Origin of the sequence: Microbulbifer marinus (assembly GCF_900107725.1) — a bacterium.
In the GTDB taxonomy this organism is placed as follows: Bacteria; Pseudomonadota; Gammaproteobacteria; order Pseudomonadales; family Cellvibrionaceae; genus Microbulbifer; species Microbulbifer marinus.
Genome location: NZ_FNQO01000003.1, coordinates 230,687 through 288,357 on the forward strand (window position 1 = coordinate 230,687; position 57,671 = coordinate 288,357).

The following is a 57,671-nucleotide window of genomic DNA, read 5'->3' on the forward strand; positions in this document are numbered from 1 at the left end:
GACCGGCTTGGCGCCTTTCTGCAGCGCGTCGTCCACCAGCTCCTGTACGCCGGTTACCGCCTTGCCGGTGATCAGTGGACCGACATCGGTGCCCTCTTCCGCGCCGTTACCCATCTTCAGCGCGTTGACGGCTTCGGTGAATTTCTTCGCAAACGCGTCGTAAATACCTTCCTGCACGAAAATGCGGTTGGCGCAGACACAGGTCTGGCCGGCGTTGCGGTATTTACAGATGATCGCGCCTTTGACCGCTTCATCGATATCCGCGTCGTCGAACACAATAAACGGCGCATTGCCGCCCAGCTCCATCGACGCCTTCTTGATGGTCTCGGCGCACTGGGCCTGCAATTTTTTGCCGACGGCGGTGGAACCGGTGAAGGTGAACTTGCGCACCAGCGGGTTGCCCGTCATCTCCTCGCCAATCTCGCGCGAGCTCTTGCCGGCCACCACATTGAACACCCCGGCAGGGATGCCGGCTTCTTCTGCCAGCACCGCCAGTGCCAGTGCTGAAAGCGGTGTTTCCGACGCGGGTTTGGCAATGAAGGGACAGCCGGCGGCCAGTGCCGGGGCCATCTTGCGCGCGATCATCGCGCTGGGAAAATTCCACGGCGTGATGGAGCAGGTAACACCGACCGACTGCTTGATCACGACGATGCGCTTGTCATTGGACGGCGGCGCAATGACATCGCCGTAAACGCGCTTGGCCTCTTCGGAGAACCACTCGATATAGTTGGCGCCGTAGACGATCTCGGTCTTGGCTTCGGAGAGCGGCTTGCCCTGTTCGGCGGTGAGAATCTTTGCCAGGTCGTCGGCATTGTCGATGATCAGGTCATACCAGCGTCGCAGGATCTTCGCGCGCTCCTTGACGGTGGCATCGCGCCAGGCGGGCCAGGCCTCGCTGGCCGCCTCGATGGCGCGGCGGGTTTCCGCCGCACCCAGATTGGCGATGCTGGCTATGACTTCGCCGGTGGCAGGATTGGTGACATCGAAAGTCTCGCCGGAATCGGCGTCTATCCACTTGCCGCCTACGTAAGACTGTTTGACCAGCAGCGAAGAGTTTTTCAGGTCCAGCATGGCATTCTCCTTTGTAGCCGTCGTTGCCGTATCCCCATTTCTTCCGCGTGCGGAAGCGGGCGCTCGCTTGTTATTGCTGCGCGCCGGGGGAAATTCTCGTCGAAACCTCTATCTCTATTTTTTCTTTTTAACAAACTTCATCAGGCGGCGCTTCTTGGCCTTCTGGCGATCGGTCAGTTTGTTCTTTTTATCCGCATAGGGGTTGGTGCCGGTACGGAACTCGATCTTGACCGGCGTACCATGCAGATCCAGCGCCTTGCGGAAAGTTTTTTCCAGGTAGCGCACATAGTGCGCCGGCACCTGCTCGGTCTGGTTGCCGTGAATCACGATCACCGGCGGGTTCTGGCCACCGGCATGGGCATAGCGCAGCTTGATCCGGTGTCCGTGCACCAGCGGAGGCTGGTGTTCACTCACTGCCCACTGCAGGATACGCGTCAGGTGATTGGTGGACAACTTGTCGGTCGCGCTCTGGTAAGCCGACTCGATGGACTGGTACAGATTGCCGACACCGGTGCCGTGCAGCGCGGAGATAAAATGGATATCCGCGAAGTCAACGAAGCGCAGACGCCGCTCCAGTTCCGCTTTCACATATTCGCGGTGATCGGCTTCGAGCCCGTCCCATTTGTTCAGCGCCACCACCAGCGCGCGGCCGGCCTGGATAACACTGCCCATCAGGTGCATGTCCTGGTCCACCAGCCCCTCGCGGGCATCGATGACCAGCACCACCACGTTAGCGTCTTCCACCGCCTGCAGCGTTTTGACGATGGAGAATTTCTCCACCGACTCCTTGATGTTCTTGCGCCGGCGGATGCCGGCGGTGTCGATCAGCGTGTAGGGTTTGTCGTCGCGCTCGTAATTGATATAGACACTGTCGCGGGTGGTGCCCGGCTGGTCGTAGACCACCACGCGATCCTCACCCAGCAGCCGGTTGACCAGCGTCGACTTGCCGACATTGGGTCGGCCGACGATGGCGATCTTGATACCCTTGGCCTCTTCCTCTTCCACCGGCTCGGCCTGCTCGGGCAGGTCCTCGACCACGCGCTGCATCAGGGTGCGCACGCCGCGGCCGTGGGTGGCGGTGGTGGGGAAGAGCTCGCCGATACCCAGCTCATAGAAGGGCGCCAGTGCGATATCCGGGTTGACGCCGTCGACCTTGTTGGCCACCAGCAAAGTCGGCTTGGAGCGCGTGCGCAGCTGGTCGGCAATCATCTGGTCGGCCGGCGTCAGTCCCGCGCGGCAGTCCACCAGGAACAACACGACATCGGCCTCTTCGATGGCCTGCATCGACTGCTGCGCCATGGCCGCGTCTATCCCCTCTTCGCCACCGCTGATACCGCCGGTGTCGACCAGGATCACCTTGTGGCCGTCGATCTCGGCCTCGCCGTACTTGCGGTCGCGGGTCAGACCGGCGTAGTTGGCCACCAGGGCGTCACGGCTCTTGGTAAGCCGGTTAAACAGTGTGGATTTGCCCACATTCGGGCGCCCGACGAGGGCGATTACTGGCAGCATAAATCAGTCTACTCAAGGCAAAATCGCTTTTGCCATAAATGCGAACGCCCGCAGGATGCGGGCGGTAGTTACTTCAGTGCGGACCGGCGGCCCGCCTTGCCCTCTTCCCCGGACTCTCCCCCAAAATGGAAAACAGATCCCGGCAAGACGGCCAGGTTGTCTTAACGGCGCTCCAGGCGCAGGGCCACCAGCTTGCCGTCATCGGACAACGCGAACAACAGGTCGCCATCCACTAGCATTGGGATACGCACCGGATCGCCGTCGATGCGCTCGCGGCCGATCATGGTGCCAGTGGCCGGATCCATTACGTGCAGGTAGCCCTCCAGGTCGCCGACGACTACCACTTCGCCGAAATAGGCCGGCGCGCTCAGCTGGCGGCGCAGCAGATCGTTGTTGCTCCAGACGATCTGGCCATTGCCCACATTGTAGGCATAGACACTGCCTTCAGCATCGCTCAAGTATACATTGCCCGCGCCCACGGCCACGCTGTGATTCGTGGAGGCATCGCGCGCCCAGAGGCCGCGACCGTCTTCGCGCGACAGGGCCACGACGCGCCCCTGATAACTGGCGGCAAACACCAGGTCGCCGCGCACCACCGGCGCGCCATCGATATCCACGACCCGCTCCAGCTCGGCGGAGCCCTGCGGAATCGCCACGCGCTGCTCCCAGCGCGGCACGCCGTCGCGCGCGTCCAGAGCAAGCAGCTTGCCGTTATCGAGGCCGGCGATCACAACGCCACCAGAAATCACCGGCGACGCAGTGCCGCGCAGGGTCAGGACCGGCAGCACGGTGCTGTGGCTCCAGCGCTCTTCACCACTGGTCGCATCCAGGCCGATCAGTTTGCCGTCGACGGTCTGCAATACCACCACGCCGGCGCCAACCGCCGGTGTGGAAACCACTTCACCGGAAACCTGGTAGGTCCACAATTGCTTGCCGTCGTTCAGGTCGAGCGCCACGACGCGGCCGCGGTAGTCCGCGACCACCACGATGCCCAAACCGACACCGACACCACCGCTGATCTCGATATCCAGATCCGTCTTCCACTGGCGCTTGCCAGTGCTGCGGTCGAAGGCGAATACGTCACCCTCGCTGTTGGCGGCTACCAGCTTGCCCGCGGCAATACCGGGCTGCAGCATCGCGTACAGTTTCGCGTCGATATCGCCGATACCGGCCGACCAGACTTTTTTCAGCTCGACACTGGCATCGATGTCCACCAGTTCGACCGGGTCCGTATCTTCCTTCTCGTCATTGGAGGCGCAGGCGGCGAGTGCCACCGCCAGTGCGATGGCTACTGCGCGGCTTGTCGCGCGGGAAAGGAATTTCATTGCTCGTCACTCTCCTGTGCCGGCGTTGCGTTCTCTTCGCTGGTATCGTCGCTGGCGTCAGCCGAGGGCTCCGCACCGGCCAGGCTCTCGGCCTTCAGACGCAGCACCTGGGCGCTGCCCGCCTGCTCCGGCAGCAGTTGCGCCAGCGCCTGCTGGTAAGCGGCGCGTGCGGCCTCTTCCTCACCCTTTTGCAACAGGATGTCGCCACGGGTCTCCGCAAACAGGGCGGCGAAAGATGGGGGCACATTGCCGTCGACCAGTTGCAGCGCCTCGTCCGGCTTGCCGCGCGCAGCCATAACCGATGCCAGGCGGCGCTTGGCCAGCAGCTGCAATGCGGTCTCACCGGTATTGTCGAATACCCACTGCAGTTCCTTCTCGGCAGTTTCCAGATCGTTGTTTTCCGCTGCCAGCGCCGCCAGACGCAGGGAGGCCTGGCTCGCGTAGATGCGCTTGGCGAAATCATCCTTCAGCTGCTGGGCAATGGTTTTGGCCGTAGTCAGCTGTTTGTTGTCGGGTGCGCCCTCATTGGCAGACACCGCCTCGACAAAGCCCTGGTACAGGTTGGAGGCCTCTTCCGCCTTGGCGCGTTCGGCGCCCTGCCACCACTGGTAACCAAAGTAGCCCACCAGTGCCAGCACCACGCCGGTCACAATGCCCTTGCCGTTTTCCGCCCACCAGCGCTTCAGTGATTCTATTTGTTCTTCTTCGGTAAGATGGTCAGCCATTCGATAAATCGCCTTTCCTGTAAATTATTAAATCTTCCCAATGGAGCGGACTCGGCCGCTGCCTATTGTTCTGCTGTTGCAATCAGCTTGTCAGCCCTGGAGCAGTGCCGCCAGCTCGGACAGTGCCACCGTTTGCTGTGGCGCCTCGGCGCGCAGGAATTTCACCGTGACCTGAGCGGCCGCGGCCTCGTCCTCTCCGATGATCAGCGCATAGTCGGCGCCGCTCTTGTCAGCCTTCTTCATCTGGCTCTTGAAACTGCCGCCGCCGCAGTGCGTCTGCAGCCGCAGCCAGGGCAGCTCGTCGCGCAGCTGCTCCGCCGCGGCCAAGGCTGCCGATTGTACATCACCCACGGCCACCAGATAGGCGTCTACCTGCTGGTCCAGCGCCTCCGGCAGTACTGCGAGGGTTTCCAGCATCAGCACCAGGCGCTCGACGCCGAGTCCGAAGCCCACCGCCGGGGTCGGCTTGCCACCCATCTGCTCCACCAGGCCATCGTAGCGGCCACCGGCACAGACAGTGCCCTGGGCGCCGAGGCTGTCGGTGATCCACTCGAATACGGTCTTGCCGTAGTAGTCGAGTCCACGCACCAGCTTCGGATTGATCTCGTAGGCGACGCCGGCCGCATCCAGCAGCCCGCGCAACTGACTGAAATGCTCCGCCGATTCCTCATCGAGGAAATCCAGTAGACAGGGCGCCTCCGCCAGCAGTTCCTGAGTCTGGGGGTTTTTGCTGTCGAGAATGCGCAGCGGGTTGCGCTCCAGGCGCCGCTGGCTGTCTTCGTCGAGCTGATCGCGACGGGCGGTCAGGTATTCCACCAGCGCATCGCGGTAAGCCGCGCGGCTGGCGGAGTTGCCGAGGGAGTTGAGCTGCAGCTTTACATGCTGGTCAATGCCCAGCTGGCGCCACAGGCGCGCGGTCATAATCAGAATTTCCGCGTCGATATCCGGCCCCTCGATGCCGAACACTTCGACACCGAACTGGTGAAACTGACGCAGGCGGCCCTTCTGCGGCCGCTCATAGCGGAACATCGGGCCGAAATACCACAGGCGCTGCGGCTGATTCAGCAGGTTGTTCTGGATGGCCGCGCGCACGGTGCCGGCGGTGCCCTCGGGGCGCAGGGTGACACTGTCACCGCTCTTGTCGTCGAAGGTGTACATCTCCTTTTCGACGATATCGGTGGCCTCACCGACCGCGCGGCTGAACAGCTGGGTCGCCTCCAGGTACGGAGTGCGGATCTCACTGTAGCCGTAGCGGGCGAAGAGTTCGCTCAGGGTGGATTCCACGTACTGCCAGACCGGTGACTGTTCCGGCAGCAGATCGTTCATGCCGCGTATTGCGCGAAGCTGTTTCAACGGTGTTCCTTAACTCTTAATCCAGAATTTCTGCACTTATCTTATCGGAGCGGCCCTTGGTCGCCATCGGGGGCTGCGAACGGCGCTACGGTTCGAGCCTGTGGCGGCCCCGCTGCCGGGCGCCACTCGCTTAAAAGCCTGATCGGCAAATGTTTCCCGAATGGCGCCCGGCATCGTGGCCTTCGCATCAGGGCCCGGGGTGTTGTCCCCGTCCCCTGGAATTACGCCTTGGCGATGATGTCCGCCTCGCGCTCTTCCTTGGCCGCGGCCTTTTCACGGATCAGGCGCTCCAGGTCGTCGACCAGGTTGTCATTGGTGAACTTGCGGTTCGGCTGGCCGTCAACATAGATGGCGTGACTGGGGGTTCCGCCGGCGAGACCGATATCCGCCTCCCTGGCTTCACCCGGGCCATTGACGATGCAGCCGATCACCGCCACATCCAGCGGTGTGGTGATGTCCTCGAGGCGCGTCTCCAGCTCGTTCATGGTTTTCACCACGTCGAAGTTCTGCCGCGAGCAGCTCGGACAGGCGATAAAGTTAATGCCCTTGGTGCGCAGGCGCAGGCTCTTCAGCAGGTCCCAGCCCACCTTCACCTCTTCCACCGGGTCCGCGGCCAGGGACACGCGCAGGGTATCGCCGATGCCGTCCAGCAGCAGCGCACCGAGGCCGATCGCCGATTTGACCGTACCGGAGCGCAGGCCACCGGCTTCGGTGATGCCGAGGTGCAGCGGCTGTTCGATCTGCTGCGCCAGCTTGCGGTAGGCGGCGGTGGCCATAAAGATATCCGAGGCCTTGACGCTTACCTTGAAGTTCTGGAAATCCAGGCTGTCGAGGATCTCCACGTGGCGCAGCGCCGACTCCACCAATGCGTCCGGGGTCGGCTCGCCGTATTTTTTCTGCAGGTCCTTTTCCAGCGAACCGGCGTTGACGCCGATACGGATCGGGATATTCAGGTCGCGGGCCTTATCCACCACCGCGCGAATGCGCTTTTCACGGCCGATATTACCGGGGTTGATACGCAGGCAGTCGACACCCAGGTCCGCCACGCGCAGCGCGATGCGGTAGTCGAAATGGATATCCGCCACCAGCGGCACCGTCACCTGCTTCTTGATCTCACCAAAGGCCTCGGCGGCATCCATGCTCGGCACAGAGACGCGCACTATGTCCGCGCCGGCCTGCTGCAGGCGCTGCACCTGCCCGACCGTCGCCGCCACATCGCAGGTGTCGGTGTTGGTCATACTCTGCACCGAAATCGGCGCTCCACCGCCGACAGGCACATTCCCCACCATGATCTGGCGCGACACGCGGCGAACGATGGGTGACTCGAATTGCATAGGGTTGACCTGGCAGTTTTACTGACTAAACAAGAGGGGAGGATTATAGAGAGATTGGGCGCAAACCTACAGGGTCCGCGCCCTCGGGAGGAAAGAGAGACTATTCGCCGACCGTCAGGCGGCGGGTGCGGCGGTTGCCCACCGGGTCGCTCTCGATCAGCTCGCCCCGATAGCGCACTTCGGTGCCGCTGGCGTTGCCGAGCATCAGACTGAAAGGCGGCTGCCCGGTCAGCTCAACCTCGGAGCCGGCGGCCTGCAGCTTGGCCAGCAGCACCGTGCCGCTCGCATCCTTGACCTCTACCCAGGCCTCTTCGGCAAAATTCAGTTGCAGCGCACCGGTCGGGGCTGCCGCGGCTTCGACCACGGACACAGGCGCCTCGGCAACCGCTGGCGCAGGCTCAACTACCGAAGCCGGCGTCTCAGCAGCGGAGGTCTCGACAACCGGCTCCCCTGCCGCGGCCATCTCTACACTCGGCTCATCGACGACCGGTTCAGCGAGCAGCTCGCTTTCTTCGACCTGGGTAGCAGCCGGCTCGACGGAACCTGCCGCTGCAAATTCCTCTTCCCCTGCGGACGCGTCGAGCGATGCCTGGTCGCCAGCGAGGTTCACAGCCTCTGCGGCCTGCTCAGGGTCAGCATCAGATTGCTGCTCGCCCACCAGCACGGCGCCCTGCACCTCGGCGACGGGGGCCGTTACTGCCATTTCGTCATATGAGGGATTCTGCGCGAACACCGCGGGCGGCGCCACGTCGCGGCCATTCATCCACCAAAAGACACCGCCGACCACCAACAGTGGCAACAGCGCCAGCCCTTTCAGGCTGCGTTTGCGCTCCTGCACCACGGTACTGCGGCTGACGTGCGCGACGATATCGCGGCTTGTCTCTTCTGCCGTGCAGTAACCGGCATAGGCCTGCAACACCGGCTCGGCATCGATACCCAGCTCTTTACAGGCGTTGCGGATATAGCCGCGCACATAGAGCGCGCCGGGCAGACGGTCGTACTCGTCGCGCTCCAGCAGCTCCAGTTTGTTACCGATCATGCACAGGCGGCGGGACAGCTCCTTGCGACTGAGGCCAGCCTGTTCCCGCGCGCGACGCAACTGGCTGCCGGGGGAGTTATCCAGTTCCTGCTCGCTGCTCTCCAGCGGGCGCTCTGGTGTAATTTCGGAAATGTTAGCCGTCATTTGCCATCATCTGTTGGTACTTCAGCGTTTCCGCCGAATAGGGATAAAGGTTTTTCAGCGCCAGGGCGTAACTCCGTTCCTTGTCCCGATTGCCAAAGACTTTCTCGATGCGGATACCCAGCCACAATGACTGCGGTACCTGCCGGTTGTTAGCACTGTATCTGTCCAGGTAGTGCTTTGCCTGTGTATAGTCACCGGCATCAAACTTGAGTTCCGCCAGCTCAAGCAAAGCCTGCGGCAGGTTGGCGCTCAGCGCCAGTGCGCGGGTATAGGCTTTTTCCGCCTCTTCCACCTTGCCGAGCTTGGCGGCGGTGCGGCCGTAGTTGGCCAGCGCGTAGGAGCGGCGATTGTAGGTGAGATCCGCGGAGGCCTTTTCAAACTGCTCCAGCGCCTCCTCGAAACGCTCCTGCTGGTACAGGAAGACACCGTAGTTGGTGCGCGCCATGGAGAAGCTGTCGTCGTAGCGCAGCGCCTTCTTGAAGTGGGATTCGGCCACATCCAGTTCCCCGTCCGTCTGGTACAGCAGCGCGAGGCCATGGTGAGCGAGCGGGTTTTTCTTGCCCAGCTCGAGGGCCTTGTTGAAATGGTGGCGCGCGGACTCGCGGTTTTTGCCGCTCTGCAGGTAGCGCAGCCCCAGCTGTACGTGGGTCTCCAGCGCCTTTTCCAGATTAACTTCCGGGCGCGGCGGCAGACCGGTGGTCACACAGCCACTCAGCCAAATACTGACAATCAGCCCCGCCAGTGGCAGGGTAAGGGTTTTCGCGAACACAACATCACCCGTGTTTTTTATAGTGCGTTGAATAACGGCGGCGTTGTTCAGCCGACAATGCGGACCGGCCGCTCGGCATTGCGATAACGTTCGGAGCGACGCGTGCGATCGTTGACACTACCGGCCAGCTGGCCGCAGGCCGCGGCAATATCATCGCCGCGGGTCGTACGCACGGTTACCGTATAGCCTTTGTCCAACAAAATCTGTTGAAAGCGTCGCAAAGCATTGTTGCTAACCCGCTGGTAGTCGGACAACTCGAACGGATTGAAGGGTATCAGATTTATCTTAACAGGCACATCGCGCAGCAGCTCGGCCAGCTGCTCGGCGTGCTCCGGGCGGTCGTTGACCTCCCGCATCATGGTGTACTCGATGGTCATCTTGCGATGGGTGTCGGGCATACGCTCGATATAGCGCTTGGCGCTGTCGAGCAGCATCGCAATCGGGTACTTCTTGTTGATCGGCACCAGCTCGTTGCGCAGCTCGTCGTTGGGCGCGTGCAGCGAGATCGCCAGGCTCACATCGGTAACATCGGCCAGGCGGTCCAGTGCCGGCACCACGCCGGAGGTGGACAACGTAACCCTTCGCTTGGAGATGCCGTAGGCATTGTCTTCCATCATCAGGTTCATCGCGTCGACGACGTTGTCGAAGTTGAGCAGGGGCTCGCCCATGCCCATCATCACCACATTGGTCACCTTGCGCGGGCCTTTCGGCTGCAGCTGGCCGAACGACTTACAGGCGATCCATACCTGGCCAATGATCTCGGCCGCGGTCAGGTCGCGGTTGAAGCCCTGTTTGCCGGTTGCACAGAAGCTGCAATCCAGGGAGCAACCCACCTGGGAGGAGACGCACAGGGTGCCGCGATCGCCATCGGGGATATAGACGGTCTCGATCGCGTTGCCGCCCTCGACCTGGATCAGCCACTTGCGCGTACCGTCAGCGGAATCCCACTGGCCCAGTACTTCCGGTGCGCGGATCTCGGCAACTTCCGCCAGTTTCTGGCGCAGTGCCTTACTGACATTGGTCATCTGGTCGAAGTCGTCGACCCCGTTCTGGTGAATCCACTTCAATACCTGTACGGCGCGGAAACGCTTTTCACCCAGCGACTCGAAGAACGCAGCCAGCTTGTCGACGGACAGGCCGAGCAGGTTGGTTTTTTCGGTTTGCGCTTGGGTCATGAAGTCACCTCGGGGGGATAGGTTGCGCCGACCCGGACGGGCCGGCGCGAATGCGGCCTTATGCGCGCGGGCAGATCTCGTCGTCGGCGAAGAAGTAGCTTACTTCGCGCGCGGCGGATTCGGCGGAGTCAGAGCCGTGTACCGCATTGGCATCGATGCTCTGGGCAAAGTCGGCGCGGATGGTGCCGGCAGCGGCTTCCTGCGGGTTGGTCGCGCCCATCAGATCGCGGTTGGCCAGGACGGCGTTCTCGCCTTCCAGGACCTGCACGACAACCGGACCGGAGGTCATGAAGTCAACCAGATCTTTAAAGAACGGACGCTCTTTGTGCTCGGCGTAGAAGCCTTCGGCCTTTTCGCGGGACAGGTGCAGCATTTTCATGGCAACGATACGCAGGCCGGCCTTTTCGAAGCGGCTTTCAATTTCGCCGATTACATTCTTGGCTACCGCGTCCGGCTTGATGATGGAAAGGGTGCGTTCCAGGGCCATGTTGTTCTCCAAATTAACAGTTTTTACATACAGAAAGAGCAACTTGAATAGTTGCTCTTCCCTGAATTCCAGTATTGCCCACACGTGAGCGCTCAAAAAACGAGCACCACCTTTTGCGGCGGGCGGATTATACGCGTTACTGCGCGAACTTTGTACTGTTTCTCGCGACCGCTCAATCCGCCTCTTCGATCCAGGCGGCCTGGATGGCCTCGAGGATTTTTTCACCACAACGGGCGGGATCGTCGTCGAAACCGGGCAGTTCTATGACCCAGTTGCGCAGGTCGACAAAATTGACCGTCAGTGGGTCGACATCCGGGTGCGCATCCACCAGCTCTATCGCAATATCGTTGATATCTGTCCATTTCATTGCGCAATTCCTCTGCTCAACAGTGCGACCAATTGGTCAGTGTTTTTCCGACACCTGATTGATGGTGTATTTGGGGATTTCGACTACCAGGTCTTCGTCGTCCACGATCGCCTGGCAGGACAGGCGCGACTCCGGCTCCAGGCCCCAGGCCTTGTCCAGCAGATCCTCTTCCAGCTCATCCGGCTCGCCGAGGGAATCAAAGCCCTCGCGCACGATCACGTGACAGGTGGTGCAGGCGCACGACTTCTCGCAGGCGTGCTCTATCTCGATGCCGTTCGCCAGCGCCGCGTCGCAGACGCTGACACCGCTCTCCACTTCCACCACCTTGCCTTCGGGGCAGATTTCGGCGTGGGGTAAAAACACAATTTTCGGCATGGGTCACTGACTCTCTTATGGTCTCAATGCATAGCCGCAACTCAATGCGGCGCGGATCACAAGCCCGACCGGTTTGTGGCCGGGTTAATCGTTATCAAATTCGTCCAGCGTGTGTCCCTGCATGGCGCGCTTGATGGACACATCCATCCGTCGCGCGGCGAAGGGCTCGGACAAATCGTTTAGCTTCTCGATACGCTTGCGGATCTCTTCGGCGTCGCCACCGTTGTGGGCGAGACGCAGTCCCTCCATCGCCCGCTCCAGCTCGTTCAGCTCGCTCTCGTCGAGCAGCTCCGCACCGTTTTCCTGCAGCGCGGCCAACAGGCTCTCCAGCACGCGTTCGGCCTCCACCTGCGCCTCGCGCAGTGCGCGGGCGGCAATGTCTTCCTCGGCGTGGGCGTAGGACTCCTGCAGCATGCGCGAAATATCCTTGTCCTGCAGTCCATAGGACGGCTTGACGGTGATATCGGCGCTTACACCACTGCTCTTTTCCATCGCGCTCACCGACAGCAGGCCATCAGCATCCACCTGGAAAGTCACGCGAATATGCGCCGCACCGGCCACCATCGGCGGAATGCCGCGCAGCTCGAAACGCGCCAGTGAGCGGCAGTCTTTGACCAGCTCGCGCTCGCCCTGCACCACATGGATCGCCATGGCGGTCTGGCCGTCCTTGAAGGTGGTGAACTCCTGCGCCTTGGACACCGGGATGGTGGTATTACGCGCGATCAGTTTCTCCGTCAGGCCGCCCATCGTCTCGATACCCAGCGACAGCGGAATCACATCCAGCAACAGCAGGTCGTCCCGCGACTTGTTGCCGACCAGGACATCCGCCTGCAACGCCGCGCCGATGGCCACCACCTGATCCGGGTCGATATCCGCGTGCGGCGCGCGGCCGAAGAACCGCTCGACCCGCTCGCGCACACGCAATGTGCGGGTGGAACCACCGACCAACACCACTTCCTGCACGTCGTCGACCGACAATTCCGCATCGCGCAACGCGCGCTTACAGGCCCGCAAAGTCTTGTCGATCAGCGGATCCAGCAGCTCCGCCATGGCGGCGCGGTCGATTGTGCCGCGCCAGTTGCCGTGACTGAGCGCCACCTGTTCCCGCTCGGCGAGGGATTCCTTGGCTGCGCAGGCGCTGTCCAGCAACGCGCGCTGGGTCGCCACGTCCAGATCGGTACCGAGGCCTGCCTGCTCGGCCATCCAGCCGGCGATGGCGCGATCGAAGTCGTCGCCGCCAAGGGCCGTATCGCCACCGGTGGACAGCACCTCAAACACGCCGCGGGACAGGCGCAGGATAGAAATATCGAAGGTACCGCCGCCGAGATCGTAAACAGCGACTATCTTGTCGCCCGCCTCGGTCCCCTCTTCGCCCTGGTCCAGGCCGTAGGCCACTGCCGCGGCGGTCGGTTCGTTCAGCAGGCGCAGCACCTTGAGGCCGGCGAGTTGTGCGGCGTCCTTGGTGGCCTGACGCTGGGCATCGTCGAAATAGGCCGGTACGGTGATCACCGCACCGTCCAGCTCGCCACCGAGCGCCTCGCGGCCACGCCGCGCCAGTTCTTTCAGGATTTCCGCGGATACCTGCACCGGATTCACCGGACCCGCGACGGTTTCAATCGCCGGCATGCCGCTGTCGGCGCTCTCGCCGCTGCCGCTTTGAGCAAACTTGTACGGCAGCTGATCGCCGAAACTCTTCACATCGGCAATGCCGCGGCCCATCAGGCGTTTCACCGACAGCAGCGTGTTGTAGGGGTCCTCACCGGCGCGGTGGCGAGCCGTAGCGCCGACGGTGATCGCGTTTTCCGCGTAGTGCACCGCAGAGGGCAGTATCACGCTGCCATCCTCCGCGGCGATGGCCTCTGCCGAACCGCTGCGCACTGTGGCCACCAGCGAGTTGGTGGTGCCCAGATCGATACCCACCGCACGTTTACGCTGGTGGGGTTCGGGCGTCTGGCCCGGTTCGGATATCTGCAGTAATGCCATTCTCAGTCCAGTAAATCTTCTTCCAGTTCTTCTACCTGCCGCTGCAATTTGATTAGAAACTGCAGTTTGAGCAGGGAGTCCTTGCCCGCTTCGAGATCGCCCGCGGCAAATACTTCGGCGAAATGTCTCTGCTCGTCGGCGTACAGGCCGCGCACCTCTTCGCCCAGCTCGTCGAGCGCCGCGGCCGGGTCGGCCTCAGACGGCACCTCTTCGAGGCGCTCGCGCAGCAACATCTGTTGCATCAGAAACTCGGCATCGGCCGTGGTCTGCTCCGGGCTCACCTCCACGCCGGCAAGCTTGAGCAGATAGGCAGCACGCAGCACGGGATCGCGCAAGGTATTGTGCGCCTCATTGATCTGCGCGGCGTACTGCATGGCCAGCAGCTGCTCACGATCAGACTTCGCAGCGTATTTATCCGGGTGGAATTCTCGCTGCAGTTCGCGATAGCGGTCCGCCAGGGCCGCGCGATCAAGCGCAAATGCCGGCTTGAGGCCGAATATTTCGAAGTAAGTCTGTCGCAGAGACATATCGGATCACCCTTGGCAGGCGGATACGAACCGGCGCTGCCGAATACTAAAAAGGCCGGCGTGCGCGACGCACCCGGCCTTGCTGTGACGAGCGCCGCTCAAACGTGAAAGCTTTCGCCGCAGCCGCACTCGTTCTTCACATTCGGATTGGAGAAGGCAAACCCCTCATTCAACCCTTCCTTGACGAAATCCAGCTCGGTGCCGTCCAGGTAGACGAGACTCTTGGGGTCGACGATCAGCTTAACGCCGCCCTGCTCGAACACCACATCGTCGGACTCCGCTTCGTCGACAAACTCCAGCACGTAGGCGAGCCCGGAGCAGCCGGCGGTCTTTACACCGACGCGAATACCTATGCCTTTGCCGCGGCTGGCGAGCTGACGCTGGATGTGCGCCTGCGCCGCCTCTGTCATGGTAATAGCCAAAACAATACCTTTACTGCTTAGTCGGGCCCTACTGCCCGATAACCTTAACTGGTCGCTTCTTCCTTCGCATCACCGGCACCGGCCTGCTCACCGCGCTTCTCACGGATATTGCGTACCGCAGCCTTAATGGCATCCTCCGCCAATACGGAGCAGTGAATCTTCACCGGCGGCAGCGCCAGCTCTTCGGCGATAGCGGTGTTCTTGATCTGCTCGGCTTCGTCGAGCGTCTTGCCCTTCACCCACTCGGTCAGCAACGAGCTGGAAGCGATGGCGGAACCGCAGCCGTAGGTCTTGAACTTGGCGTCCTCGATCACGCCGCTGTCGTTGACCTGAATCTGCAGGCGCATCACGTCGCCACAGGCGGGGGCGCCGACCATGCCGGTACCGACATTGTCCGCTTTGTCATCCATACGGCCGACATTGCGGGGGTGTTCGTAGTGATCGATAACTTTATCGCTATAGGCCATGACTATTCTCCTAACTCTTGCTCGCGCTTAGTGGGCGGCCCATTCAATGGTATTCAGATCGATGCCGTCTTTGTACATATCCCAAAGCGGCGACAGTTCGCGCAGTTTCTCTACAGCCTTGCGCACTTCGGCAGCGGCGGTGTCCACGTCCTGCTCGCTGGTAAAGCGGCCGAAGCTGAAGCGCAGTGAACTGTGGGCCAGCTCGTCGTTGACGCCGAGGGCTCGCAGCACGTAGCTGGGCTCCAGACTGGCGGACGTACAAGCCGAACCGGAGGAAATCGCCAGATCTCTCAGGGACATGATCAGGCTCTCGCCCTCAACGAAGGCGAAGCTCACATTCAGGTTGCCAGCCACGCGCTGTTCCACGGAGCCGTTGATGTGCACCTCTTCCATATCCTTGATGTGGTCCCAGAAGCGGTTGCGCAGGGACAGCAGGCGCTCGGTTTCCGCCGCCATTTCCTCTTTGGCAATGCGGAAGGCCTCGCCCATACCGACGATCTGGTGAGTCGGCAGAGTGCCGGAGCGCATACCGCGCTCATGGCCGCCACCGTGCATCTGCGCTTCGATACGCACGCGCGGCTTGCGGCGCACGTACAGGGCACCGATACCCTTGGGTCCGTAAACCTTGTGGGCGGAAAAGGACATCAGGTCCACTTTCAGCTCCTGCAGGTCGATCGGCAGCTTGCCCGCGCTCTGTGCCGCATCCACATGGAAGATCACCTTGCGTGAACGACACAGTTCACCGATTGCGGCGATATCGTTGACCACGCCGATTTCGTTGTTGACGTGCATCAGGCTCACCAGAATGGTGTCCTCGCGCAGCGCTTCCTCGACCTGTTCCGGATAAACGATGCCGTCGGCACGGGGATTCAGGTAGGTCACCTCAAAGCCCTCGCGCTCCAGCTGGCGGCAGGTATCCAGCACCGCTTTATGCTCGATCTTGGAGGTAATGATGTGCTTGCCCTTACCCTGGTAGAAGTGGGCGGCGCCCTTGATCGCCAGGTTGTCGGACTCGGTCGCACCGCTGGTCCAGACGATCTCGCGCGGGTCGGCGTTGACCAGCTCCGCCACGTGGCGGCGCCCTTCCTCTACCGCCTCTTCCGCTTTCCAGCCGAACAGGTGCGAGCGCGATGCGGGATTGCCGAAGTTACCCTCCATCGTCAGCTGCTCCGCCATTTTGGCGGCGACGCGGGGGTCGACCGGGCAGGTAGCCGAGTAATCCAGGTAGATGGGAAGCTTCATAGTCATACCGATTCCGCTTAATAAATCTTCAAATCTCGCTACCGGGCTCTATGCGAACCCGGCTATTACAGGCCGCCAATCACCGCGACCCGCTCTTCCGGCGCATCGCGCATATCCTGACGGCGCGCCACTTCCTGCACTTCCGCCCGCGCCACCAGGTTGGCGAGGCTGATACCGCTCAGGAAGTTGTGAATCTGTTCGCTCAGGTCCGACCACAGGTAGTGGGTCAGGCACTGTTCGCCGCCGGCGCAGTCCGCGTTGCCGCCACAACTGGTAGCGTCAACCGACTCGTTGACCGCATCGACAATCTGCGCAACAAAAATCTCTTCGCCCGACCGCGCCAGGCGGTAACCGCCACCGGGGCCGCGCACACTGGAAACCAGGCCGGAGTGACGCAGGCGGGAGAACAGCTGCTCCAGGTAGGACAGGGAGATACCCTGGCGCTTGGATATATCTGCCAGACTGATCGGGCCGCGATCGGCGTGCAACGCCAGATCCAGCATAGCCGTGACCGCGTAGCGGCCTTTGGTTGTCAAACGCATCTCAGCTCCCGACTGATCTACAGCCCTTTTTTCCGATCGGGGCGGGAGTATGGAATAACCCAGCAGGCCAGTCAAGTATATAACCCCTCATACCACTCAGGTATTCCCTTCCGAGGCCGGGCCGCCGCTATTCCGGACGACCTTTGCCACCGGTGCGGTGGATGTAGTTCTGGATCGCCGTCAGCCAGCCGCGCAGTATGCCCAGCTCCATATCGTCGGGACGCACGCGACTGAACAGTCTACGCAGCCGGGTCATCGTCTGGCGCGGATTGTCCGGGTCGATAAAGCCGATCTGCGCCAGCGCCTGCTGCAGGTGATCGAAGTAGAGCTCCATATCGCTGGCCTTGGCCGGGGGACGATCCCAGTCCGCGTAACTCAACTCCGCGCCCTTCTCCGCCTCCAGCGCCGCCACGCGCACTTCATAGGCCAGCACCTGCACCGCGGTGGCCAGGTTCAGTGAGCTGTAATCCGGGTTGGCGGGGATGTGCACATGGAAATTGCAGGCCTGCAGCTCCTCGTTGGTCAGGCCGCGATCCTCGCGCCCGAACACCAGCGCCACCGGGTGGGTCGAGGCCTCAGCCACCGCCCGCTCGCCGCACTGTCGCGGTGTCAGCAGCGGCCAGGGGATACGGCGCTCGCGTGCACTGGTAGCGACCACCAGGCCACAGTCCGCCACCGCCTCTTCCAGCGTATCGACGACGACCACCCGGTCCAGCAGGTCGGCGGCGCCGGCGGCCCGCCAGATAGCGTTGGCGGCGGGAAATTCCCGCGGCGCAACCAGATAGAGCTGGCTCAACCCCATATTCTTCAGCGCGCGCGCGGCGCCGCCGATATTGCCCGGGTGAGCGGTGTTCACCAGCACCACGCGCACATTGTCGAGCGCGGTGAGGGGGGAGCTGTCGAGAGGAGACTTGGCCATACTGTATGAATGTACCGGATATCAGGTGTCGGGAGAGCGCGGGCGCGCGAGTGTAGCAAATATGCGCGGGAATCCCTACAATCGCACCCGCCCGGCCGGCCCGGGTTGAGTCCGCATTTACCACAAAGCTCCTGCTGTGGCGGCTCCAGTGCACGCCCTGACTGCTTTTCGCTCTGTCGGAGTGCTCAACGTATTCGCCAATACGCCTGCGCGCTCTTCTGTCACGGAAACCAGCCAAGACGCACCCTGGAACCACCTCGCTACGAAGCTTTGCGGTAAATGCGGACTAGCTTTTTAATCCCTTCAACCCCTTAGTGCGGAATAGTTATGGAACCCATGCTGAATATTGCCCTGCGCGCGGCGCGCAAGGCCGGAGAACTGATTGAACGAGCCTGGGAGCGCGGCGACCTGATGAAGTTCGAGGAAAAGGCCCGCAACGATTTCGTCACCGAGGTGGACAAGGCCAGCGAGCAGGAAATCATCTACCACCTGCGCAAGGCCTACCCCAAACACAGTATCCGCGCCGAAGAGAGCGGCCTGCAGGAAGGCGCGGAGCCCGATTACGAGTGGATCATCGACCCGCTTGATGGCACCACCAACTTCATTCACGGCGTCCCCCAGTTCGCGGTTTCGATCGCCTGCAAATACCGCGGCCGTATCGAACACGCTGTGGTGCTGGATCCGATCAAGCGCGAGGAGTTCACCGCGAGCCGCGGCCGTGGTGCCGCCCTGAACGGTCGCCGCATTCGCGTATCCCCGCGCCAGAATCTGCGCGGCGCACTGATCGGCACCGGCCTGCCGTTCAATGGCCCGGCCCTGGAAAATATCGATCCCTACCTGGAGGCGCTGAAGGAAATCGCCGGCCAGACTGCCGGTATCCGCCGCCCGGGCGCGGCGGCGCTGGACCTGGCCTATGTAGCTGCCGGCCGATTTGACGGCTTCTGGGAAATGTATCTGAGCCCTTGGGATATCGCCGCCGGAGCGCTACTGGTCAAGGAAGCCGGTGGCCTGATCAGCGATTTCCGCGGCGGCGAGGACTACCTGGAATCCGGCCACCTGGTATGCGGCACTCCGAAGGTGTTCAAGCCGCTACTGCAGATCGTCGGCCGACATCTGGGCCGCGTGCGCTAACCGCGACGAGACACTCCTTTCCCAGAAACAAACCTTCCCAAACGCGGGGCAATCCATGGATTGGCCCCGTAGTCTTCGACGATCAATCGCTCACTGCTGCCAGCGGCAGCTCGTTACGCTGCACCTCGGCTAGCAGCAACTGCTCTAACAGCAGTGGACGTCCGACGTGATATCCCTGAATCAGGTCTACACCGATGCTGCGCAGGCGCGCGGCCGTGGGGGCGTCCTCCACGTATTCGGCAATGGTTTTGGCACCCAGACGGTGCGCCACCTGGTGAATCGACTCGACAATAATCAGGTCGACAAAATTGGACTCCACCTGACGCACGAAGCTGCCATCGATCTTGATGAAGTCGATCGAAAAGGCCTTCAGGTAATTGAACGAGCTGAGGCCATTGCCAAAATCGTCCAGCGCGACCTTACAGCCCATCCTGCGCAGGGTAGCCACGAAGTGGCTGGCGCTCTCCATCTGGTTGACCACTGCCGTTTCGGTGATTTCAAAGCTGATGCGCGACAGCGGTATCGGCGTCTGCTCCAGGATCTTGATCACATGGGCCTGAAACTCGGAATCGCCCAGCGCATCGGCAGACAGGTTCAATGAAAAATGAATTTGCGCCGCATCGATCTTCGCCGCGCGGCGCACCAGCACCTCGTCGACCACCCAGCGATCCACCTGCAACATCAACCCGTAGCGCTCCGCCGCGGGAATAAACGCGGGAGGAAGAACCAGGTTGCCGCAACCATCGACCATGCGCACCAGGACCTCGTAGTGATTGATGGCGCTGGTATCACTACTCTGGGCAATCGGCTGGGCGCAGAGTGTCAGCTGCCCCGCATCGAGGGCCTCGCGCACTGCCGATGCCATGATGATTTCCCGGTGCTGCTCCGCGGCGGTGCTCTGCTCCATTTCGTAAAGCATGACGGTGCCGCGGCTGGTGTGCTTGGCCGAATAGCAGGCCACATCAGCCTGACTGAGCAGCTCACCCAAGCGGTCGTTGCGCCGGTTAATCTCGGTAATGCCGATACTCGCCCCCACGTCGTAAACCCGCTCGTTCCACGGAAAACGCAGCGTCACTATCTGCCGGATCAACTGCTCACAGCGAAGCTTTGCCTGCTCCTTGCTGCAGTGACGGAACAACAGACCAAACTCATCGCCGCCGAGACGGGCAACGCTATCGGAATTGCGCAACAGGGCACGCAGGTACTTGCTGATTTTTTTCAGCAGGGCATCGCCGGCGAGATGGCCGGCACTGTCGTTGATCACCTTGAAGCGATCCAGATCGATATAGGCCAGTGCGTGACACTCGTTGCGCTCGCGCGCACTTTCTATCGCGTCGAGAAGCTCACGCTTGAAGGCGTCGCGGTTTGGCAGGCCCGTCAGGTCATCGTGCGAGGCCTTGTAACTCAGCTGCCGGATCAGCTGCCGCGATTCACTGACATCCTGGAAAACCATCACCGCGCCGAGCAGATCGCCGCGCTCCGTTTTCAGTGGTGATGCGGAATGCTTGATGTCATAGGTGCGCCCGTCGCGACTGTGCAATACGGCACCTTCCATGCCCCGCACCGCTTCACCCACCTGCAGACACTCCGTCACCGGGTTCGCCAGCGGCTCCCCTTCGCGACCCTGGGTGACATGAAAAATGGCATCGATCGTTTGGTTTTGCGCCTGCTGAAGAGTGAAACCGGTCATCTGCACAGCGACCGGGTTCATGAAATTCACCCGCTGATTGACGTCTGTGGAAATGACCGCATCGGCGATGGAGGACAGGGTAACCTGCAACCTTTCCTTCGCTTCTCGCAGACTGTGTTCGCCGCGCTTGCGCCAATCGATATCCTCCACTTGCGCCACGGCGTATAGAGGTTCGCCATCGATACCCCGGGCCAGACAGCAGGACAGATAGCCCCAGACCACCTCGCCATCCTTGCGCATATAGCGCTTTTCCATTTGTGGGGCTTCGCACTTTTGGCCGAAGAACTCTTCACAGAATCCCCTCGCATCGGGCTGGTCTTCCGTGTAGGTAATATCAACTACATTGCGTCCGGTGAGCTCTTCCTCGTCGTATTGAAGGAAATCACAGAAACTGCGATTGGCTCGCAGAATGGTCCCGTCCAGCGCGACCAGCACCATGCCGATGCGCGACTTTTCCACTGCCGCACGGAAACTGCTCTCCACTTCGACAATGCGCGCATTGCGCTTGCGCTCGATATTGGTGTAGACCGCCATGACATAGGCCGGGATTGCAGAACCGAATATGACCAACATCAGCATGCTGCCGGTTTGCTGTCCCGGGACGCGAACAATACTGGGATTTGCGTGCACATCAATGCCGACATACTGCAACGTCAACAGCAGAATCACGCTGAAAACCACCGCCAGGGTCTGGAAGAGTGGCAATCTGGTTGCCACCCAGATCAGCGGCAGCGCGACAAATACGAAAGGCAGCAGTGCCACCTCAAGAATCAGGTATATGGCACCAATTGCTACGCCAGCCACCAACATCAACCTGCCGAGCAACGCGCGATCCAGCAGCCCGCGCAACGATTCGATATTGCAGTTCAACGCCAGCGGCAATAGCACCAGAATTCCCGCAGCGTCAGCCAGGTACCAGGCGGGGAAAATTGCGGAGTAATCGATACCGCTGCGCAAGCTGGCGATAGCGGTGCCGATAGTGGCGCTGGCCAGTGGGGGCAGCACCGCGGAGACAAGGATAAAGGTGGCCCAGCGCTCCAGACTGTCGAAATAGCCGCCATTCGGGAAAAAGCGCTGCAGCAGCAGGGCGGCGGGTAACACCTGCGCCAGCCCGGCCACAGTATAGAGTGACGCCACGCTCCCCTCGAAGCCCATCGCCAGCCCGGTCAACACATTGACACAAAAGAATGTGCCAGCGAGTAGCGGCCAGTCCCGACGGCGGTGGCGGGCAAGGAACGCGATGGCAACGGCATCGGCAAACCAGATAACCGCACTGCCGCCGTTGAAACTGAGCAACTGCTTGCAAATCAGGACAAAGACAAGGCTCAGCACCGCCAGCAGCAGCGCCGAAATCCACAGATCCAGTCGGGACTCCCGCCCTTCGGGGCGTTGATCCGGGAGCATGACAGACATCCACTTCCTCTGTTTATTAGTATCGTTCCGGGAATACTGCCTGATTACTTTCGATCAGCCGGTGATATCAGAAAACCGCCAGTTTAGACGAGCGACCGCCAAGAAAACATTTATTCTTGTTAAAACCGGACTGCAGGTCCCTGCCTATGCCGGGTCGGGGGCGCAGCGCTCCAGTACTCGGCACAATTGTGCCAGTTCGAACTCTTCGGGAAGTGCCGCATCAGGCTCCGCTTCACTGCATTTCCCCACTATCACAAAGCGAATCTTCTCGGTGAGCGGATCCTCTCTCAGGATACGCGCCACGTCGGCGGCAGACATGCCCGGCACGGCGCAGTCGAACACGATAATGTCTAGGCTCTGGGTTCGTGCGGTAAATATCGCCTCAACCGCATCGGTCGCCACCAGGTGCTGGACCTGGGAGGAGCCGCGCAGCATGGATTTCAGTCGCTCGATTGCCGAGGGTCGATTTTCTATCTGCAGCAAGCGGCACGGCGGCAGCTTTATCGCCGCGCTCGGCTGCGCAGACAGCTGCATCAATTCCATTGGGGCATCGATCAGCGGAAACTCGATCCAGAAAACGGATCCCTGGTCCTCGTGACTGTCGAAATCGATGCGCCCCCCCATCGCCTCGGTGAGACGCTTGGCAATCGCCAGTCCGACTCCGGTGCCCTCTATCTGTCCCTTCTCTGCGCCCAGCCGGTTGAAGGGTTCGAATACCTCCGCGCGCTTCTCTTCGGGAATGCCCTTGCCCGTATCGAGAATACTTAATCGCAGCCACCCCTCCGCCTGCGGGGCGAAGTTGATCACCACGCGGCCGTTTTCGCGATTGTATTTCACCGCATTTCCGGCCAGGTTCAGCACTACCTGCTTAAAACGCACCGGGTCGGCGCAGATATAGGCGGACTCCCAACCGAGGGGCTCGAAAATAAGACTGACTCGCCGCGTCTCCGCCAGCGGCTCCAGTAGACGCTTGCAGTCTGCCACCAGCGCGGCGGGCTGCATCGGCTCCATCGACGGAGCCAGCCGCTGGCTGTCGATCCGCGCCAGCTCCAGCACATCGCCGACCAGATGCAGCAAGTGCTGCCCGGCGCGGCGGATTTCGCCGAGTCGCTGTCGCTGATCCGGATTGAGGCTTTGATCCAGCTCCACCATCTGGCTGTAGCCGAGGATGGCGTTCAGTGGTGTGCGCAGTTCGTGACTGAGGCTGAATAGCAGATCGGCGCGGTTGGCGTTGCCCTGACGTAACTGTTTCAGCTCCCGCTCGGCACGCAGCAGTGCTTCCCTGTTGCCGGTGATATCCTGCAGCACACCGAGTACACGTACGGGCTTACCGTCGCTGTTGCGCTGCGCCTGACCGCGGCAGCGCACCCAGACAATGCCGCCGTCCCGGTGCCAGAGACGAAATTCGACATCCAGCGGCAGCTGCTCGCCAACGTGATCCCTGAATGCCTGCTCGGCGCGGGGAAAATCCTCCGGCAACATCCGCGACTTCCAGTGTGCCAGGGCAGTGCGTGCGACCGTATCCACCGGGCACTGCTCGAAGCCGATCATGGCCCAGCAGCCTTTGTCCAGCACGACTTCATCGGCGCGTAAGTCCCACTCCCAGAGGCCGTCGCTCACGCCGGCCAGGGTCTGTAGTGGCCGCTCCCCGGGCAGCTTGGACAGGAAACGTCCGGACAGCGCCTCCGTATAGTCCGCGCAGCTACCGATAATGACACGCTCACCGTCTTCGCCATCGACGCTGATGGATCGCCCCCAGATTCTCAGCCAATACAGCTGGCCGCTACTGTCAAAGGCGCGGAAGGTGGTGTCGAAAGAGCCACCCTGGCTGCTGATTCGTTGGCGCAGCGCCAGCAACTTGGCGCGATCATCTGAGTGCACCATGCACAACTCGGTACCGGTACAGAGCCCCGATAGCGCCGCCTGTGTGTCATCGGCAAACACCGACCACAAGGCGCCCTGCGCCCGCTGTCGGCCACTGCGCGGATGCCACTCCCAGACGCCGCAATCTGCATCCAACAGCAGGCTCTGCAGATAGGCTGCCTGGCGGGCCAGCTCGGCAGGTGTAAGCCCGTCCAGCTCGTCAGGCGCGGCCAGCTGTAGCGGCAAATCACAATTTTCGCGGGAGGATGACTCGGACAAGCTGGTCTCTTCTTCAATACATCAGGGTTTCTCACTAAGTGAATCATTTATCCCGGGGCGTGAAAAGAGCTGTTGACCCGCCTGCATATAACGAAAAGCTGCATTTTCACCAGGCCATGAGCGATTGGTTATATGAGCGCCGGTCAGCAACCCGCAAAAAAAAGGCCCCGCAATGCGGGGCCTGAATCAGCGATGATGAGAGAAAACGGGAAGTCACGCATTAATAACTTTTTGCCATAACCCGTGATGGATTCCCGGAGCGCGGGTCTTGCGACCCACATCAGGGTATTTGCAACCCCTATGCCAACTTTGCAGATAAGCTGAAAAAGGGGCGCTGCGCCATCTGAGCGGATACTTTGCTGCAGGCGTGTGAACCAACAAGGTTCTCCCGCGATCCTGGGCGCACCAAAAGTAAGCAAAGTGTGACTTTCAAACCTTTCACAGTTCTCAAACCGCCTGCAACAAGCGTGTCTTGGCTGCGGTGATCGGTTAGCATCATCGATTAGCGGGGCGGAAAAAATCGACTAAGCAGTCTCGGTTTACAATGGAACACTCTGCGAGCCGACCCGCGCAGTAGCGTACTTACTAAGGTTGTTTTATGAATGCAGTCCCCGAGAACTCCGGGCCCTCGAACCCACCTCGCCTGTGGGTAACTACCATCCTGTTTTCCAGCACGGCTCTCGCGGCGCTGATTCTCGTGCCGCTGTACGGTGTGCTGTACGGCTACCACTGGTATCAATGGCTGGCGTTTGCGGTTTACGGCGCCCTGTGCGGCCTGTCGATCACTGCCGGCTACCACCGCCTGTGGTCGCACCGCACCTATGAAGCCCACTGGTCCCTGCGGCTGCTGTTCGCCCTGTTTGGCGCCGCGGCACTGCAAAACAGCATTCTGATCTGGAGCTCCGGCCACCGCCGCCACCATCGCCACGTCGATGACAACGATCGGGACCCTTACTCCGCCAGGCGCGGTTTCTGGTTCTCCCATATCGGCTGGATGTTGCGGGATTACCCGAGCGGTAAAGTCGACTTCGACAACGCCAAGGACCTGCAGCGGGACAAGATCGTGATGTGGCAACACAATCACTACGTGCCGATCACCCTGGCGATGAACCTCGGATTGCCGCTACTTCTGGGCATCTTGACCGGCGACATTATCGGCATGCTGTTGCTCGCCGGCGTGCTGCGCATCGTGGTCAACCACCACACGACCTTCTTTATCAATTCGCTGGCGCATATTTGGGGCCGCCGCCCCTACACCGATGAAAACACCGCGCGGGACAACGACCTGCTCGCCTTTTTCACTTTCGGTGAGGGCTACCACAATTACCACCATATCTTTCAGACCGACTACCGCAACGGCATCCGCTGGTACCAGTGGGATCCGACCAAGTGGCTGATCAGAACTGCCAGCTGGCTCGGCCTCGCGCGAAACCTCAAGACAGTACCGACAATGCGTATTCAGCGCGCCATACTGACGATGCAGTTCAAGCGCGCGGAGCAGAAACTGCAGCAGTCCCGCCACAAAGACAGCTGGCGCCAGCTGCTGGAGAAGGAAGCACAGGAGTTCTCCGCCGCACTGAATGAGTGGAAAGAGCTGCAGGCACACCGCTACGAAAACGCCCGCGAGCGCCTGCTCGCAAAATGGGAATCTGCCGCTATCCGTACGCGGGTGAAGGAGCTGGAGTACAGTCTGAAGATGCAGCGCAAGCGCCTGCAGATCATGACGGAACAGTTCCACCTGTGTCCGGTTTCCGCCACCTGATGTGGAATCCGGCCGACAAAAAAGGCGAACCTCTGGTTCGCCTTTTTAATGCCTGAGGGAAACTCAACTCCTTGCGTTACAGCCTTCTGCCAGCGGCAAACTCCTGCATGGAGAAAGCCACCCTCTCGTCGGCATTTTTTTCCAGCTGTTCCAGGTCCAGGTTCTCGATATACCGCAGGCGCTTACGCAAGCCGACGCCGTTCGCCACCTGGATAGCAAGACCGGGGCGGGCATTGGCCTCCAGCAGCAGCGGGCCGCGCTGGCGATCGAGCACGATATCACAGCCGAGATAACCGAGCCCCGTCATCTCGTAACAGCTGGATGCCAGCCGAACCAGGTCGCGCCAGCCCGGCACTTCCAGCTTGTCGAACGGCATCTCGGTATCCGGGTGCTTGTTGATACGCAGGCCGCGCTGCACTGCGTGGCAGCTCTTGCCGGTCGCCAGGTCGATTCCAACACCGACCGCCCCCTGGTGCAGGTTGGCCTTGCCATCGGAATCGTGGGTTGAACAGCGCAACATCGCCATTACCGGAAAACCGCGAAATACAATGACCCGGATATCCGGCACACCTTCAAACGAGTAGTTGTCGAAGACCGGATCAAAATCCACCAGCGCCTCGATCATTACCCGATCCGGCTTGCCGCCCAGGCTGTAAAGGCCGCTGTGAATGTTGCTGACATGGCGCAAAATGTCCAAAGCCGTGACTTCGGCGCCGGAGGGTTTCTTGTACTTGTCGCCGTCGCGTCCGACGATCACCAGAATACCCTTGCCGCCAGAACCTCGCGCAGGCTTGATCACAAACTGCCACAGCGGCTCGATAACCTCCATGACACGCTTGCGGCTGGGCTGGGTTTCAAATGCGGCAATCAATTCTGGAACGGGGATGCCATAGCGCTTCGCGGCGCGCTTGGTATTGAGCTTGTCGTCGACAATTGGATACTTGTCGCGATCGTTGTAGCGCGCAATGTAGTTGATATTGCGCGCGTTCATGCCCAGGATACCCATCCGGTGCAGCGCGAGCGGCGACACCAGGCCACCCCGCAGCTTGGTAATCACATGCTTCATCGAAAAGCTGAGCATTCGGGGTACCTATTTCACCAACTGTCTGAAGCGCATTAGCTCGCCAAGGCGGAAACCGGTGTAATTGCCGATCACCAGAATCAAGGCCAGCAGCACCAGCAACAGCTCGGGGAAATTGAAAGTCCAGTGTTCTATATAGCTATTGGTCATCACCCACCAGGCGAGCACCGCCACCAACAGGCTGCCGCCGGCCTGCACGACCACTTCGTAAGGGCCGTCTTCCTCCCAGACAATGGACATGCGTTCAATGGTCCAGGCGAGAATAATCATCGGGAAGAAGGTTACGGTCAGTGCCTGCTCAATACCCAGCTTGTAGCTAATGACACTGATGGCCCCCATCAATATCACTACCGTCACCACCACCGCCGCGATCCTCGCCACCAGTAACAGGTTCAGGCGACTCAAGTAAAAGCGCACCCACAAACCCAGCACAAGAATCAGGGTAAAGATCGACAGGCCGGTAAACAGCTGGGTTTCGATGAAAGCAATCGCCAGCAGCACCGGCATGAAGGTACCGGAGGTACGCAGCCCGACAAATACCCGCAGCAGTACGACCACCAGCGCCCCCACCGGCACCAGCAGAATCAGTTTGAAAATACTCTGCTGTTCGATCGGCAGGCTGTAGATGGAAAAGTCCACCAACGCCTCTTTTTCCTTACTGGTGCTCAGCATCGATACATCGCGCGCCGGCACGTCGTTGGCAATGACAGAGAAGGTCACCTGGGAGTTGCGCCCCCCTTCCACGTCCAGCAGGCTCTTGCCGCCGCGCTGCCAGATGAAAAAGTTCTTCGGCACGCCTGGCGAGCCGGTGGTCGGTTCAAATACCACCCAGCGCTTGCCGTCGTAGACCTCGAGCAGGTCTTCGGGATCCAGCCGGCGGCGGTCGTCTTCCAGGTACAGGCCGCGAATACGGTGTGCCGGAATGTCGGCGGCCGCAAGCACGACCAGCGCCACGTCAACCAGCGAGCGGTCTTTGTAGTAGCCGAAAATCAGATTGCGGTCCTGATTTCTTTTATCGCCCAGCGCGGTGAGCAACTGAGTGGTAAAAGTCTTGGTATCGGAGGAGCGCTGGTGCGCAGTTTCCACCAGCGAATATATGGCCATGCGCACGGCTTCCTGTTCCCGCGCCTCCAGGAAGGGTTTGCGCACCTGGGTGCTGAGGTCCAGTGGTTGCTCGAGCGGCGCCCCCGGAGTCTGGTGCACGTCCAGCTGATAGAACAGCGACTGGGTGCCGCTGGCCGAACGGCGCGACCACACCGCGCGGTATTCGTCGTTTTCACGAATGATATTGAAGCCGTAACCGGAAGAGCTGAAGGTCTCGCCCAACACCTCCATATTGCGCTGTTCGCGCGGCAGGGTCAGGGCGGCCTTGACCGGACCACCGTCTGCGTTGAAGCGCACCTTGGCTTCAATAGTCCAGACGGTGCGGTATTCCCCGGGCAATAGCGGGAAGCCGAGTTCGCGATTTTTGTAGATTGTGAGCCCCGCCCCCATCAGCGCGAGCAGTGCAGCCAGAATATAAACCTGAGCGCGTGGCGACATTCGCCATTCCCCATAGTGCTAAAGGCGCCGGCAATACCGGGGCCAAAAATCTTTTACGTTTATTTGTTAGATGGCGTACTGGGCTCGCCCTGGACGTTACGCCGGCTCACGTCGACGACCGCCGCATCCTTGAGGAAATTGCGCCCGACCCGCATCGGGTACTTGGAGCTGCTGCTGTCAGTCAGGTTGACCTCAACCATGTGGGTGATATCGCCTACGGTCAGGCTCATCTCCACGACCGGCCGCCGCTGACTTTCGAAGCCCGGACGCACCACACGGATATGGCGCTTGATTGGCAGTTCGACGGTGGTCGCATCTGCCTCGGAGCCATCGTCCGGCGCCGCCAGCTTCAATCTCACCCACTCCTTGCCATCGCGCTCAAAGCGTTTCAGCTCCTGAACACCAAGTGTGGAAGTGGCTGACCCGGTATCTATGACCGATTCGAACAGCAGGCCACCGGGCTCAATGGAGACGGTCTCCACGGCACCCAATACCAGCCTATCCTTGGCGACGGGCACTTCGACCACCTTTTCGAACCTTCGTTCGATCACGCGCTCAACAACTTTGACCTCGGGCTCCGCACAGACAACCTCCACCGGTTCCGGGCACTGCGCGCCCTCCCCTGCCTGCTGGGGTGCTTCGACAGTTCCCGTACCCGGTATGACTGTCGCCGCGCCCTTCTCCCAGGGAAAATGCAGCGACTCACAGCCCACCAGCAACTGAGAAGCCAGCAATAACCATAGAGGGGAAAAAGTCCGCATTTTAATCAACTACCTTAAGGCCTTCTCGGCCGTCCCTGTGCGACTATCGCAATCTGGCTATCCGTGCTTTTTATTTGCCGGAGAGTCCCGCCTCCGCTTTGAGCAAAAGGCGGATATTAGCGCATTCGCCCGGCCACTGAACAGCGATGGACCGGGATATGCCCGCTTTGGGTACACTGGAGTTTGCACCTGCCCGGCCGTTGTCGGCGGAAAGTATAGCCAGACCGGCTAGGATACGGCGCTGCCAGAAGCAGTGAATCCTTACTTACTGGAAGATGGCCCTCGAGTAAAAGACTTCCTGCAGCCGTGCCACTCTCCCCCGTCGACATCGCCACAATCCCCTCGCTTTGTATCCAACTTCATGGCGGGGTATAGTCGGGAGATATGGCTTTGTAGTCACAATAAGAATAAGACAATGACCGAGACAGTAAATCTGCGCACGTCCAGCGGCGGCCAGATTCTCGTACAGTGCCTGCAGGTCGAGGGTGTTGAGCGCGCCTTCTGTGTGCCGGGCGAAAGTTATCTGGCAGTGCTCGACGCCTTCGTGGACGCACCGGAAATTCAGGTGATTACCTGCCGGCAGGAAGGCGGCGCGGCGATGATGGCGGCTGCCGATGGCAAGCTCAGCGGCAACCCCGGGGCCTGTTTCGTTACCCGGGGTCCGGGTGCCACCAATGCCAGCGCCGGGGTACACCTGGCGCGCCAGGCATCGATTCCGATGGTGCTTTTTATCGGCCAGGTCGCCCGCGATACCCGCGACCGGGAAGCATTCCAGGAAATCGACTACCGACAGATGTTCGGCGGCATCGCCAAGTGGGTGGCTGAGGTCGATAGCGCACAGCGCATGGCGGAATATGTGCAACGCGCCTTCGCCGTCGCCCGCGCCGGCAGGCCCGGCCCGGTGGTGCTGGCGCTTCCCGAGGACATGTTGCGCGAGACAGCGACTCCACCCGTTCTCGGCACCCCGCCAGCCCCCGCCAGCCCTTCCCCCAATCAAGCCGACATCGATCATTTCAACCGCCTGCTGACACAGAGCCGCAAGCCACTGGTCCTGTGCGGCGAGGCGAACTGGTCCGATAGCCGCGAACAGCTGCACGCCTGGTGCGAGAGCCACCAGCTACCGGTGGCGGCCGCGTTCCGCTGCCAGGATAACTTCGATAACGACAACCCCCTGTACATCGGCGATGTCGGTCTGGGCATCAACCCGGCGTTGCGCCGGCGCATCGAGTCAGCGGATCTGGTGATATGCCTGGGCGGCCGCTTCAGCGAAATCGTCACGCAGAACTACGGCATCCTGCAGCCGGGCGGTCAGCAGAAAATCATTTATGTACACCCGAGCGCCGAGGAGTTGGCCGCGGCGCCAGCTGTAGAACTGGCCATTAATGCGGGCATGGAGCGCCTGCTCAGTGTGCTACTCGACGAATCTCCGCCGGAAGCCACAGCCGCGCGAAGCAGCTGGGTGGAAAGCGCACGCGCGGACTACGAGCAGTGGAACAGCCCGCAGCCGATCCCCGGCCCCCTGCAGTACGGCGAGATAGTGACCTGGCTGCGAGAGCAGTTGGAGGATGACGCCATCATCTGCAACGGCGCCGGCAACTACGCGATCTGGGTACATCGCTTTTTTCGCTACCGCCGTGCGAACACACAGCTGGCGCCGATCAGCGGCTCCATGGGCTACGGCCTGCCGGCCGCCATCGCGGCCAAGTTGCGCTTTCCGCAGCGGCAGGTGATCTGCTTCGCCGGCGACGGCTGCCTGCAAATGACCCTGCAGGAAATGGCCACCGCCTGCCAGTACGGCGCCAATATCCTGCTGATCGTGGTCAACAACGGCAGTCTCGGCACCATCCGCATGCACCAGGAGCGCAACTATCCCGGCCGCACTTCCGCCACCGACCTGTATAACCCGGACTTCGTCGCCCTGGCGCGGGCCTACGGTTTTCACGCGGAAGCCGTCGCGGAGACACAGCAATTCGCATCCGCCTATGCGGCCGCCACGGCCGCAAACAAACCGGCACTGCTGGAACTGCAACTGCCACTGGAAGCACTGACACCCAACCTGAAACTCTCGGAACTCTCGAAACTCTCAAACCTATAGCGGGGATTGATGATGGATTTGAATTTGCTCGGCAAGCGCGCGCTGGTTTGCGGCTCCAGCCAGGGAATCGGCAAAGCCTGTGCGCAGCAGCTGGCCGCCCTGGGGGCATCGGTGGTGCTGTTCTCTCGCAACCGGGAAAAACTCGAAGCGGTTAGGGAAACCCTGGACACATCCGCCGGACAGACACACGCCGTACTGGTGGCAGACTTCGCCGAACCGGCCCAGGTCAAGGCGGCCGTGGAACAGCAACTGGCAACAGCGGGTCCCTGCGAAATCCTGGTCAACAATACCGGCGGCCCGCTGCCGGGCCCGGCTCATACTGCGGATCCGCAGGCCTTCATCGACGCCTTCAACCTGCACCTGATATCCAACCAGACCCTGGTGCAGGCCCTGTTGCCGGGAATGCAGAGCGCCGGCTACGGCCGAGTGATCAATATTATTTCCACCTCGGTCAAGCAGCCACTGAACGGCCTCGGCGTATCCAACACCGTGCGCGGAGCCGTGGCGAGCTGGGCCAAGACCCTCGCCAATGAGCTCGGCCAGTTCAACATTACCGTCAACAATGTACTGCCGGGTGCGACCGCCACCGTGCGGCTGGACGCCATCATCGACAACAAGGCGAATAAGCAGGGCAAGAGCCGAAAGGAGGTGGAGGAGACGGAGAAGGCCAGCATCCCGATGGGCCGCTTCGGCGAGGCGGCAGAAATCGCCAACGCGGTGGCCTTCCTCGCCTCGCCGGCAGCCTCCTACATCAACGGCGTAAACCTGCCGGTGGACGGCGGCCGGACCGGGTGTCTGTGATGGCCGCGCTCGACAGCTGCATCCGCAACTATATCAATGGCGAGATGGTGCAGCCGCCGGCGGATGCCCGGCTGCTGGACAATATCGAGCCGGCAACCGGCCAGGTCTACGGAAAACTGGTCGACTCCACTGACGGCGACCTGGAAGCGGCAGTCGCCGCCGCAGAAGCCGCCCAGCCAAATTGGCGTGCACTCGATCTCGAAGAACGCGCCCGCCACCTCGAGCGTATCGCTGCATTGATCGAGAAGAATCTCGACAGCCTGGCGGAAGCGGAATCGCGAGACAATGGCAAGCCCGTCGCATTGGCGCGCAGTGTCGACATCCCCCGCGCCGCGGCCAATTTCCGCTTTTTCGCCCGCGCCATCACCCAGTTCGCTTCCGAATCCCACGCGATGGGCGAACGCGCGATCAACTACACACTGCGCGCACCGCTCGGCATTGTCGGCTGTATTTCCCCCTGGAACCTGCCGCTGTACCTGTTCACCTGGAAGATAGCCCCCGCGCTGGCAGCGGGAAACTGCGTGATCGCCAAACCATCGGAAGTCACTCCTAAAACCGCCGCGCTACTGGCGGAGATCTGTCGCGACGCCGGACTGCCCGCCGGCGTACTGAATATCCTGCATGGGCGCGGCAGCGGCATCGGCAGTGCGCTGGTGGCACACCCGAAAATCAAGGCGATCTCTTTTACCGGCGGCACCGCCACCGGTGCCCAGATCGCGGCCGCAGCCGCGCCCCGCTTCAAGAAGCTGTCACTGGAGCTCGGCGGCAAGAATCCCACGCTGGTATTTGCCGATTGCGACTGGGAAAAGGCGCTGGACGGCGTGCTGCGCGCCGCGTTTAGCAACCAGGGACAGATCTGCCTGTGTGGCTCGCGCATCTATGTGGAAGCATCGATCTATACCGACTTCCAGGCGGCACTGCTTGGACGGGTGCGCCAACTTCGCGTTGGCGACCCACTCACCGAGGTCGACCAGGGCGCGCTGGTCTCCGCCGCGCATATGGACAAGGTGTTGAAAGCGATCGCACTGGCACAAGAGGAAGGCGGGCAGATTCTATGTGGCGGCGAACGGCTGCAAATGGATGGCCGCTGTCGCGACGGATATTTTGTCGCACCGACGCTGATCGAGGGACTGCCAATCGACTGCGAAACCAATCAGCAGGAAATTTTCGGCCCCGTCGCCACCATCCAGCCGTTCGCCGATGAAGAGGAAGCGCTGCGGCTCGCCAACGGCACCGGCTATGGCCTGGCCACGTCAATCTGGTCGCAGAACCTGAGCCGCTGCCACCGGCTCGCCGGGCAACTGGATTTCGGTATCGTGTGGATCAACTGCTGGATGCAGCGGGATCTGCGCACGCCATTTGGCGGCATGAAGGATTCCGGGGTCGGCCGCGAGGGCGGCTGGGAGGCGCTGCGTTTCTTTACCGAGGCGAAAAATGTCTGTGTTGATTATGGCTGATGGCAATGGTACCGAGCAGCGCGCCAACAAACATTGGTGGGGCAACGCCATGGCGAACGTCCTGGCACGGAGCGAGCCCTGATGCCGGTAAGCGCACGGGAAATATTTACCGATCAGGTTTTTTCTCGGGCGCTCACCGGCAGCAGGGCCGATAAAAACTCCCGGCCCGATATTTATGCATGACGTTGAATGCAAACTGTAGGAAAGACAATGAGCGACGTTCTTAATTCCAGCAAGGCTCCAGAACCGGTAGGGCTCTATCCGCATGCACGCCGGGTCGGCAACCTGCTGTTCCTTTCCGGTGTCGGCCCGCGTGTGCGCGGCAGCAAGGAGATACCCGGCGTGACGCTGAATGCGCAGGGGGAAATCGTCAACTACGACATCGCCACCCAGTGCCGCTCGGTATTCGACAATGTCCGTAACATTCTCGAGGAGTGCGGCTCCAGTTGGGAGCAACTAGTGGATGTCACCGTGTTCCTGACCAATATGAAAGGGGACTTCCCCACCTACAACCGAATTTATGCCGAGTATTTCTGCAGTAACCAACCGGCGCGAACCACCGTCGAAGTGCTGTCGCTGCCGACACCGATCGCCATCGAACTGAAATGTATCGCAACCATTGACTAGGTAAGGCCATCCCATGACCAACATCATGCCGCCGATCAATTTCCACAAGTGGATCGAGGAACACCGCGAACTGCTGAAACCGCCAGTGTGCAACAAACTGGTCTTCGAGGAACAGGGTTTCTTTGTCATGGTGGTGGGCGGCCCCAATACGCGCAAGGACTACCACGTAGACGAGGGGCCGGAACTCTTCTATCAGGTGGAAGGCGATATGCTGCTGAAGACCATCCAGCAGGGCAAGGTCGTGGACATTCCGATTCGCGAAGGCGAGATGTTCCTGCTGCCACCTAGAGTCCCGCACTCGCCGCAGCGTTTCGAAAACACCGTCGGCCTGGTGGTCGAGCGACGGCGCACCGAGGACGAGTTGGACGGACTGCAGTGGTATTGCGACCAGTGCAACCACTTGCTGTACGAAGAGTTTTTCAAATTGCGCAATATTGAAAAAGATTTCCCGCCGGTGTTCGACCGTTTCTTCGGTTCTGAGGATAACCGCTGCTGCGACGCGTGCGGCCACGTCATGCCATTACCCGGCGAAACGTCTCACAGCAAGAGTGAAACATGCTGACCATCGATATCCACACGCACATACTCCCGAAAACCTGGCCCGACCTGAAGGAGCGTTACGGCTACGGTGGTTTTATTCACTTGGATCACCACAAATGCGGCTGTGCGCGCATGATGCGGGAAGAGCATTTCTTCCGCGAGGTGGAGAGCAACTGCTGGGACCCGCAGGTGCGCCTGCAGGAATGCGACGGCCACGGCGTACATGTACAGGTACTGTCCACAGTGCCGGTGATGTTCAGCTACTGGGCCAAAGCCGAGCACACGCTGGACCTGTCGCAACTGCTGAACGACCACATCGCCGGGGTAGTGGCGGAGCAGCCGCAGCGATTCGTCGGTCTCGGTACCCTGCCGATGCAGGCCCCGGAACTGGCGGTACGCGAGCTGGAGCGCTGTGTCAAAGAACTCGGGCTCGCCGGTGTACAGATAGGCTCCCACGTCAACGGCTGGAATCTGTGCGATGAAAACCTGCAGCCGGTATGGGCCGCAGCGGAATCCCTCGGCGCCGCCATTTTTGTCCACCCCTGGGAAATGATGGGCAGCGAACAGATGCCCAAATACTGGCTGCCGTGGCTGGTGGGTATGCCGGCGGAAACCTCGCGTGCCATCTGCTCGATGATCTTCGGCGGCGTACTGCAGCGGTTTCCGAAATTGCGCGTCGCCTTTGCCCATGGCGGTGGCGCCTTCCCCGGCACCATCGGCCGCATAGAACACGGCTTCGAAGTGCGGCCGGATCTCTGCGCGGTCGACAACGGCCACAGCCCGAGGAGCTACCTCGACAAGATCTATTTCGACTCGCTGGTACACGACCCGCAGATGCTGAACTACCTGATCGAGCTGGCGGGAGCGAACCGCATAGCACTGGGCAGCGACTATCCCTTCCCGCTCGGCGAGCTGGAACCGGGCAAGCTGATCAAATCCATGGCAGTGGACAATGAGGTAAAGGCGCGCCTGCTGCACGGCACCGCACTGGAGTGGTTGGGACTGGAGCGGAGTCAATTCCTGCAATCAATGTGACCGGCGGAGGTCGCCAGATGGAACTTACCCTGACGTTGAATGGCTGTACCTATCGAACAGAGACCGAAAAAGCACTGAGCATCGCAATACCGCTGAATTTCGACGGTGCGCAGCCCAATCATTTCGGCGCTCCGATTGCCCACGCCGAGACCCTCGAAGCGGACGGGTTTGTCGGCGACACCCGCCGCGGCGGCAGCTGCAATGTCGCCCGCCTGACACTGGTGCCGCACTGCAACGGCACCCACACCGAATCCGTCAGCCATATCGTCGACGAACTGGTGCCCGTCGGCGAGTTGCTCTCGCCCGTACTGCTTCCCTGTATCGTCGTCAGTGTCAAAGCGGAGACACTCGGCAGTTGCAATGAATCCTACACCCCCAACCCCGAGGCCGGCGACCTGGTGGTGAGCGGCAGAAGGCTCGCCGAGGCACTCAGCCAGCAACCGGTGGCGAATCACTGTCCGGCCATTGTCATCCGCACGCTGCCCAATGACGAGGAAAAATGCCACCGCGCCTACACCGAGGGACAGCCGCCGGTCTTTTTCTCCAGCGAGGCGATCGAGCTGTTACTGACCTTCGAACACCTGCTGGTGGACTTTCCCAGCCTCGACAAGATGTATGACGAAGGCGCACTGGATAACCATCACCGCTTCTGGCAGATCCCCGCCGGCAGCCACAAGCTCGGCGCCGATGCGAGAACCCAATGCACGGTCACGGAAATGGTCTACCTGCCGGATACGCTGGCAGACGGCCTCTACCTGCTTAACCTGCAGGTACCCGCTTTTCGCACCGATGCCGCGCCCAGCCGCCCGGTGCTGATGCCGCTGGAAGAAATCGAATAACCAATAAGAAGAGACACGCTGTATGCATTTTGAGGCAGGTATCGAATTCGCACAGGCTCTGGATCACGAAGATCCACTGTCGCGGTTTCGGGAAGAATTCAGTATTCCCGCCCAGCCCGACGGCAGCCAGGAAATTTACCTGTGTGGCAACTCCCTCGGGCTGCAGCCCAGGCGCGCACGGGACTATGTCAACCAGGAACTGGACAAGTGGGCAACGCTCGGGGTCAAGGGTCACTTCGACTGCGAATTTCCGTGGATGCCGTATCACGAATTTCTCGCCGAATCGTCGGCGAACCTGGTCGGCGCGCATAGCGATGAAGTGGTGATGATGAACTCGCTGACCGTCAACCTGCACCTGATGATGGTGAGTTTCTACCGGCCGTCGGCAACACGTTACAAGATTGTGATCGAAGACCACGCGTTTCCGTCCGATCACTACGCGGTGGAAAGCCAGCTGCGCCATCACGGTATCGACCCCGAGGATGGACTGCTGCTGTTGAAGCCCCGTGAAGGCGAAGAACTGTTACGCCTCGAGGACATCACTGCCCTGATCGAGGAACAGGGAGACTCCATTGCGTTATTGCTGCTGCCCGGGGTCCAGTACTACACGGGTCAGGTACTACCCATGGCGGAGCTGACGGAGTTGGCCCATCAACACGGCATCAGTGTCGGCTTCGACCTGGCCCACGCGGTGGGAAATATCCCACTGCAGTTGCACACGTGGAATGTGGATTTCGCCTGCTGGTGCAGTTACAAATACCTCAATTCCGGTCCCGGTTCCGTGGCCGGCTGCTTTGTACACCGCCGCCACGCGCAGAACACGCAACTGCCGCGCTTTGCCGGCTGGTGGGGGCACGACAAGCAGAGCCGCTTCCGCATGGAAAACCGTTTCCAGCCGATCCCGACCGCAGAGGGCTGGCAGCTGTCCAATCCGCCGATACTCTCGCTGGCCGCGATTCGCGCGTCGCTGGATGTTTTCAGCGAGGCCGGCGGTATGGGACCGCTGCGCAGCAAGTCAGAAAAGCTAACCGCCTATCTGCAGTTCCTGCTGAAGAGCGAAGTGGGCGAATATATATCCATCATCACACCCGAGGACCTTGAACAGCGCGGCTGCCAACTGTCCCTGAGCTGTAACGCAAGGCACCTGAGTGGTCGCCAGCTGTTCCAGCGACTGGAGGAGCACGGCGTGACCTGCGACTGGCGCGAACCCAACGTGATCCGGGTCGCTCCGGTGCCGCTGTACAACCGCTTCGCAGACGTCTATCGCTTCGTGGAGATTCTGAAGGCGGCTTGCGAAGAATAGCCGAGCAAAATAACTAGAAAAGGCTTTAGTGATGCAGGAAAAAATCGTCATCGCCGGCGGCGGCCTGGTCGGCGCCATGGCCGCCGGTTTTCTCGCCCGCCGCGGCTACCGGGTGGAGGTTTACGAGCGCCGCCCGGATCTGCGCGCACATGATATTTCCGCCGGGCGTTCCATCAACCTGGCACTTGCCAATCGCGGTATCTACGCGCTGGAAAGACTCGGCCTGATGGAGCGGGTATCACAACTGCTGATCCCGATGCGCGGCCGCATGGTGCACGACGTGGACGGCAGCTGTAACTTGCAGCCCTACGGACAGAGACCCGAGGAAGTGATTTATTCGGTTTCGCGCGGGGCCTTGAACGGCCTGCTACTGGATGCCGCCGAAGCCGCCGGCAACGTGGATATTTTCTTTGAGCGCGAACTGCTGGATATCGACTTCGACGAGAAGCGGGCGCGCTTTCGCGACCACGCGGGGGATGCGGAGCAGCACGTGCCCTTCGATCGCTTTATCGGCGCGGATGGCGCCGGTTCGCGGGCCCGGGCCTTACTGCTCGACGAGGTGCGGAGTAAACAACCGGACCGCGACTGCAGCGAGCGGATAGAACCGCTGCACCACCGGTACAAGGAACTGGAGATTCCGGCCGGCCCAGGTGGCAGCTTCCGGCTGGAAAAGGAAGCACTGCATATCTGGCCGCGCGGCGGCTTTATGCTGATCGCGCTGCCGAACCTGGATGGCAGTTTCACCGTGACGCTGTTTCTGCCGGAAAAATCCAACGGCGGACAGCCCGGCTTTGACGCACTGCAGACCGAGGCCCAGGTGGAAAGCTTCTTCCGGCAATATTTTCCCGACGCCGCTGCACTGATGCCGTCGCTGCTGCAGGATTTCTTCCACAACCCCTGCGGCCACCTCGGCACGGTGCGCTGCGCGCCCTGGCACTGGCGGGACTCGGCGATGCTGATCGGCGACGCGGCCCACGCGATAGTGCCGTTTCACGGCCAGGGGATGAATTGCGGGTTTGAGGACTGTGTGGAGCTGGACGAGTGTATCGAGCGGGCGCCCGGCAACTGGTGGGACGTTTTCCGGCACTACAGCGAAGCGCGCCGGCCCAATGCCGACGCCATCGCCGATATGGCGCTGGAAAACTACGTCGAGATGCGCGATTCGGTGCGCGACCCGAAGTTCCTGCTGAAAAAGTCCATCGGCTTCGAGCTGGAGATGCGCTTTCCCGGCCATTTCACGCCGCGCTACGGCATGGTCATGTTTCACCGGCTGCCCTACGCCGAGGCGCAGCGCAAGGGCGAGATCAATCGCAGGATACTGGCCGAGCTGGCAGAGGGTATCGACTCTGTTGAGGAAATCGACTGGGACAGGGCGCGACAGCTGGTAGAACAGCTGTTGCCCCGATAGTTGCAGGCCCTAGCCGCGCTGCAGGCGCTCGTCGATCTCCGCCAGCAGCTGGATCAGCCCGCCGGCGGTGTAGTCGCCGCCACGGAAATATTCCTCCGCAACCGGCGCGATACCGCACTGGTCGGGCAGCGGACGCACGCCGTCGATCAACTCGATCATGCGCGGCAGAAATACAAACTGCAGCCACTGCGGCAGGGTGAGCGTATCCACACAGAAGGGTTCCGTACTGGCCAGTGCCTCCGCGGGCGGCGCCTGCTCCTGCCACAGCTGCAGGCGACGCAGCTCGGCCTCGAGCTTCAGCAACAGGGTGGCGACATCGTCGTAAATCGGGTTCATAGCTTTCACTTTAATCGATTCTGCGGCTAAACGGCGGCAGCGAGTCGAGAATTGCCCGCCCGTAGCGGCGTGTCACAACGCGCCGATCCAGCAGCGTGATGGTGCCGGTATCGCCCTCGGCGCGCAGCAGGCGCCCGCAGGCCTGCACCAGTTTCAGCGCGGCGTCCGGCACCGTGATCTGCATAAAGGGGTTGCCGCCCTTGGCCTCGATCCACTCCGCCAGCGCCGCTTCGATCGGATCGTCCGGCACCGCAAACGGCAGCTTGGCAATGACCACGTGACGGCAGTAGTCCCCGGGCAGGTCGAGCCCCTCGGCGAAACTGGCGAGGCCGAACAGCACACTGCTGCCGCCACCGTCGACTGTCTCGCGGTGAATTTCCAGCAGCTGCTGACGGGATTTCTGTCCCTGCATCAGAATGCGATTGCGCCAGGTGCCCGGCAGCGCCTCGTAGACGGTTTCCATCTGCCGGCGCGAGGAGAACAGCACCAGTGCACCGCCGCTATCCTTCAGTAAGTCTGGCAGAGCGTCTATCACCGCATCAGTGTGTTCGTCGGCCTTGCCGGCATCCACCGCACAGGCGGGTACCTGCAGGGTGGCGCGGGAGAAATCGAACGGACTGGGCACCACCTGGTAACTGGCGTTGTCCGGCGTGCCGGCGCGCATTTTCAGGCGATCGAATTTCCCCAGCGCGGTCAGGGTCGCGGAGGTCAGCACCGCGCCGTAGCAGCGACGCCACAGGCTGAAGTCCAGCGTCTTGCCGGCCAGGATCGGCGAGCTGCAGACCTCGAAATCGGTCGAGCCGCCCCAGTCGACCAGGGTGACCCAGCGCGCCTGCGGCAGGGCGCCGTCCGCATCGGCGCGGGAATAGTTGGCCCACAGCTGCAGGTTGGCCTCGGCGCGGCCGTACCAGCTGCCCAGCTGCGGGTACCAGCGCTCCAGATCCACTGCCGGCACCGGCGAATGCGGATCCTCCAGCAGCCGCTGGGCGGCCTGCAGCATCTTGTTCAGCAGGGATTCCAGCTCGTCGAAATCCTCGCGCAGCTTTTCCGCCAGCAGCATGATCGGCTCCGGTACCACGCCGCCCTCGAAGCGGTGGCGTGCGCTGCCGGGGCGATTGGAAGCAGCATTGCCGCGTTCGTCCTCGAACTCGCAGTGCTCCTCGATCAGCGGCCACATCTGCTCGAGGCCCTGCTTGGCGGAGGTCAGTAGCGCCGGCAGCTGCTCGCCGCAGCGATCCAGTTCCGCACCGTCACCGATTTCGCCGAGCATCTGGCCGAGATTCTTGTTCGCCTGGTCCAGCCAGCCGGTCGAGGCGCCGACGCGGCTGTGGTGGGAGAAATGATTCAGGGCCTTGTCGGGCAGGTGGTGCGCCTCGTCGAGCACATAGATGCTCTCCTCCGGCGGCGGCAGGATGGCGCCGCCACCGAGGGCCAGATCCGCCAGCAGCAGGTCGTGATTGGCGACAATCACCTGGGTCTTGCCGAGGCTTTCGCGGGCGCGGAAAAAACTACAGTTGGTGACGTGGGGGCAGCGGCGGCCGCTGCACTGGCGGTGGTCGGTGGTGACACGGCTCCAGTCCTCCACCTCGATGGTTTCCGGCCAGTTGTCGCGGTCGCCGTCCCAGCCGCCGGTGGCCAGCTTGTCTGCCATGTCGCGGTACAGCTTGGCGCTCTCCTCGCCCACCTGCGGCAATTCATCCTCGTAGAGGCCGAGGGATATACCGGTGCCGGTGGCGGAGAAGCTGGACAACAGCTGATCGAGCTTGGACAGGCACAGGTAGCGGCCGCGGCCCTTGGCCAGCGAGAAATCGAATTCCAGGCCGCTGTGGCGCGCCACTTCGGGCAGGTCCTTGTGGATGATCTGCTCCTGCAGCGCTACCGTGGCGGTGGATATCACCAGCGTCTTGTCCTGGGCCTGCGCCAGGGGAATGGCGGCGAGCAGGTAGGCCACCGTCTTGCCGGTGCCGGTACCGGCCTCGACCACGCAGATGTGTTCGCCATTGCATTTGGCGCTGTCGCGCTCGCCGCTGCCGTCCTGCACGATGGCGCCCAGTGTGCGCGCGATCGCGGCCACCATCAATTTCTGCCCGTAGCGGGCCTTGAGGTCGCGCCCGGCGAGAAACTGGCTGTAGGCGGTCTGGATGGCTTTCTTGTGTTGGTCGTTCAGCACTATGGGTGGTCAGCATTCGGTGGTGGCGGTAGGGATGGCGCATTATCCACTAACCAGCCACCGCCCGTCACTCATAGGCGAGCCGGGATACCACCGGGTTCGCATAGCCCTGGATGGCGATATCGCGCCAGCGCTCGTTGATGCGCGCCATGCGCTCCTCGAACTTCTGTCGCGTCTGTTCATGTTCCGCCGGGTTCCACGGCTTGGGCGGGTAGCCTACCGGCAGATCCGGCACATCACCGTAGATCATTTCGTAGGCGATCAGGTTGGTCGGATGCAGCACGTAGCTGCCGATGATCTGCCGGTCTATCTCCTCGGCGAGGGCATTCACACTGTGGTAATCCCCCTCGATCGGCGTGCCGAACGCGGCGTGCACATGCCCTTTCTGGCCGATGACCCCTTTGGCGATGGCCCCCAGATCCTCGTGCGCGGCCTTGCGATACTCCTCCTTGTGCGCCTCGATATAGAGCTGCTTGGCCTTCTGCTCGTCACAGGGATCCCATTCGTAGGAGATAGCGAGCGGCACTATGTGCAGTTTGCGCCAGAAGTCGGCAAACGGTGTTTCCTTGTCCTTGGTCATCGCGAACATCGCCGCCAGCGCCGGGTTGGTACGGTCCAGGCCATCTTTGGCGCGCCCGGAGCGCTGCGCGATCCACACGTGCTCGTTTTCGTTGACGATCGAGTGGTAGATGTAATTCGACAGCTGCGTGGCGGATTGCAGCTTCTCGCGTCGGCTGCCGGCCTTGCGCTTCACGGTGAAGCACTTGTTCAGCTTCATGATGTCGGTGGCGAATTGCTTGGTGAGCAGGTTGTCACCGATGGCGATGCGCGAAGTCTCGTGCCCCTCCTTGAACATGGACACAATCGCGAGCGCCGGATCCATGGCGATATCGCGGTGATTGCTGACAAACAGGCAGGCCCGATCCCTCGGCAGGGTATCGAGGCCGGAAATGGTGAACTCGGACGTGGTGCGGGAGATGACCCGGTCCATGTACCTCTCCACCACTTCCTGCACGCCACGCACGTCGCGGGCGTTGCGGAATTCGAAGCGCAGGAACATGCGCACCAGCCAGGCCAGAGGACGCTCCAGCTTGGCGAGCTTGGGTACCAGGAAATGTGCGGCCGCGCGCGACATCTCCGGATCGGTGATCAGCCGATCCAGTACTTCGCGCACTTCATCGTCGCGATAGGGGCGAATATCCTCGAACTGAGCGGGATCCAACTCACTTGCTCTCATGAAATCACTACCTGCCGGTCCGCCGGAAGGCGGTATTGGCTCATTCTTATTGTGGACAAGGTCTCAAGCCCGGGTAGCGTGCCGCTGGCCACGACGCGATATCCGGGCCGCCCGGATTGCGGGCCGGCGCAGAACATACCGGAAGCGCCGCCGAACTGCCAGCGCTGCGCCCGACCGGCCAGTTGACCGATCAGACGACGGCCGCTGGCTGACTCACCGCCAGTCCCGCTCCGCTGGTCGCGCGAAGTGGACTTCACCGCCCGCAGCCGGGAGAATAGGTCGCTTCAATCCGTCGCCGACGGCTACAACAACGATAATGAACACGGCCCCCGAGGCCTTGCAGTAAACAGGGAGTTCACCTTGACTCATACCAGTTCCTCTCACCCCGGATCTAAAAGCGAGCCACGCGCGCCCAGCCTGCTGGACGCCCTGATCCCCCTGGGGATATTGATCGCCCTTCTGTCCCTGTCGGTGTATTTCTACGGCGCCGACTCCTCTTACGGCCCGAACCAGATTGCCCTGCTGCTGTGTGCCGGCGTGGTCGCCCTGATGGGCATGAAGAACGGCCACAGCTGGAATGATATGGAAGGAGGCATGCTGCACGGCATCGGCCTGGTGTTCGGTGCCATCCTGATTCTGCTAGCGGTGGGCGCGCTGATCGGCAGCTGGATCCTGGCGGGAACCGTACCGTCCATGATCTATTACGGCGTACAGATACTGTCGCCGCAGTGGTTCTACGCCGCCAGCTGCATCATCTGCGCCATCGTCGGCCTCAGTATCGGCTCCAGCTGGACCACCGCCGGTACCCTCGGTGTGGCGCTGATGGGTATCGCTGGCGCGCTGGGCCTGGACCCGGCGATCACGGCTGGCGCGGTCATTTCCGGCGCCTATTTCGGCGACAAGATGTCGCCGCTGTCCGACACCACCAATGTGGCCGCGGCGGTGACCTCCAACGACCTGTTCCTGCATATCCGTCATATGGTGTGGACAACCCTGCCGGCATTTTTCATTGCGCTGGTGGTATTTTCCGTGATCGGGCTCACCGCCGAAACCGGCGCCGCCTCGGCAACGGATATCGAGGAGCTGCTGTCGGCGCTGCAGGGCGAGTTCAATATCTCCCTCGTAAGCATGGTGCCGCTGGCGCTGCTGCTGTTCATGGCCTGGCGCAAGATTCCCGCCTACCCGACCCTGATCATCGGCGCCCTGGTGGGCTGCGTCATCGGGCTGGTTTTCGAGCCGGAGACCGCCCGGCGCCTGGGTGGCGGCGACGGTACAATGGCCGCCCTCAAGGGCGCCTGGTACAGCCTGTTCGACGGCTATAAGTCCACCAGTCCCAACGAAAACGTGGCCGAACTCCTCTCCAAGGGCGGCATGAGCAGCATGCTCAACACCGTGTGGCTGATCATCTCGGCCATGGCCTTCGGCGGCGCCATGGAGCGCGCCGGCTTCCTGCAGGTCATCGTCGACTGGACCCTGTCCAAGGTGAAAACCGTCGGTGGCCTGGTGACCTCCACCGTACTGACCTGCTTCGGCATGAATGCCGCCGCCGGCGACCAGTACATGGCGATCATCATCCCCGGGCGCATGTTCCGCGAAGCCTTCGCCGACAAGGGCCTGCACGGCCTGAACCTGTCGCGCACACTGGAGGATTCCGGCACCATCACCTCGGTACTGATTCCGTGGAATACCTGTGGTGCCTACATGAGTGCCACGCTGGGCATCGCGACCTTCAGCTATGCACCCTACGCGCTGTTCAACCTGGTCTGCCCGCTGTTGGCCATCACCTACGGCTGGTTCCACTTCAAGCAGATGCCGCTGTCGGCGGCCGCAACCGCGCGCTGATGCGGGAGATTCGAGTTATTTATGAGTGACAGCGGCACCCTGAGCGCCCTGATCGGCGAGGCCAAGTTCAAACTGCGCTGGTTCGATCTGGGCCGGCGCCTGCAGCCGGTGTCCCGCACCGCCGCCGAAGCCTTTGAAGCAGGCCAGGCGCCCTGGCCCTACCCCTATTTACGCCAGGCGTGGGTCGCGCTGCTGCTGTGGCCGGAGGAAGGTGGTGAACCGGTCGTCTGGTTCCTGCGACTGCCGCTGGACGAACAGGGCAAACTGCAGTTGCAGGCCAGGGACGCATTTCTGCGCCTGCTGACACAGAAGCTGCAACAGAACGGGAAGGCGCCGTCGGAATCTGCCGCGCAGCAATTGCACGGCGCGCTCGAACAGAGCGGCCTGCTGTTTACACCGGCGCCGGAGCGGCAGGCCAGCTTCCACGCCCGCGCAGCCCTGTTGCTGAAGCGCCCGGCAAGTTCGCATTACGCGGCGACGCTGAGCTATTTCCACGAGCCACAGTCCAGCCGCTGGGATCAACTGGCCATTCAGGGAATCGCCGACCTGGCGGCTCGCTGGGACGGGGAGCAGAAAGTCATTCTGCAAGCCATCCCGTCCCTGGCACCGCCGGTATTTATCAGCCTGTGCCAGTGTCTCGAGAATGAGGCCGTCGACCATCAGCTGGCCGACGGGATCATCAGGCGTGCCCAAATCGAGCTGCACGGCGAGTCTCCGGACCTCGCCATCATCGCCGCCGCCGTGCGCGGAATCTCGCATTCGCCAGCACGCGGCATGCGGCTGGAATTCCTGACCCAGGTGCTGAATGCCAGCGCGGGCGCCAATGGGGAAATCCTCGCTGCCATCGGCAGCCGCTGCGCCTACGACCTCGAACACGAGGCGCTGGCCAGAGCCTGGCTCGGCGCGCTGGCGCAACACCAAAACCAGTCGACCTTCAATCTGCTGATGTCCGACCTGATGTTTCTGCCCCAGGTTCGTTCGTCACTCCTCAACGCACTGCGGGACCCCGCGCGCCCGGAAGCCCTCGCACGCGCCTTCGGCGAGTTTCTGCACGGACCGAAACCGACCCACTGAGACCGGCGCCACGGCCTCCTCGGCGGCCGTGGCGGTCATCTGCCAGCAGCACCGGCGCGACAGACGAGCATCATCCCAGGATATCGAGCCGCCCGTTATCGCGGGCGGCCTACAATAGTTTCTCCACTGTCACCCTTCGGCTATCTATCGCGCATGGTCCAACAGCCCTGATGAGAAACCTGATGTCGGGCGCCGGCATTTTGATCGGTGCCCTAGTGCCCGTGCCGGGGCTTGCCCAGCCGCCGGAAATGATCGACCCCAGCGTGCACTGGGCTTACGCCACCTTTTTCGGCACCGGCTGGTACAAGATCAATGACGAGAACAGTGCCTATGTCATGCGCGTCGCGCCTCGTCGGGTTTTCGGTGACGCCCGTTTCGACCAATCGGGTAACCGCGAAGTTGCCTACACGCTGCGAGCGCCGATCACCGTCGGCGTGGCCGAGTTCGATTTCGGCGACATTTCCGCGCTCATCGATTCTGGCAACCTGAAAATCGCCAGTGCCGGGCTCAGCCTGGATGCGGATATTCCGCTGACCTCCCGTTTCTCGATTCGCCCGCTCGCGCAGGCGAGTTACGGCACCGTGATCAATGACAGCGACCACGCCTGGAGCTACGCCACGGAAATCAAGAGCCGCTACAGGTTTCAGTCGGGCCAGCTGGACTGGGCAATACTGGCCGATCTCGGCTACGTCGGTTACAACGCTGACGAGGGCGACTCAGATGACTTCGTATTTGCCGCCGCGGGGGCCGAATTCGCCTACCCGCTCGGCTGGTTGAGCAGCCAGCAGAGTCAGACGATGCTTTATTGGCATGTCAGCTTCATCGACTTTGTCGACGAAGTACGTGTCCGCTCTGAGTTCGACAAATTCGACTCCGTCGCCAACTACTGGCAGGCCGGTGCTGCCATCGGCAAGCGCGATGGACCGATTTGCATCGGGTTTCTGAAGTTTGACCGCCTGGGACTGGCTTACAATTACAGCGCAACCGGCGAGTTGCGCGGCGTGAAACTTATCTTCAGATCGCTGTATGAGTTTTAAAAAACGCAGATGGCGGGGAGCGCAGATCGGCAAGGGGAGAGCTGCCCGGTACGGCAAGCACAGCGACCCGGCATAAAAAATCACAGTTTCGGCGTTGGAATAATTTCCTCCCCGCTTTTTCAAAAAAAATTTCTCGCCGCCGCGCAATGGTCTACCGGCAAATTTGGCAGAAAACCCGTTAAATTTAGGTACTTTTGCGCGACAAACTGGCACAAAATTTATCCAGACTTCACCGCTGGCGGCTATTTAAACCCTGCGCCTATTACACTCCATTGGGCGGTATCTTTGTAGAAAAGATTTTTACAAAGCTGACCAAACAGGTGACGTTTTATTGGCTATGCTAATGGCTAACATCAACGGAAAGGAGTTAGGGGATGAATTTCACTCCAGCCAAGTACTTAATGGGAATTATCAGTGCACTGGTTCTGGCGGGCTGCTGTGCCGCACCTGCGCCACCGGCCTCCTGCCCTCCGGGCTCTGAACAAATTCCAATGTCAATGGCCTGTCCTGCGGACGCTGACTGCTGGATGGCTTCAGACAACGTGCGCTGCATGAAAGTGGTCAAGTAAGATCAAATTGCAGCAAAACTGTGTGGTGATTCATACTAAATGGGGTTTTGAAGCGAGCCGGCAGGCGGCAGCACAGTACCGGGCCGCACCCGGCGCTGAGATTCTGCGAAGCATCATTTAGTATGAGTCACCACACCGAATGCCGCTTTTCGAAGCGGCATTTGTATTTATGGCGTCTCCGCGTATCACCCACCGGGTATCCCCACCGAGCCAATCAGACTCTGGCTCACCGCCGCAATTACCGTTAGCATTGACCCTCCATGCAGGCCGGTAGTCCCACGGCCTGCCAGCCACCGCTGGCACACCTTTCCAAGAGCAATAAACCAGGTTCACATGACAAGCGAATCCTTTGCGGGCAGCCGCACCGCCGCAATTGCGCAACTCAAAGCCCACCACCAGAAGCACAAGTGGTCCCTGCGCGAAATGTTCGCCAGCGACAGCCAGCGCGCGCAGAAATACAGCGCCACCGCGGCCGGACTCTACCTGGATTACAGTAAGAATCACCTGCGCGACGACACGCTGCAGCTGCTGCTCGACTATGCCGAACAGATAGATCTCGGCGAACAGATCAACGCCCTGTTCAGCGGAGCCGCTATCAACAATACCGAGCACCGCCCCGCCCTGCACAGTGCACTGCGCTTCCAGGGCAAACCGCAAACGGAACACGAACAGGCAGTGGCGGATTGCCGCCAGCAGATGCGGCAATTTGCCGAACAGGTGCAGAGCGGCAGCTGGCGCGGCTTCAGTGGCGAACCAATTCGCCATATCGTCAACATCGGTATCGGTGGTTCCGACCTCGGCCCGCGCATGGTGGTGGAGGCACTGCGCCCCTGGCAGAAGAGCGACATCTCCGTGCACTTCGTGGCCAATATCGACGGCGCCGACCTGATGGATACACTGGCCGGACTGCCGGCGGAAAGCACTCTGTTTATTGTCGCTTCCAAGTCTTTTTCCACACTGGAAACCCGCCAAAACGCCCTCTCCGCACGCCAGTGGGTATTGGACGCCGGCTGTAGTGAAGACCAGCTGGCTCAGCATTTCGTCGCCGTCAGCAGCAATATCGTCGCGGCGCAGGACTTCGGCATTGCGGCGGAGAATATTTTTCCGATGTGGAGCTGGGTGGGCGGGCGCTACTCCCTGTGGTCCGCAATCGGCCTGCCAATCGCCCTGGCCTGCGGTTATGAAACTTACGAACAACTGCTGTCCGGCGCCCACGCAATGGACGAGCACTTCGCCAGCGCCCCATTTGCGGAAAACCTGCCGGTGCTGCTGGCGCTGATCCATTTCTGGTACCGCCAGTGCTGGAATGCGTCCAGCCAGGTGGTATTGCCCTACGCGCAGCGACTGGCCAAATTCCCCGCCTGGCTGCAGCAGCTGGATATGGAAAGCCTGGGTAAAGGGGTGAACCGCGAGGGGCATCACCTGCAATACCCGAGTGGCAGCGTGATCTGGGGTACCGAGGGCAGCAACGGCCAGCACTCGTTCCACCAGCTGCTGCACCAGGGCACCGACCTGATCCCCGCGGACTTTATTGCCGTGAAGGAACCTACCTCGGCGCTGACAGAGCAGCACCAGTGGCTGCTGGCCTGCTGTATCAGCCAGAGCCAGGCGCTGCTGCGCGGCAAGAGCCTGCAGGAGGCCCGCCAGGAGCTGGAGCAACAGGGCTATACCCACCGGGAAGCCCATGCACTGGCGCCGCACAAGGTGGTGCCCGGCAACCGGCCGAGCAACACGCTGGTGATGCAACGGCTGGACCCGTTTACCCTCGGATCAGTGCTGGCACTCTACGAACACAAGGTATTTATCGGCGGCTGCCTGCTCGGCATCAATCCATTCGACCAGTGGGGCGTGGAGTTGGGCAAACTGCTCGGTGCGCAGGTTCACGCTGCGATCGGCGGCGAGACGCCGGAGGAGTGGGACGGCTCGACCCGCAACCTGCTCGAGAAACTCTTTTAACTCCAGCGCAATACCGGGGAGCCTCTGAACAAGTCCCGAGACTCCCTAGGGCGCTATTGGACCTCCCATTAGCGCCAGCCATCGCTCTATGCCCTTCAGGATCATATCCACCGCAAAAGAGCCGGTGAACAGTGCCGTGATGCGGCCCGCCACCTCGACATATTTGCGCACGTAGCGCTCCTGGCGCGTCTGCACCCAGTCGTACAGCATTTTCAGCAGTATCAGTGAGGTCAGCGCCGTGACCATGGCCAGGGTAATCGCCGCTGAGCCAGCCCCGGCCCCCAGACGGCTGCCGGCCAGCACGCTGGCACTGATGGTGCCGGGGCCAACGATAAATGGCATTGCAATAGCGCCGGCCACTTCCTGCGAGTGCAGATTGATACTCTGGATGGGTGCACCGACGCCCAGGGTCAGGCGGATGCCGATAATCAGGAACGTAATGCCGCCGAAAATCAGGAAGGCGAGAAAGCGCACCTGCAACACCTGATCGAAAATGACTTCGCCAAACCAGGCAAACAGTAAAAATACCGTTAGGCTGATCATAAAGGCGCGCATTAGCAGACCGGAGAAAACCTTCAACTCCAGCCCGCGGATCAGGTCGAGCAGGTAGACGCTCAGAATAAAAGGATTGAGCAGGACGAGCAGCAACAGGAAGGATTTGTTGAACTGCTCCAGGTCCAGTTCCATCGCCGGTCACTCAACCTCTCAGGTCTTATTGCCGCTCGCCTGTTGCATAAGCGGCTGGATCAGATCCAGCGGCAGCGGGAACACAATAGTGGAATTCTTCTCACCGGCAATATCAATCAGCGTCTGCATATAGCGCAGGGTAATCGCGTTGGGATTCTTCGACAGCTGGTCCGCAGCCTCGGTCAGTTTTACCGCGGCCTGGGCCTCACCCTCCGCATGAATCACCTTGGCGCGCCGGGAGCGCTCTGCTTCCGCCTGCTTGGCGATCGCGCGGATCATGCTCTCGTCCAGGTCGATATGCTTGATCTCCACATTGGTGACCTTCACGCCCCAGGCATCGGTCTGCTCGTCGAGAATTTTCTGGATATCCACATTGAGCTTGTCGCGCTCCGACAACATCTCGTCCAGTTCGTGTTTGCCCAGTACCGAGCGCAGTGTGGTCTGGGACAGCTGGCTGACCGCCTCGTGATAGTGCTCCACGTTGATGATCGCGGACTGCGGGTTGACCACCCGGTAGTAGACCACCGCGTTGACCTTGACCGAGACGTTGTCCTTGCTGATCACGTCCTGGGTCGGCACGTCCATGACCACCGTACGCAGATCCACGCGCTCCATGGTCTGGATTATCGGAATGATGATGATCAGGCCGGGCCCCTTTACGGCCTGGAAGCGGCCTAGGAAAAACACCACCGCCCGTTCGTATTCGCGCAGGATGCGAATGGCATACATCAGCAGCAGCACTACTGCCGCCACCAGTAACCCCATAAAGTAACTGACCATTCCGAACTCTCCTTATTTCGTTATTCCCTTGAGGCTGTTAACCCGGCTCCACCCGTAAAAACAGTCCGTGCTGTTCCACCACCCTGACCCGCTGCCCGGGCTGCAGCGGCTGGTCGCAGCGCGCCTGCCAGATTTCACCGTCCAGGTGCACCAGTACATCGCCGTCCTGGATGCCACTGACAATCGCAGTGCGCCCCACCAGCGCATTCTCGATCGCGACGCGCGGCTTACGCAGGCTCTTGCCCACCGCCATCAATATACCGAGCAGCGCCAACCCGCTGACACCAGCAATGGCGCCGATCAATTTGCGTGACACCTGCATGCCCGGTACGTCGCTGTCGATCAGCATGACCGAGCCGATCACCAGCGCGATCACGCCACCGATACCGAGCGCGCCGAAACTCGGCATAAAGACTTCCGCGACGATCAACAGAGCGCCGACAATAATCAGTGCCAGCCCGGCGTAATTGATCGGCAGCACCTGCAGGGCGTAGAAAGCCAGCAACAGGCAGATGATGCCGACGATTCCCGGTACCAGCGCACCCGGGTTGTAGCCCTCGAAGATCAGGCCGTAAATGCCGATCAGCAACAGAATATAGGCTATCTGTGGGTTGGTGATCAGCGCCAGGAGTTCATTGCGCCAGTCCGGTTCATAGGCTTCCAGCGGCAGCTCGGCGATATTGGCCGACAGTGTAATGTCACCCGCATCGAGTGCCACCTTGCGGCCGGCGACCTGCTTCAACAGGTCCTCGTTGTTCTTCGCCACTATGTCGATGACGTTCTGCTCCAACGCTTCGGAAGCGGTCAGGGTCGCCGCTTCGCGCACGGCCTTTTCCGCCCAGTCCGCGTTGCGGTTATGGCGCTTGGCCAGGCCGCGGATAAACGCCACCGAGTCGTTGACCATCTTGCGCTCCATCGCGGTGCCGGATGCCGGCGCCTGCTTTTGCTCGCCGCTCTTATCCTCTTTTTCCTCGGCGCTCTCTTCCTCCTGATCGCCTTTTTTGCCGGAGGATTTGTCGTCGGGCTGCTCACCGGGAGCGGCGGGACCCGGCATGCCGCCCATCTGTACCGGGGTCGCCGCACCGAGCGTCGTCGCCGGCGTCATCGCGGCGATATGGCTGGCGTAGAGGATATAGGTGCCGGCGCTGGCGGCGCGGGCACCGGCAGGATGCACATAGGTAACGATGGGTATCGGCGAGGCGAGGATATGCTGGATGATATCGCGGGTGGCGGCGTCGAGACCGCCGGGGGTATCCATCTGCAGCACGATCAGCTGCGCGCCGTTTTCCCCGGCTTCCTCGGACGCACGGACAAGATAATCGGTGGTGGCCGGCCCTATAGGTCCTTTGATGGACAGCAGGGCCACGTGGGGGCGTTCGCTCTGCTGCGCGCCGGCGAGTGCCGCCAGCGCAATCAGCAGCAGGGTAAAACAAACCGGCAGCCGCCGGCGCAACCTCTGAGAAATCCGATTCGGCATGGCATCTATCCCGGATGCAGGAAAGGCGATAAAACCAGCCTAACAGATTGTCGCGCAGACGGCCTGCCGCCGCCGTCAGAGTGCGGCGCGCACCGGCTCCGGCAGTGACAAAACCCGCGACACACCGCGACCGCTGGACTGCGACGCCGCCTCCAGCTCGCCGTCGCGATCGACGATCACCTGCAGGTCGCCAAAGCCGTCCTGCTCCAGCTGGTATCCCATGGCCCGCAGTTCCTTGCGCACGCCGGCGTCGAAACCCGGCTGGTGGCGGATCTGGTCCTTGGGCCACAGCTGGTGGTGAAAGCGCGGCGTATCCACGGAGCGCTGCGCATCCATATCGAACTCCACCACATTGAGGATCGACTGGTAAACGCTGGTGATGATGGTGGTGCCGCCGGGGGAGCCTGTCACCATTTTCACCGCGCCATTGTCGAGCAGGATCGTCGGCGACATGGACGACAGCATACGCTTGCCGGGCTGAACTTCGTTGGCCTCACCGCCGAGGGCACCGAAGGCATTGGGCACACCCGGCTTGGCACTGAAGTCGTCCATCTCGTCGTTGAGCAGGAAACCGGCGCCCTCGACCACGACACCGGACCCAAAACTCAGGTTGATGGTGGTGGTATTGGAGACGGCGTTACCCCAGCGATCGACGATGGAGAAATGTGTGGTCTCCTCGCTCTCCGGTAGTCCCGGCACCACCGCCGGTGTCGGGGAAATGGCGGCCAGGTTCAGCTCGCGGCTGCGCCGCGCCAGGTATTCGCCGTCGAGCAGGCGCGCCACCGGTACCGGGTGGAAATCCGGGTCGCCCAGATATTCAGCCCGATCGGCAAATACCCGCTTGCCCACTTCCGCCAGCAGATGCACATATTCGGCACTGTTGTGTGCCGGTGCCCGCCCCTCGAGCACGCCATTGCGCACTCGGTCATACATCTTCAGCCACTGGATGATGGCAATACCGCCGGAGCTCGGCGGCGCCGCCGAGACGATGCGGTAGCCGCGCCAGTCGGCGCTCACCGGGCGGCGCCACTTGGCTCGGTATGCATCCAGGTCCTGTTCGGTAATCAGTCCGCCGTTGTCGCGCATAAAGTCGGCGATCAGCCGCGCCGTTTCACCGCGATAAAAGCCATCCGCGCCCCGGTCGCGGATTCGCGCCAGCGTGGCGGCCAGTTCCGGCTGGCGGAACAGCTTTCCGGCCGCCAGGCCACCGAAGTAATCGGCGAAATTGACCGCGGGATGATGCACTTTCACATAGTCGGCAAATTCACGGGCCTCGCGCGCCAGTGGCTCCGGCACCACGAAGCCCTCTTCGGCCAGGGTCACGGCCGGCTGTACCAGCGCAGCCCAGGGCATGGAGCCGTGGCGCCGGTGTACCTGCCACATGCCCTGCACAGTGCCCGGCACACCGGATGCCAGGGTACCGATCACGGACAGGTCCGGTACCACTTCGCCGTCTTCGTCGAGATACATATCCCGGTGCGCGGCCGCCGGGGCCACTTCACGGTAATCGAGGAACTCCTGCTCGCCGTCTTTGTGGACCAGCATAAAGCCGCCGCCACCGATATTGCCCGCCTCCGGCAGCGTCACCGCCAGTACGAACTGCGCCGCGACTGCGGCATCCACGGCATTGCCACCGCGCTGCAGAACCTGCGCGGCCACTTCCGCACTGAAGGCGTCGGGCATAGCCACTGCCGCCTGGCGCGGCTGCGCGACCAACGGTGCGGACACCAGTAGGAACAGGAAAACGAAACAGGCTCGGCGCATGGAGAACTCCTTATTGTTATTGGCGCTTTGTTATTGTTGCTCCTCGGCGCTGGAAAAAACAAACCCGGCACTGGGCCGGGTTTGTATTGCGAAAACGACTACACCGGGTTGCGGCGGCTGTGCCAGCGAACTTCGTGGGAATACTGGTCGACCTTGTCCTGCACCCCCAGCAGCAGTGCGAACAGGGCCATGCGCACCAGCAGGCCGTTGTCCGTCTGGCGGAAAATCGCCAGGCTGGGGTGTTCGTTCAGGTCGGTGTCCAGCTCGTTGGCCTCGGCGCGGGAATCCCGCGGTAGCGGATGCATGATGACCGTATTCGGCTGCGCGTGGCGGGTGAAGATTTCCCGGTTCAGGCGGAAGCGGCCGCGGTACAGGTTGGCCTCTTCCTGGGAGGCGAAGCGCTCCTCCTGGATGCGCGTGGAATAGACGATATCCACCTGCGAGATAGAGGTTTCCAGTTGATCCGACACGCTGACCTGGTGGCCCGCCGCGCGCAGCTTCTCCACCACGTCTTCGGGCATCGCCAGTTCCGGCGGCGACACCAGCACAATCTGCACCTTGTCGAACAGGCACAGCAGCTTGCACAGCGAGTGCACGGTACGACCGAACTTCAGATCGCCGATCATCGCGATGCGGAAATCGTCCAGCGAGCGGCCATGTGTTTCCAGCTCCTTGCGCATGGTATACAGATCGAGCAGCGCCTGGGTCGGGTGCTCGTTGGCGCCGTCGCCGCCGTTGACGACCGGTACCCGGCTCGCAGCGGCAAACTCGGCTACCGAGCCTTCCTGCGGGTGGCGCATGCAGATAACGTCGCTGTAGCCGGACAGTACCCGTGCCGTGTCGTACAGGGATTCGCCCTTGGCCATCGCGCTGGCGGAGATACCGACGGTTTCCCGCACGGTGCCACCCAGCAGGTTGAACGCCGAACCGAAACTGAGTCGGGTGCGGGTGCTGGGCTCGAGGAACATATTGCCGAGGATGGCCCCCTCCAGCACGCGGGTAACTTTCTCCCGGCGCGCATAAGGGGCCATGGTGTCCGCCACTTCGAAGATACGGTCGATATCACCGCGCTCGAACTGGCCGACGGAAAGAATATTGGCTCCGATAAAGTCCATTGTTTCTCCAGTGATTGCGCCTTGTGGGCGCCAGTCTTTAGCGGATGGCATTCTACTCGGCTGCCGGCAAGGCGCCTAGCTCCAGTGCGTGCTGCGGTGGGCGTGGGCCGGTACACAGCATCCCGAGCGGTACTTTTTTGATTCCGGGGCGGCGCCGCTGCCGGTAGCCGCCTGTTCAACAGCCTGATCGGCAATTGTTTCTCAGACGGCTCCCGGCAGCGTCGCCTTCGCATCCAGTTTCGGTACGCTCACCTACTTCTGGATCTGGCCAGCAGGCTGTCGCCCCAGCTCTCCAGTTGGTCGAGCAATTCTGCCTTCTGTGGAAACTGCTCGCGCAGCTCGGCGATCTGCTCGAAATAGGCCTCCAGCGTGATACTGCCCCCCGCACCGGGATCGGTCAGGCGGCGGCAGCACCACTGCTGCCAGCGCTGCTGCTCCTGAGCCGACAGGGTTTCGGGGAAGTTGCGCGCGCGCAGGCGGAACAACAGTTCCGGCAGGCGCTGGTCGGCAAAGGGCACCTGTCCGGCCAGCGCCTCGGGGCCACGCTCGGCCAGGTCGCGGTGCAGCTGGCGGCACAGGTCGCGGTCGTCGTCGTTCAGGAAACCACCGTAGAGGCTGGCCTCCACATCGCGCTGGGGAAATTCGCTGTCGAGATACACCTGGTGCAGTTTCTCGGTCAGGTCGACGTCGCGCAGCTTCTGCCAGTTGGCTTCGCAGGCGGCCTTGTCGATACCGAGCTCGGCGGCGCGCTTGTCATCGAGCATGTTGGCCGGGGCCAGCACCGGGCACTTGTTCAGGTGCACCAGTTTCAGCCCCACCGGCAGCTCGCCGTCGCCGAGCTCGCCGCGGGCCGTGTAGAGGCGTTCGCGCAGGCGCTCGGGATCCAGGCTTAGCAGCGGCTCCGGATCCATGGCCAGGTTGGCAACGATGATCGCATTGCGGTTCACCGGGTGGTTTGCCAGCGGCACTATGTAGGTCAGGTGCCCCTGGGATGCCGGCACCATGCCGGACACGTGCAGCAGCGGCGTGCGCTTGCGCAGGTCGATCAGCTTGGCCACCTCCTGCTTGCGCCGCAATCTGTACACATAATCGTAGAGTTTCGGCTGCTTGCTGCGCACCAGCCGCGCCATATCGATGGTGGCGCGCACATCGGACAGCGCGTCATGGGCGCCCTCGTGGGCGATACCGTTGGCGGCGGTGAGTTCTTCCAGGCGGAAAGACGGCACACTCTCGCCATTTGCGGTCTCGCGCTGCGGCCACGCGATGCCCTGCGGGCGCAGGGCATAGGTGAGGCGGACCATATCGATGATGTCCCAGCGGCTGTTGCCGGAGCGCCACTCGCGTTCGTAGGGATCGAGCAGGTTGCGGTAGAGGGTATGGCGCGTCACCTCGTCGTCGAAGCGCAGGCTGTTGTAGCCGACGCCGCAGGTACCCGGCGCGCCCAGCTCGGCGAGGATGCGCTGGATAAACTCTATCTCCGGAACCCCCTCGGCCAGGGCCCGCTGGGGACTGATACCGGTGACAATACTCGCCATCGGCTGCGGCAGGCAGTCCGCAGCCGGGCGGCAGTAGAGCATCAGCGGCTCGCCGACAATATTGAGGTCCTCGTCGGTGCGGATGCCGGCGAATTGGGACGGCTTGTCCGCGCCCGGATCCGTGCCCCAGGTTTCGTAGTCATGCCAGTACAGTGTGTTCGCGCTCACCTTGCCCTCCATTTTTAGCGCGCATGATAACATCCGCCGCGCCGGCGACTGGACAGCGGCGGCGCTTCATCACACTATTGCCCGACACGAATACAAGGAATGTAAAGATGGCCGTCAAACCCGTCCCCGAGGGATACCACAGCGTAAGCCCCTACCTGAGCGTCAACGGCGCCGCCAGTGCGATAAAATTCTATGAGCAGGCATTCGGCGCCCGGGAGCTGTTCCGCTTCCCGATGCCCGACGGCAGCATCGCCCATGCGGAGATCCAGATCGGCGATACCCGTATTTCACTGGCCGACGACAATGAAGAGGCGGGCTTGCTGAGCCCGCAGGGCAGCTCGCCGGTCGGTCTGCTGCTGTATGTAGACGATGTCGACAGCGTCTTCGCCCGTGCCGTCGAGGCCGGTGCCACCGTGAAACGAGCACTGCAAGACCAGTTTTACGGCGACCGCACCGGTACCCTGCAGGACCCGTTCGGCCACGTGTGGTTCCTGGCCACGCATATCGAGGACGTGCCGATGG

General features: G+C 61.5%; 49 protein-coding genes (2 of these 49 running past the window's edge). 16 read left to right on the top strand and 33 right to left on the bottom strand.

Annotated features, from left to right (window positions below; translation table 11 throughout):
• The 19 genes from BLW36_RS12980 to trmJ all read right to left on the bottom strand — a co-directional run.
• Nucleotides 1-1,071 carry the 5' portion of an NAD-dependent succinate-semialdehyde dehydrogenase gene (locus BLW36_RS12980; RefSeq protein ID WP_091389268.1) on the bottom strand. It extends 393 nt beyond the left edge of the window, so 1,071 of the gene's 1,464 nt are visible here — the first part of the coding sequence; the start codon lies at nucleotides 1,069-1,071; the stop codon falls past the left edge of the window.
• A gap of 114 nt (nucleotides 1,072-1,185) precedes the next feature.
• Entirely contained in the window at nucleotides 1,186-2,580 is a 1,395-nt protein-coding gene (gene der, locus BLW36_RS12985; protein WP_091389270.1) for a ribosome biogenesis GTPase Der, read from the bottom strand.
• Between the two features lie 161 nt (nucleotides 2,581-2,741).
• Complete coding sequence (bamB, locus tag BLW36_RS12990) at nucleotides 2,742-3,905, bottom strand: outer membrane protein assembly factor BamB (protein WP_091389274.1); 1,164 nt, start codon at nucleotides 3,903-3,905, stop codon at nucleotides 2,742-2,744.
• The gene (locus BLW36_RS12995) at nucleotides 3,902-4,630 is read right to left on the bottom strand and encodes a YfgM family protein (protein WP_091389277.1); all 729 of its coding nucleotides are present in this window, start codon (nucleotides 4,628-4,630) and stop codon (nucleotides 3,902-3,904) included. The genes bamB and BLW36_RS12995 overlap by 4 nt, the downstream gene beginning before the upstream one ends.
• 90 nt (nucleotides 4,631-4,720) lie before the next feature.
• The gene (hisS, locus tag BLW36_RS13000; RefSeq protein ID WP_091389281.1) at nucleotides 4,721-5,983 is read right to left on the bottom strand and encodes a histidine--tRNA ligase; all 1,263 of its coding nucleotides are present in this window, start codon (nucleotides 5,981-5,983) and stop codon (nucleotides 4,721-4,723) included.
• 221 nt (nucleotides 5,984-6,204) lie between these two features.
• On the bottom strand, nucleotides 6,205-7,317 hold the full coding sequence (gene ispG, locus BLW36_RS13005; RefSeq protein ID WP_091389284.1) for a flavodoxin-dependent (E)-4-hydroxy-3-methylbut-2-enyl-diphosphate synthase: 1,113 nt from the start codon (nucleotides 7,315-7,317) through the stop codon (nucleotides 6,205-6,207).
• A 100-nt stretch (nucleotides 7,318-7,417) separates the two neighbouring features.
• Entirely contained in the window at nucleotides 7,418-8,500 is a 1,083-nt protein-coding gene (locus tag BLW36_RS13010) for a RodZ domain-containing protein (RefSeq protein ID WP_091389286.1), read from the bottom strand.
• The gene (gene pilW, locus BLW36_RS13015) at nucleotides 8,490-9,269 is read right to left on the bottom strand and encodes a type IV pilus biogenesis/stability protein PilW (protein WP_244506256.1); all 780 of its coding nucleotides are present in this window, start codon (nucleotides 9,267-9,269) and stop codon (nucleotides 8,490-8,492) included. The genes BLW36_RS13010 and pilW overlap by 11 nt, the downstream gene beginning before the upstream one ends.
• 47 nt (nucleotides 9,270-9,316) lie before the next feature.
• Nucleotides 9,317-10,444, bottom strand: coding sequence for a dual-specificity RNA methyltransferase RlmN (gene rlmN, locus BLW36_RS13020; protein WP_091389291.1), 1,128 nt, complete (start codon nucleotides 10,442-10,444; stop codon nucleotides 9,317-9,319).
• A 58-nt stretch (nucleotides 10,445-10,502) separates the two neighbouring features.
• A complete protein-coding gene (gene ndk / locus BLW36_RS13025) occupies nucleotides 10,503-10,931 on the bottom strand; it encodes a nucleoside-diphosphate kinase (protein ID WP_091390250.1) in 429 nt (142 codons plus the stop codon).
• Between the two features lie 172 nt (nucleotides 10,932-11,103).
• Complete coding sequence (gene iscX / locus BLW36_RS13030) at nucleotides 11,104-11,298, bottom strand: Fe-S cluster assembly protein IscX (protein WP_091389294.1); 195 nt, start codon at nucleotides 11,296-11,298, stop codon at nucleotides 11,104-11,106.
• A 36-nt stretch (nucleotides 11,299-11,334) separates the two neighbouring features.
• The gene (fdx, locus tag BLW36_RS13035; RefSeq protein ID WP_073274967.1) at nucleotides 11,335-11,673 is read right to left on the bottom strand and encodes an ISC system 2Fe-2S type ferredoxin; all 339 of its coding nucleotides are present in this window, start codon (nucleotides 11,671-11,673) and stop codon (nucleotides 11,335-11,337) included.
• A gap of 84 nt (nucleotides 11,674-11,757) precedes the next feature.
• Nucleotides 11,758-13,656: a Fe-S protein assembly chaperone HscA gene (gene hscA, locus BLW36_RS13040; protein ID WP_091389297.1), complete on the bottom strand. Its 1,899-nt coding sequence runs from the start codon at nucleotides 13,654-13,656 to the stop codon at nucleotides 11,758-11,760.
• A 2-nt stretch (nucleotides 13,657-13,658) separates the two neighbouring features.
• Entirely contained in the window at nucleotides 13,659-14,183 is a 525-nt protein-coding gene (gene hscB, locus BLW36_RS13045) for a Fe-S protein assembly co-chaperone HscB (protein WP_091389300.1), read from the bottom strand.
• Between the two features lie 98 nt (nucleotides 14,184-14,281).
• Nucleotides 14,282-14,605 (bottom strand): iron-sulfur cluster assembly protein IscA, encoded by a 324-nt coding sequence (gene iscA / locus BLW36_RS13050; protein ID WP_091389304.1) that lies wholly within the window; start codon nucleotides 14,603-14,605, stop codon nucleotides 14,282-14,284.
• 44 nt (nucleotides 14,606-14,649) lie between these two features.
• The gene (gene iscU / locus BLW36_RS13055; RefSeq protein ID WP_091389307.1) at nucleotides 14,650-15,072 is read right to left on the bottom strand and encodes a Fe-S cluster assembly scaffold IscU; all 423 of its coding nucleotides are present in this window, start codon (nucleotides 15,070-15,072) and stop codon (nucleotides 14,650-14,652) included.
• Between the two features lie 27 nt (nucleotides 15,073-15,099).
• The gene (locus BLW36_RS13060; protein ID WP_091389310.1) at nucleotides 15,100-16,314 is read right to left on the bottom strand and encodes an IscS subfamily cysteine desulfurase; all 1,215 of its coding nucleotides are present in this window, start codon (nucleotides 16,312-16,314) and stop codon (nucleotides 15,100-15,102) included.
• 65 nt (nucleotides 16,315-16,379) lie between these two features.
• On the bottom strand, nucleotides 16,380-16,856 hold the full coding sequence (iscR, locus tag BLW36_RS13065) for a Fe-S cluster assembly transcriptional regulator IscR (protein WP_091389313.1): 477 nt from the start codon (nucleotides 16,854-16,856) through the stop codon (nucleotides 16,380-16,382).
• A gap of 127 nt (nucleotides 16,857-16,983) precedes the next feature.
• On the bottom strand, nucleotides 16,984-17,775 hold the full coding sequence (trmJ, locus tag BLW36_RS13070; RefSeq protein WP_091389316.1) for a tRNA (cytosine(32)/uridine(32)-2'-O)-methyltransferase TrmJ: 792 nt from the start codon (nucleotides 17,773-17,775) through the stop codon (nucleotides 16,984-16,986).
• A gap of 327 nt (nucleotides 17,776-18,102) precedes the next feature.
• Here trmJ and BLW36_RS13075 point away from each other — a divergent pair, with 327 nt between their 5' ends.
• Nucleotides 18,103-18,906, top strand: coding sequence for an inositol monophosphatase family protein (locus BLW36_RS13075; RefSeq protein WP_091389319.1), 804 nt, complete (start codon nucleotides 18,103-18,105; stop codon nucleotides 18,904-18,906).
• 82 nt (nucleotides 18,907-18,988) lie between these two features.
• On the opposite strand, the gene BLW36_RS13080 is transcribed toward BLW36_RS13075, so the two are convergent.
• A complete protein-coding gene (locus BLW36_RS13080; RefSeq protein ID WP_091389322.1) occupies nucleotides 18,989-22,009 on the bottom strand; it encodes an EAL domain-containing protein in 3,021 nt (1,006 codons plus the stop codon).
• A gap of 144 nt (nucleotides 22,010-22,153) precedes the next feature.
• Nucleotides 22,154-24,151 (bottom strand): hybrid sensor histidine kinase/response regulator, encoded by a 1,998-nt coding sequence (locus BLW36_RS13085; protein ID WP_091389325.1) that lies wholly within the window; start codon nucleotides 24,149-24,151, stop codon nucleotides 22,154-22,156.
• A 598-nt stretch (nucleotides 24,152-24,749) separates the two neighbouring features.
• On the opposite strand from BLW36_RS13085, the gene BLW36_RS13090 reads away from it, so the two are divergent.
• The gene (locus tag BLW36_RS13090) at nucleotides 24,750-25,913 is read left to right on the top strand and encodes an acyl-CoA desaturase (protein ID WP_091389330.1); all 1,164 of its coding nucleotides are present in this window, start codon (nucleotides 24,750-24,752) and stop codon (nucleotides 25,911-25,913) included.
• A 76-nt stretch (nucleotides 25,914-25,989) separates the two neighbouring features.
• On the opposite strand, the gene BLW36_RS13095 is transcribed toward BLW36_RS13090, so the two are convergent.
• From BLW36_RS13095 to BLW36_RS13105, 3 genes are read right to left on the bottom strand one after another with little or no spacing between them, the layout of a single operon-like run.
• Entirely contained in the window at nucleotides 25,990-26,994 is a 1,005-nt protein-coding gene (locus BLW36_RS13095; RefSeq protein WP_091389332.1) for an alpha-L-glutamate ligase-like protein, read from the bottom strand.
• A 9-nt stretch (nucleotides 26,995-27,003) separates the two neighbouring features.
• Entirely contained in the window at nucleotides 27,004-28,536 is a 1,533-nt protein-coding gene (locus BLW36_RS13100) for a UUP1 family membrane protein (protein ID WP_091389334.1), read from the bottom strand.
• Between the two features lie 59 nt (nucleotides 28,537-28,595).
• Nucleotides 28,596-29,297, bottom strand: a complete 702-nt coding sequence (locus BLW36_RS13105) for an ATP-dependent zinc protease family protein (RefSeq protein ID WP_091389338.1) — start codon at nucleotides 29,295-29,297, stop codon at nucleotides 28,596-28,598.
• Between the two features lie 415 nt (nucleotides 29,298-29,712).
• Here BLW36_RS13105 and BLW36_RS13110 point away from each other — a divergent pair, with 415 nt between their 5' ends.
• The 9 genes from BLW36_RS13110 (at nucleotide 29,713) to BLW36_RS13150 (ending at nucleotide 39,402) form a co-directional block, all read left to right on the top strand.
• Nucleotides 29,713-31,392, top strand: coding sequence for a thiamine pyrophosphate-binding protein (locus BLW36_RS13110; RefSeq protein ID WP_091389341.1), 1,680 nt, complete (start codon nucleotides 29,713-29,715; stop codon nucleotides 31,390-31,392).
• A 12-nt stretch (nucleotides 31,393-31,404) separates the two neighbouring features.
• Nucleotides 31,405-32,193: an SDR family oxidoreductase gene (locus tag BLW36_RS13115; protein WP_170833212.1), complete on the top strand. Its 789-nt coding sequence runs from the start codon at nucleotides 31,405-31,407 to the stop codon at nucleotides 32,191-32,193.
• Nucleotides 32,193-33,650 carry an aldehyde dehydrogenase gene (locus BLW36_RS13120; protein WP_091389347.1) on the top strand — a complete coding sequence of 486 codons (1,458 nt, stop codon included), beginning with the start codon at nucleotides 32,193-32,195 and terminating at the stop codon, nucleotides 33,648-33,650. The genes BLW36_RS13115 and BLW36_RS13120 overlap by 1 nt, the downstream gene beginning before the upstream one ends.
• Nucleotides 33,651-33,860: 210 nt before the next feature.
• Nucleotides 33,861-34,277 (top strand): RidA family protein, encoded by a 417-nt coding sequence (locus BLW36_RS13125; protein WP_091389350.1) that lies wholly within the window; start codon nucleotides 33,861-33,863, stop codon nucleotides 34,275-34,277.
• 13 nt (nucleotides 34,278-34,290) lie between these two features.
• Entirely contained in the window at nucleotides 34,291-34,839 is a 549-nt protein-coding gene (locus tag BLW36_RS13130; RefSeq protein WP_091389353.1) for a 3-hydroxyanthranilate 3,4-dioxygenase, read from the top strand.
• A complete protein-coding gene (locus BLW36_RS13135) occupies nucleotides 34,833-35,852 on the top strand; it encodes an amidohydrolase family protein (RefSeq protein ID WP_211567204.1) in 1,020 nt (339 codons plus the stop codon). Before BLW36_RS13130 ends, BLW36_RS13135 begins: the two co-directional genes overlap by 7 nt.
• A gap of 17 nt (nucleotides 35,853-35,869) precedes the next feature.
• The gene (locus BLW36_RS13140; protein WP_091389356.1) at nucleotides 35,870-36,691 is read left to right on the top strand and encodes a cyclase family protein; all 822 of its coding nucleotides are present in this window, start codon (nucleotides 35,870-35,872) and stop codon (nucleotides 36,689-36,691) included.
• Nucleotides 36,692-36,713: 22 nt separating this feature from the next.
• A complete protein-coding gene (gene kynU / locus BLW36_RS13145; RefSeq protein WP_091389360.1) occupies nucleotides 36,714-37,994 on the top strand; it encodes a kynureninase in 1,281 nt (426 codons plus the stop codon).
• A 31-nt stretch (nucleotides 37,995-38,025) separates the two neighbouring features.
• The gene (locus BLW36_RS13150) at nucleotides 38,026-39,402 is read left to right on the top strand and encodes an FAD-dependent oxidoreductase (protein WP_170833213.1); all 1,377 of its coding nucleotides are present in this window, start codon (nucleotides 38,026-38,028) and stop codon (nucleotides 39,400-39,402) included.
• Nucleotides 39,403-39,411: 9 nt separating this feature from the next.
• On the opposite strand, the gene BLW36_RS13155 is transcribed toward BLW36_RS13150, so the two are convergent.
• The 3 genes from BLW36_RS13155 to BLW36_RS13165 form a co-directional block, all read right to left on the bottom strand.
• Nucleotides 39,412-39,738, bottom strand: coding sequence for a YqcC family protein (locus BLW36_RS13155; RefSeq protein ID WP_091389368.1), 327 nt, complete (start codon nucleotides 39,736-39,738; stop codon nucleotides 39,412-39,414).
• 10 nt (nucleotides 39,739-39,748) lie between these two features.
• Entirely contained in the window at nucleotides 39,749-41,908 is a 2,160-nt protein-coding gene (gene dinG, locus BLW36_RS13160; RefSeq protein WP_091389370.1) for an ATP-dependent DNA helicase DinG, read from the bottom strand.
• Between the two features lie 67 nt (nucleotides 41,909-41,975).
• On the bottom strand, nucleotides 41,976-43,145 hold the full coding sequence (locus BLW36_RS13165; protein WP_091389373.1) for a 1-acyl-sn-glycerol-3-phosphate acyltransferase: 1,170 nt from the start codon (nucleotides 43,143-43,145) through the stop codon (nucleotides 41,976-41,978).
• A 360-nt stretch (nucleotides 43,146-43,505) separates the two neighbouring features.
• On the opposite strand from BLW36_RS13165, the gene nhaC reads away from it, so the two are divergent.
• The 4 genes from nhaC to pgi all read left to right on the top strand — a co-directional run bounded on the left by nhaC (nucleotide 43,506) and on the right by pgi (nucleotide 49,623).
• Complete coding sequence (gene nhaC, locus BLW36_RS13170; RefSeq protein ID WP_091389376.1) at nucleotides 43,506-44,987, top strand: Na+/H+ antiporter NhaC; 1,482 nt, start codon at nucleotides 43,506-43,508, stop codon at nucleotides 44,985-44,987.
• 21 nt (nucleotides 44,988-45,008) lie between these two features.
• Nucleotides 45,009-46,061: a DUF3549 family protein gene (locus BLW36_RS13175; RefSeq protein ID WP_091389380.1), complete on the top strand. Its 1,053-nt coding sequence runs from the start codon at nucleotides 45,009-45,011 to the stop codon at nucleotides 46,059-46,061.
• 170 nt (nucleotides 46,062-46,231) lie between these two features.
• The gene (locus tag BLW36_RS13180; protein WP_139304892.1) at nucleotides 46,232-47,098 is read left to right on the top strand and encodes a hypothetical protein; all 867 of its coding nucleotides are present in this window, start codon (nucleotides 46,232-46,234) and stop codon (nucleotides 47,096-47,098) included.
• A gap of 902 nt (nucleotides 47,099-48,000) precedes the next feature.
• Nucleotides 48,001-49,623, top strand: a complete 1,623-nt coding sequence (gene pgi, locus BLW36_RS13190; RefSeq protein WP_091389389.1) for a glucose-6-phosphate isomerase — start codon at nucleotides 48,001-48,003, stop codon at nucleotides 49,621-49,623.
• Nucleotides 49,624-49,668: 45 nt separating this feature from the next.
• On the opposite strand, the gene BLW36_RS13195 is transcribed toward pgi, so the two are convergent.
• The 6 genes from BLW36_RS13195 to sbcB form a co-directional block, all read right to left on the bottom strand.
• Entirely contained in the window at nucleotides 49,669-50,310 is a 642-nt protein-coding gene (locus BLW36_RS13195) for a MarC family protein (protein ID WP_091389392.1), read from the bottom strand.
• Nucleotides 50,311-50,328: 18 nt separating this feature from the next.
• Nucleotides 50,329-51,090, bottom strand: a complete 762-nt coding sequence (locus BLW36_RS13200; RefSeq protein ID WP_091389395.1) for a slipin family protein — start codon at nucleotides 51,088-51,090, stop codon at nucleotides 50,329-50,331.
• Nucleotides 51,091-51,127: 37 nt separating this feature from the next.
• A complete protein-coding gene (locus tag BLW36_RS13205; RefSeq protein ID WP_091389398.1) occupies nucleotides 51,128-52,567 on the bottom strand; it encodes an NfeD family protein in 1,440 nt (479 codons plus the stop codon).
• A gap of 75 nt (nucleotides 52,568-52,642) precedes the next feature.
• On the bottom strand, nucleotides 52,643-54,331 hold the full coding sequence (ggt, locus tag BLW36_RS13210; RefSeq protein WP_091389401.1) for a gamma-glutamyltransferase: 1,689 nt from the start codon (nucleotides 54,329-54,331) through the stop codon (nucleotides 52,643-52,645).
• A 98-nt stretch (nucleotides 54,332-54,429) separates the two neighbouring features.
• Nucleotides 54,430-55,446, bottom strand: a complete 1,017-nt coding sequence (locus tag BLW36_RS13215) for an aspartate carbamoyltransferase (RefSeq protein WP_091389404.1) — start codon at nucleotides 55,444-55,446, stop codon at nucleotides 54,430-54,432.
• A 248-nt stretch (nucleotides 55,447-55,694) separates the two neighbouring features.
• Nucleotides 55,695-57,161 carry an exodeoxyribonuclease I gene (gene sbcB, locus BLW36_RS13220; RefSeq protein ID WP_091389406.1) on the bottom strand — a complete coding sequence of 489 codons (1,467 nt, stop codon included), beginning with the start codon at nucleotides 57,159-57,161 and terminating at the stop codon, nucleotides 55,695-55,697.
• Between the two features lie 95 nt (nucleotides 57,162-57,256).
• Here sbcB and BLW36_RS13225 point away from each other — a divergent pair, with 95 nt between their 5' ends.
• On the top strand, nucleotides 57,257-57,671 hold the 5' portion of the coding sequence (locus BLW36_RS13225; RefSeq protein WP_091389409.1) for a VOC family protein. Its footprint extends 35 nt past the window's final position; the window shows 415 of its 450 coding nt (coding positions 1-415); the start codon lies at nucleotides 57,257-57,259; its stop codon lies beyond the right edge, outside the window.

What these genes read in the sequence shown, in the direction of transcription:
- iscU (WP_091389307.1), bottom strand. Translation starts at nt 15,072, where the DNA reads ATGGCCTATAGCGATAAAGTTATCGATCACTACGAACACCCCCGCAAT.
- BLW36_RS13135 (WP_211567204.1), top strand. Translation starts at nt 34,833, where the DNA reads ATGCTGACCATCGATATCCACACGCACATACTCCCGAAAACCTGGCCC.
- BLW36_RS13100 (WP_091389334.1), bottom strand. Translation starts at nt 28,536, where the DNA reads ATGTCGCCACGCGCTCAGGTTTATATTCTGGCTGCACTGCTCGCGCTG.
- ndk (WP_091390250.1), bottom strand. Translation starts at nt 10,931, where the DNA reads ATGGCCCTGGAACGCACCCTTTCCATCATCAAGCCGGACGCGGTAGCC.
- ispG (WP_091389284.1), bottom strand. Translation starts at nt 7,317, where the DNA reads ATGCAATTCGAGTCACCCATCGTTCGCCGCGTGTCGCGCCAGATCATG.
- BLW36_RS13075 (WP_091389319.1), top strand. Translation starts at nt 18,103, where the DNA reads ATGGAACCCATGCTGAATATTGCCCTGCGCGCGGCGCGCAAGGCCGGA.
- BLW36_RS13180 (WP_139304892.1), top strand. Translation starts at nt 46,232, where the DNA reads ATGAGAAACCTGATGTCGGGCGCCGGCATTTTGATCGGTGCCCTAGTG.
- BLW36_RS13120 (WP_091389347.1), top strand. Translation starts at nt 32,193, where the DNA reads ATGGCCGCGCTCGACAGCTGCATCCGCAACTATATCAATGGCGAGATG.
- BLW36_RS13200 (WP_091389395.1), bottom strand. Translation starts at nt 51,090, where the DNA reads ATGGTCAGTTACTTTATGGGGTTACTGGTGGCGGCAGTAGTGCTGCTG.
- BLW36_RS13150 (WP_170833213.1), top strand. Translation starts at nt 38,026, where the DNA reads ATGCAGGAAAAAATCGTCATCGCCGGCGGCGGCCTGGTCGGCGCCATG.
- iscR (WP_091389313.1), bottom strand. Translation starts at nt 16,856, where the DNA reads ATGCGTTTGACAACCAAAGGCCGCTACGCGGTCACGGCTATGCTGGAT.
- BLW36_RS13195 (WP_091389392.1), bottom strand. Translation starts at nt 50,310, where the DNA reads ATGGAACTGGACCTGGAGCAGTTCAACAAATCCTTCCTGTTGCTGCTC.
- BLW36_RS13110 (WP_091389341.1), top strand. Translation starts at nt 29,713, where the DNA reads ATGACCGAGACAGTAAATCTGCGCACGTCCAGCGGCGGCCAGATTCTC.
- kynU (WP_091389360.1), top strand. Translation starts at nt 36,714, where the DNA reads ATGCATTTTGAGGCAGGTATCGAATTCGCACAGGCTCTGGATCACGAA.
- pgi (WP_091389389.1), top strand. Translation starts at nt 48,001, where the DNA reads ATGACAAGCGAATCCTTTGCGGGCAGCCGCACCGCCGCAATTGCGCAA.
- BLW36_RS13215 (WP_091389404.1), bottom strand. Translation starts at nt 55,446, where the DNA reads ATGGACTTTATCGGAGCCAATATTCTTTCCGTCGGCCAGTTCGAGCGC.
- BLW36_RS13105 (WP_091389338.1), bottom strand. Translation starts at nt 29,297, where the DNA reads ATGCGGACTTTTTCCCCTCTATGGTTATTGCTGGCTTCTCAGTTGCTG.
- BLW36_RS13090 (WP_091389330.1), top strand. Translation starts at nt 24,750, where the DNA reads ATGAATGCAGTCCCCGAGAACTCCGGGCCCTCGAACCCACCTCGCCTG.
- trmJ (WP_091389316.1), bottom strand. Translation starts at nt 17,775, where the DNA reads ATGGCCAAGTCTCCTCTCGACAGCTCCCCCCTCACCGCGCTCGACAAT.
- iscX (WP_091389294.1), bottom strand. Translation starts at nt 11,298, where the DNA reads ATGAAATGGACAGATATCAACGATATTGCGATAGAGCTGGTGGATGCG.
- BLW36_RS13115 (WP_170833212.1), top strand. Translation starts at nt 31,405, where the DNA reads ATGGATTTGAATTTGCTCGGCAAGCGCGCGCTGGTTTGCGGCTCCAGC.
- BLW36_RS13010 (WP_091389286.1), bottom strand. Translation starts at nt 8,500, where the DNA reads ATGACGGCTAACATTTCCGAAATTACACCAGAGCGCCCGCTGGAGAGC.
- BLW36_RS13175 (WP_091389380.1), top strand. Translation starts at nt 45,009, where the DNA reads ATGAGTGACAGCGGCACCCTGAGCGCCCTGATCGGCGAGGCCAAGTTC.
- bamB (WP_091389274.1), bottom strand. Translation starts at nt 3,905, where the DNA reads ATGAAATTCCTTTCCCGCGCGACAAGCCGCGCAGTAGCCATCGCACTG.
- der (WP_091389270.1), bottom strand. Translation starts at nt 2,580, where the DNA reads ATGCTGCCAGTAATCGCCCTCGTCGGGCGCCCGAATGTGGGCAAATCC.
- hscA (WP_091389297.1), bottom strand. Translation starts at nt 13,656, where the DNA reads ATGGCATTACTGCAGATATCCGAACCGGGCCAGACGCCCGAACCCCAC.
- BLW36_RS13060 (WP_091389310.1), bottom strand. Translation starts at nt 16,314, where the DNA reads ATGAAGCTTCCCATCTACCTGGATTACTCGGCTACCTGCCCGGTCGAC.
- sbcB (WP_091389406.1), bottom strand. Translation starts at nt 57,161, where the DNA reads ATGGAGGGCAAGGTGAGCGCGAACACACTGTACTGGCATGACTACGAA.
- BLW36_RS13165 (WP_091389373.1), bottom strand. Translation starts at nt 43,145, where the DNA reads ATGAGAGCAAGTGAGTTGGATCCCGCTCAGTTCGAGGATATTCGCCCC.
- fdx (WP_073274967.1), bottom strand. Translation starts at nt 11,673, where the DNA reads ATGCCGAAAATTGTGTTTTTACCCCACGCCGAAATCTGCCCCGAAGGC.
- rlmN (WP_091389291.1), bottom strand. Translation starts at nt 10,444, where the DNA reads ATGACCCAAGCGCAAACCGAAAAAACCAACCTGCTCGGCCTGTCCGTC.
- BLW36_RS13125 (WP_091389350.1), top strand. Translation starts at nt 33,861, where the DNA reads ATGAGCGACGTTCTTAATTCCAGCAAGGCTCCAGAACCGGTAGGGCTC.
- hscB (WP_091389300.1), bottom strand. Translation starts at nt 14,183, where the DNA reads ATGTCTCTGCGACAGACTTACTTCGAAATATTCGGCCTCAAGCCGGCA.
- BLW36_RS13155 (WP_091389368.1), bottom strand. Translation starts at nt 39,738, where the DNA reads ATGAACCCGATTTACGACGATGTCGCCACCCTGTTGCTGAAGCTCGAG.
- BLW36_RS13130 (WP_091389353.1), top strand. Translation starts at nt 34,291, where the DNA reads ATGACCAACATCATGCCGCCGATCAATTTCCACAAGTGGATCGAGGAA.
- BLW36_RS13140 (WP_091389356.1), top strand. Translation starts at nt 35,870, where the DNA reads ATGGAACTTACCCTGACGTTGAATGGCTGTACCTATCGAACAGAGACC.
- BLW36_RS13205 (WP_091389398.1), bottom strand. Translation starts at nt 52,567, where the DNA reads ATGCCGAATCGGATTTCTCAGAGGTTGCGCCGGCGGCTGCCGGTTTGT.
- BLW36_RS13080 (WP_091389322.1), bottom strand. Translation starts at nt 22,009, where the DNA reads ATGTCTGTCATGCTCCCGGATCAACGCCCCGAAGGGCGGGAGTCCCGA.
- BLW36_RS13095 (WP_091389332.1), bottom strand. Translation starts at nt 26,994, where the DNA reads ATGCTCAGCTTTTCGATGAAGCATGTGATTACCAAGCTGCGGGGTGGC.
- BLW36_RS12995 (WP_091389277.1), bottom strand. Translation starts at nt 4,630, where the DNA reads ATGGCTGACCATCTTACCGAAGAAGAACAAATAGAATCACTGAAGCGC.
- ggt (WP_091389401.1), bottom strand. Translation starts at nt 54,331, where the DNA reads ATGCGCCGAGCCTGTTTCGTTTTCCTGTTCCTACTGGTGTCCGCACCG.